Consider the following 57,671-nt stretch of genomic DNA (forward strand, 5'->3'; position numbering starts at 1 on the left):
GGCCGTCCGGTCGCGCGGGGTCCACCGGCCGGGCCGGCTCACCCCAGGTCCACCCAGAACCGGCGTCGCTGCCAGGGCTGGGCGGGCAGCGGGACGCGCCGCCCGGCCGCCCGCACCCGCGCCCAGTCGGGCGTGCGGCCCGCGGCGTAGACGGCGCCGAGCGCCGCCAGCAGGGTCTCCGCCTCCGGCTGCCGGCGCACCAGGGACGCGACCGTCCCGGCCGCCGCGCCCGCGGCCTGGATGGCGTCGCCCACCGCCGAGACCAGCAGCGGGTGCGGGCTGATCTCGACGAACAGCGCCGGCCCGCTGCCCGACAGCACGGACCGGACCGCGGCCGCGAACCGCACGGGGCGCCGCACGTTCTCCATCCAGTACCCGCCGTCCAGTTCCGGCCCGGCGACCGGGCGGTCCCAGACCGTGGAGTGCAGCGGGATCGCGGGCGCCTGCGCCCGCACCCCGGCGAGCGCCTCGCACAGCCCGTCGCGGATCGGCTCGACCTGCGGCCCGTGCGAGGCGTACCCGACCGCCACGCGGCGGCAGAACACGCCCCGCTCCCGCAGCGGCGCGACGATCCGCGCGATGGCCTCCGGGTCGCCCGACAGGACGGTGAAGCGGTCGCTGTTGAGCACCCCGGCGCACACGAGGTCCCCGTGCTCCCCGATCGCCTCCTCGGCCTCCTTCTCGCCGAGGCCCACCGCCCACATCGCGCCCGCCGCGCCGAGCTCCTGGAGCAGGACGCCGCGGCGGCACACGACCGCGGCCGCGTCCCGGACCGGCAGGGCGCCCGCGGCGGTGGCGGCGGCGATCTCGCCCATGCTGTGCCCGATGATGAGGTCCGGCTCGACGCCCCAGTCCAGCCAGACCGCGGCGAGCGCCACCTGGAACGCCCAGAGCGTCGGCTGGATCTCCGACACCGCCGTCAGCGGCTCGTCGCTCTCCAGCCGCCGGCGCGGCGACCAGCCCAGCTCCGCCTCCACGGCGGCGGCGCACTCCTCCAGCGCGGCGGCGAACACCGGGACCGACTCCAGCAGCCCCCGGCCCATGCCGACCCACTGGGCGCCCTGCCCCGGGAAGACGAACACCAGCCGCGGCGACCCGTCCAGGCCGGCGGTGATCGTGGTCCTGTCCATCGGCGTCACCCTTCTCGCGTCGCCCGTCTCGGACCCGTCCCCGGCCGGGGACGGGAAGGGCCGGGCCGCTCGCGCGGCCCGGCCCGGTGGTCACCGTGCCGTCACCGGCCGGTCTCGCCGGCCATCCAGCGGACGAGGCGCTCGCGGGCGACCTGGTCGGACTCCTGGGCGACCGCGCGCGGCGGCGCCTTGAACAGCCACGCCGACACCCACTCGTCGACGGCGGTGTCACCGCGGTCCATGGCCAGCCTGGCGATCCGGGCGGCGTCGATGACGACCCCCGCCGAGTTCGGCGAGTCCGGGACGGTGAGCTGGATCTCCATGTCGATCGGCGCGCCGCCGAAGCCGCGGCCCTCGCAGCGGATGAACGCCTTCTTGGTGTCGCCGAGGAACCTCACGTAGTCCGACGGCCCGATGTGGACGTCGTCCTCGCCGAGCTCGCCGTCGTAGGCGTCGGTGACCGCCGAGGTCTTGGACTCGCGCTTGGAGGCGAGGCGGTCGCGCTCCAGCATGTTGAAGAAGTCCATGTTGCCGCCGACGTTCAGCTGGTACGTCCGGTCCAGGGTGATGCCCCGGTCCGAGAACGCCCGCACCAGCACCCGGTGCAGGTAGGTGGCGCCGAGCTGCGACTTGATGTCGTCGCCGATGAGCGGCAGGCCCGCCTCGCGGAACCGGTCGCGCCAGTGGTCCCGGCGCGCGATGAACACCGGCACGTTGTTGACGAACCCGACGCCCGCCTCCAGCGCGACGCCGGCCCACCACTCGGTCGCCTCCTGCGAGCCGACGGGCAGGTAGTTGAGCAGGACGTCGACCCTGGCGGCGCGGACCTGCTCGACGATCGCGGCGCGGTCGCCGGCCGAGTCCTCGGCGACGGTGATCCGCTCCCGGTACTTGACGCCCGCGCCGTCCAGCGTCGGGGCGCGCAGCACGCGCACGTCCGCGCCGACCGGCAGCAGGTCGCCGCCGATGCCGACGGGCAGGTTCTGCCCCGCCGCGCGGGCGGTCCACAGGTCCTTGCCGACCTTCTCGACGTCGACGTCCCACGCGGCGACGGGTTCCAGGGCGCCGGCGCCGTACGGGCCGACCTCGGGGAACATCAGGCCGGCGGTGGCGCCGGGCGAGGAGCGGTAGTAGGCCGTGCCCTCCAGCAGGGCGCGGGCGCAGTTCCCGACACCGATGATGCCGACCCGAACGAGAGGAGTATCCATTTCAGCTTCCTATGATCGTTTCCAGGATGCGGCAGACCTGCTCTACCTCATCGTCGTTCCACGTCATCGGCGGCGCGGCCTCGGTGCCGAGGCACAGGGTGCCCGCCGCCGCGGCCTGCGCCACCGGGGGCCCCGCCCGCCCGGCCCCGCCGAAGGCGGGATGGCGGTTCAGGGGGACCAGGCCCCAGCGGTGCGTCGCGACCCCCGCCCGGGCGAGGGCCCGCTCCATCCGGGCCGCCTCCTCCGGGGCCCATCCGGGCGCCCCGAAGCGGATCTTGTGCCAGGCGGGCCGCGCCGTCTCCCCGGCCGACTGTCGCCACAGGCCGGCCCCGTCCATGGCCTCGTGCAGGCGGGCGGTGACGGCGCGGGCCCGCGCCGTCCACCGGTCCAGGCCGTCCAGCCGGTGCGCGACCATGGCCATGCTCAGCTCGGACGGGCGCCAGTTGTGCCCGCCGGCCCGGACCACGGCCGCGTTCGAGCGCGACTCCCCGGCCGGGACGCCGTAGTCGCGCAGCTCCCTGAGCCGCTCCGCGATCCCGGCGTCGCCGGTGGTGACGGCGCCGCCGTCCGGCGCGGCGATCAGCTTGGCCGAGGAGAACGACCAGGCGTGCGTCCCGGCCGCGCCGACGTGCCGGCCGTCCAGGACGCTCCCGATCGACTGGCACGCGTCGGTCAGCACGGCCCGCCCGTCCGCGCGGACGCGGTCCAGCCCGTGCGGGACCCCGTGCAGGTCGACCGCGATGACGATGTCGGCCTCGGGCAGGCGGCCGGTGACCGCGAGGGTTCCGGGATCGACGTCGGTGAACGCCATCTCCGCGCCGATGTGCGCGGCCCCGGTCGCGGTCCCGGCGAACGTCAGCGCCGGGAGCGCCACGCGGGTGCCGCGCACGCAGCCCATCGCGTGCAGCGCGGCGTGCAGCGCCGAGGTGCAGCTGTTGAACGCCACCGCGTGCGGGGCGCCGGTCAGCCGCTCCATGCGGCGCTCGACCTCGGCGGTCCACGGCCCGTCCGTCCAGATCCGGGAGCGCGCCACCTCGGCGAGGAGCTTCAGCTCCTCCTCGGCGGGTTCCGGAGGCCAGCGCCGTTGTCCGAGGTTCATCGGCCGGCGCCTCCGCCGGAGTGCGGGACGGTCACCGGGACGCCTCGGTCTCGGCGGCGGTCCTGATGAGGAAGTCCGCCAGCTTGTCGATCGTGGGGTGGTCCCAGGCCAGGGTGGGCTCCACGACGAGGCCCATCTGGTCCTCGATGTCGTCGCAGAGCGTCAGCGCGGCCATCGAGTCCAGTCCCTGCGCCTCGAAGGTGGCCTCGGTGTCGATCTCGGCCGCGTCCTTCTCCAGGTACTCGGCGATCCGCTGGATGAGCCACGTGCGCAGCTCGTCGGTGGACGTTGTCAGGGTCGAGCCCGTCATGGGGTCTCCTTGCCTCGCTTGCTCGTCTCGTCTGAGAGCCGATTAACGGCGATTGTCGCCACCATTCCCGGGGTGGCGTCACCCCTGACTTTCCGCGCTTGTGTACTGCCTGGACGGGCATACCTGGGAAACGAGATTTCGTCGATTCCCGCCCACGATGCGAGGAATCGAGTTTCCCCGCTCGAAGCGGTATGCCCGAATGGGCGGCCGGATTGTCCCGCGCCCCAATAATGTGTCGCGAATGGACTTTCAGGGAATTCGCGAGGACGACGCATGGGCCCTGGTCGGGGCGGCCGCGCGGGCGGCGCGGCGGGCCGGCCGGACGCTGCTGGACGGTCCGGGGACGATGGCTGCCGCCCGCGCCAAGGCGGGCACGCACGCGCACGACGTGGTCACCGAGGCGGACGCCGCGGCGGAGGCGCTGATCAGGGCGGAGCTGACCGGAGCCTGCCCCGGCTCGGTCGTCGTGGGGGAGGAGGGCGGTGCCGGCGAGGCCGGGGACGGCCCCGGAAGGGACGTGCGCTGGTACGTCGACCCGATCGACGGCACGCACAACTTCTCGCGGGGCCTGCCGCTGTTCTGCGTGTCCATCGGCGTCACCGTGAGGGGGGAGCCGGTCGGCGGGTGCGTCTACGAGCCCGCGCGGGACGAGACGTACACCGCCGCCGGGGGCCGGCTGCTGCGCGGCGGCCGTCCCGTCCCGCCGGCGCCGGCGCGGGCGGTGCCGATGGTGCTGACCGACCTGCCCCGGGCCGGGGCCGTCCCCGACCCGGGCGAGCTGGCCCTGTTCACCGAGCTGCTCGCCGCCGCCGACGTGCGCCGCATCGGCTCCGCGGCGCTCGCCCTCGCCTACGTCGCCACCGGCCGGGCGGACATGGCCGTCACGCCCGACGCGTACGCCTGGGACTGCGCGGCGGGCCGGGTGCTGGTCACCGCCTCCGGCGGCACGTTCGCCGCGGTGCCCGCCGAGCCGTCCGTCCGCCGCCCCGGCGCGTTCGCCGCGTGGCGGCCGGGCCTGGACGGACTCGGCGCCTCGGTGGTCGCCGCGCTGGAAGGGTTCCCGTTCCTCCAAGGGTGGCTGGAAGACGACAACTCCCTGGCCTGAACGTTCGGCGTCGCTTTTGATGGCTGAGGCCCCGCACGAACGGGCGCACGATCCGCCATGAGAAAAGAGCGTGGAGACATGACCGAGAACATCGCGACCGACTGCCTGAACGTCGTGATCTACGTGGACAACGTGGTGGTCGGGCGCGGCCTGGAGGCCGTGCTGGACCTGTTGCCGAGCGTCGGGACCGTCCGGCACTGCACGACCCGGCGTTCGGTGGAGGCCGCCGTCGCCGGGGGAGGCGTGGACGTGCTCGTGGTGACCCGCGCGGAGGGCGCGGCGGCGTCCGAGCTCACCGCCGCGCTGCCGCGGACGAAGGTGCTGATGCTGCTGGACGAGCTGGAGGCGTCCGGTTCGTCGTTCGGCGGCGCGTCCGCCGCCGACGGGTTCCTGATCCAGCAGGACCTGACCGCGCCCGACCTCGGCGAGGCGCTGTCCAGGATGATGCTCGGCGAGATGCCCATGCCGGCCCGGGTGGGCCGGGAGCTGCTGGCCCGCGCGGGCTCGCCGGTGCCGTCCGGGTCGGTGCGGCCCGCGGTGCTGACGCCGCGCGAGAACGAGACGCTCGCGCTGCTGGCCGAGGGGCTGAGCAACAAGCAGATCGCCCGCCGCCTCTCGATCTCCGACCACGGCGCCAAGCGGCTGGTCACCAGCGTCATGCTCAAGCTCGGCGCGCCGAACCGCACCGCCGCCGTGGTGATCGCCATCCGGCAGGGGATGATCTCCGCGGCGTAGCGGCGGGCCTGACCATCCGGACATGCACATCCATCCGGCTGGTCGCGCGTCCATCGGTGCCTTACGCGTCCCGCTCCCCCCGGCCGAGCATGGCGGAGCCGGGCCGGGAGACCGCCCGGCCCGATGGAGGAGAAGACGCGTGATCCGTATCGACCTGGGCTCGTCCGCCGCCGCCGCCGCCGGCGGGCTGAGCCTGCTGATCGTCCTCGGTGGGGCGCAGCCGGCCGGGACGCGGCCGGGCGGCCCCTTCGCGCCGGTGAGCGCCCCGGTGGGCGACGGTTCGGCGGCACCCCGCTTCGACGTCCGAACGCTCAGGCCGGGCACCGCGCCCGGCCTGCTGTTCACCACCCCCCAGCCCTCCGGCCCGCCCACGGACGGGAGCGGCGGGCAGGCCCCGGCGCAGAGCCCGGCGCAGGCGCAGGCCCTGGCGCAGGCGCAGGCCCACCCCCGGGCGCCCGCAGCCAAGGGGCCCCACGGCCCGGAGATCCTCGACGAGCACGGGCGGCCGGTGTGGTTCCACCCGGTGCCGGACGGGCAGTTCGCCACCGACCTGCGGGTGCAGCGCTACCGGGGCCGCGACGTGCTGACCTGGTGGCAGGGCACGGTGACCACCCGCGGGGGCGGGATCGGCACCGGCTACATCGCCGACGAGAACTACCGCGTCATCGCCACGGTGCGGGGCACGACGGCCCCGGCCGACCTGCACGAGTTCCGCATCACCTCGCGCGGCACCGCGCTGGTCACCGGCTACCGGACCGTGCCGGCGGACCTGTCGTCCCTCGGCGGGTCCAAGGACGGCAAGGTGGAGGACAGCGTCGTCGAGGAGATCGACATCGCCACCGGCCGGACGCTGCTGAGCTGGAGCGCCCTCGCGCACGTGTCCCCCGCCGACAGCGACGCCCCCGTCTTCATGTACGGCGAGCAGCCCTTCGACTACTTCCACGTCAACTCCGTGAGCGAGGACACCGACGGCGACCTGCTGATCTCGGGCCGGCACCTGTCGACGGTGTTCAAGGTGGACCGCCGCACCGGCCGGATCATCTGGCGGCTCGGCGGCCGCCGCACCAGCTTCCCGCTCGGGGCCGGCGTGCGGTTCAGCTGGCAGCACGACGCGACCCCGGCGGGCCGCGGCACCGTCAAGGTGTTCGACAACGGGGCCAACCAGCTCCTGGAGGGGTACGAGTCGCGGGTCGCCTGGATCCGCGTCGACCCGGCCCGCGGGACGACCCGGCTCGTCCGGCAGCTCACCCATCCCGCGCACGTCTCGTCGACGCACGAGGGCAGCGCGCAGGACCTCCCGAACGGCAACACCTCCGTGAGCTGGGGCGCGGCGGGACGCGTCTCGGAGTTCTCGCGCCGCGGGGCCCTGCTCTTCGACGCGACGCTGCCCCACGGCTGGACCTCCTACCGGCTCTACCGCCAGCAGTGGAAGGGCCGCCCCGCCGACCCGCCCACCGTGGGCATGCGGGACGGCTCCGTCCACGCGGTCTGGAACGGCGCGACCGGCGTCGCCCGCTGGCGGATTCTCGCCGGAGACGCGCGGGACGACCTGAGGCCCTACGCCCAGGCCGGATGGAACGGGCTCGACACCGCGGTCCGCCCGCCCTCGCGGGCGGGCACGGCGCCGCGCTACCTGAAGGCCGAGGCGCTCGACGCCTCGGGCCGGGTCCTCGGGGCCTCGGCCGTCACGGCGAACGCGGAGGCGTCATGATCAAGGTCGGCGTCTCGATCATGTACCACCCGCGCCGGGCCGACCGCATCCCGCCGCTGGTCCGGGCGTGCGCCCCGCTGGACGCCGTGCCGGTCCGCGACCCCGACCCCGGCGGCGCGCCGAGCCCGCTGCGCACCGCCAAGCGCGCCTGGGCGCAGATTCAGGACGGCGTCACGCACCACATGGTGCTTCAGGACGACATCGCCCTCGCCCCCGGGTTCGCCGAGCAGGTGAGCGAGGCGGTCGCCCGGCACCCGGAGGACGGCGTCTCCTTCTACTCCCACTGGAACAGCCCGCAGAACTCCTACCTGGTGCGGCGCGCGGCGGTCGCGGGCGCCTCCTACGCCCCGCTCTCCCTGACCGAGTGGACGCCGTGCCAGGGTTTCGTCCTGCCCGTGGACCGCGCCCGGGACCTGGCCGCCTACCTGGCGGAGATCCCCGACGACGTGCAGGACGACGACGAGATGGTCGTCATCTTCTGCCGCAAGCAGGGGATCCCCGTCGTCGCGACCGTGCCCCACCTGGTGGACCACGGCGTGGACGAGACGATCGTCGGTCACCAGGGCGAGCTGCGCGCGACCGTCTTCGCCCCCGGCGAGCGAACGCCCACCGCCCACTGGACGGGACGGACCGCCGCGGACCCGGGGCCGTACACGGTCGAGCTGCTGGAGTCGCGGTGCGGCATCCGCATGGTCGACCGCGACCCGGTCGAGCACAAGTTCGCCTGGCACTGGTACGACGCGTGCTCGCTGGTCGGCGTGGACCCCCGCGCGGTGCTGGACGCCGCCGCGCCGCACATCGGGGGGCTGCCCGACGCGCTCGTGCCGGCGGCAACCGAGGTGTGGGCCGCGGGACACCTCCTCGGCGCCGACGCCGCTGGCCACCCGCCGGTCCCGCCCGGCGGCGGGCCGTTCACCCGCCACGCCATCGGGTCGTGGGTCGACTCGGGCCTGGCCGGGCCGGACCGGGCGCTGCTCGGCCGCACCGGCCGGGACGTCCTCGTCGCCCTTGGGGTCGCCGCCGTGCGGCACGGCCTCGCACACCCGGGAGGCCGCGATGGCCGATGAGCTGAGGGAGCGGGCGGCCGCGATGGCCCGCCGCGAGGCCGCCGCCCAGCTGCGGCCCGCGCCGTTCGTCCCCACCGACGGGACGGGCACGCTCGTCGCGGTCCGGCTGGTGGCATGCCGGTCGTGCGGCGCCCGCCCGGGGGAGCGGCACTGGACGCCGCCGTTCGCGCCGGACGGGTCGGGGGCGACGCCACGCGGACCGCGGCTGGCGATGCTCGCCTGCGAGGCGGTGACCGCGCGTGCCGTCCTGCCCATCGTCCGGACGGCGGAGCGGTTCCCCGAGCTGCGCGAGGCGCGGTTCCAGACCCGCGCCGTCCTCTGGGACGCGCTCTCGCCCGCGACGCCCCCGGCGGAGGCATTGGCCGTGGTGGACGACTCGGAGCGGTGGATCGACGCCCCCGGCGAGCCCCCGGACGGGGACGCGGCGCGGACGCTGCCCGCCTCGACCCGTCCCCACCGGGGGCCGCGCGGCTGGCGCTGGCACCGGGCCGACCTGGTCCCGCACTTCCTCAGCCCGCACCGGAACCTGCCGACCCGGATCGGCGAGCACTACGCCGCCGAGCTCCGGGCGGCGCTCCGCACCGGACACGAAGGATCGTAGATGACCGAGATCACCGTTCACCGGGTCCCGTTCCGCGGCGCGCGCGGCGGGACGGGCCCGTTCACCTGGGGCCAGCTCGACATGTGGGCCGAGGCGCGGCTCAGCATGGCCGGCCTCCCCTCGTTCGCCAACGTGCTCGGCGGCGGCCCGCTGCCGCCCGGCCTCAAGACCGACCAGGTGCTGGAGGCGTTCGGCCGGCTGGTCGAGCGGCACGAGTCGCTGCGGACCCGCTTCCGGCCGGGGCCGGACGGCGCCGCCGAGCCGGAGCAGGAGGTGCTGCGCGCGGGCGTGCTGGAGGCGGAGGTCGCCGCCGTCGACCCGGAGCAGAACCTGTTCGCGATCGTCGGCGGCTGGTGGCCGCAGATGCAGGACACCCCCTACGACCTGGTGGACGGGCTGCCGCTGCGCGTCAGGATCGGCACGGTCGGCGACGAGCCGGTGATGGTGATGTTCGGGATGTCGCACATGGCCTCGGACTTCCTCGGCACGCGGGTCGTGTACGGGGAGCTCGTCGACCTGCTGGAGGGCCGCGAGCCCGAGGGCGGGGCGGCGCAGCCCCTCGACCTGGCGGAGGAGGAGCGGTCGGCGGCGGGGCGGCGCGTCCTGGAACGCGCGCTCGACCATTGGCGCACCGTCCTGGACGCCGCACCGCCCGCCATGTTCCCCGTCCCTTCCAGGACGGCGGAGGAGGCGCGCTACTGGCGCGGCGACCTCTGCTCGCAGACCGCCGCGCGGGCCCTGCGCCGGGCCGCGGACCGCTGCGGGGCCGGCACCTCGAACGTGCTGCTCGCCCTGACCGCGGCGCTCATCGGCAGGCACACCGGCCTGGACCGATGCGCGATGCGGATGCCGTCGGGCAACCGGGGCCGTCCCGAGCTGCGGCGCATGGTGACCACCCTCAGCCAGGAGACGCCGCTCGTCGTCGACCTGCGCGCGGGCACCCTCCATGAGGTCGTGGCGGCGGCCCGCACCGCCTCCCTGCACGCGCAGCGCAACGCCCGCTACGACCCCGCGCCGGTCGCCGCGATCAGGGACGCGTCGGCCACCGTCCTCGACGTGTGCTTCAACGACATGTGGACCCCCGTCCGCGCCGGGCGTCCGGCCGCGGATCCGGACACGCCGGCCGCCGAGTCCACCTTCGAGTGGAACGAGAAGGTCGACCGCGCGACCGTGGCGTTCTTCCTGGAGGCGTTCGAGGTGCTGGAGGACCCGGAGGCGATCCGCCTCAGCCTCTTCGCCGACACCGCGCGCGTCTCGCCCGCGCGGATCCGCTCCTTCCTGGACGCCATCGAGCGCCTGCTCGTCGTCTTCGCCGAGCGCGACCTCCGCCTCGACGAGATCGACCCGGTCTCCTGACCCGCCCGCCACCCCACCGAACGCACCGCACCAGGAAGGCCGTCCGCGATGCCGCCAGCCAGGATCACCCACGTCGCCTTCGCCGCGCCGCCCCAGCTCAAGATGGACGAGCTGGCCACGTTCCTGCGGGACGACGAGGGCGGCGGCGCGGTCGGCGACATCGTCCGCAACTCCGCCATCGAGACCAAGGGCATGGCGGTCAACCCGCTCGTCGAGGACCCGCGCGCCTGGAGCACCGCCCGCCGGATGCGGCGCGGCCTCACCGAGGCGCGCGCCCTCGGGCGGGAGGCGATCGGCCGCGCCCTGGAACGCGCCGGGCTGCGCCCGGACGAGGTGGGCCTGCTGATCACGACGACCACCACCGCGCACTCCGCCCCCGGCCTGGAGGCCCTGGTCCACGAGCTCGGCATGGGGCCGGACACCGAGTTCCTCTCGCTCGGCCCCATGGGCTGCTACGCGGCGGCCCCCACGCTGGCCGCCTGCCGGACCTGGGTCGAGGTGCACGGCAGGCCCGCGGTGGCGCTGTGCGTGGACCTGTTCTCCCCGCACCTCCAGCCGCCGCCCTACGACAAGGAGCAGGCGGTCGTGCTCACCCTGTTCGGCGACGGCGCCGCCGCCGTGGTGATGCGTCCCGGCCGGGACGGGATCGCGGGCCTGGACGTCCTCGACTCCGGGCTGGTGTCGGTGCCGCGGTACGCCGAGGACCTCCAGGTCCACGTCGGCGACTCCGGCATGGACATCCGGCTCGCCCCGACGATGCCGGACGTCACCGCCGCCGCAGTGGCCGCCCCCACCGACGCGCTCCTGGCCCGCAACGGCCTCACGCGCAGGGACGTCACCTGGTGGGCCGTGCACCCGGGCGGCCGGCGCATCATCGACCGCGTCTCCGAGGAGCTGGACCTCCCGGAGGAGTCGGTCGCGGAGTCGCGCGCGGTGATGCGCGAGTACGGCAACACCGCGGCGCCGGCCGTCCTGGCCGTCCTCGGGCGCCTCATGGACGCCCGGCCGCTCCGGCCCGGGGAGCACGGCGTCGTGATGGCGTTCGGCCCCGGCGCCACCGTCTGGAGCGTCCTGCTGCGCGGCGCCTGACCGTCCGCCCGGACGCGGCGGACCCGAGAACCAGACCAGTACAGCAACGACCACCGAAGGAGCCCCTCATGCTCGAAGTCATCGGCGCCGGGTTCGGCCGCACCGGCACCTTCTCCCTCAGGGCCGCGCTGGAGACGCTCGGCTTCGGCCCGTGCCACCACATGCTCGGGATGCTGGAGCGCCAGGAGGAGATCCCGCTGTGGCGGCGCGCCGCCCAGGGCGGCCCCACCGACTGGGACGAGGTCTACCGCGGGTACCGGTCCAGCGTCGACTGGCCGGGCACCCGGTTCTGGCGGGAGCTGACGGAGTTCTACCCGAAGGCGAAGGTCATCCTTACCGTCCGGGACTCCCAGCGCTGGTACGACAGTGCCGCGTCGACCATCCACCGCGCCGCCATGGACCCCGCGCCTCCCGCGACGCCCGTCCTCGCCCAGATGCGGGCGATGTCGAGGGAGGTCGTGTGGGACGGCCAGTTCGGTGGGCGGTTCACCGACCCCGACCACGCGCGGCGCGTCTTCGCCGAGCACAACGAGGCGGTGCGCCGCGAGGTGGACCCGGACCGGCTGCTGGTCTTCGAGGTCGCCCAGGGCTGGGAGCCGCTGTGCGACTTCCTCGGCGTCGCGGTGCCGGACGAGCCGTTCCCCCGCTCCAACGACCGGGACGGCTTCGAGTCGCTGCTGCGCGAGCACGCCGCCGGCGGCCCCGACGCCGTCCCGGCGTCCTGAGCGATGCCCGGAGCGCTTGGGGGAGAGGCCGGGTGGTTCCGCCGGTTCCACCCGGCGGACGAGGGGGCGCCGCGGCTGCTGTGCTTCCCCTACGCGGGCGCGTCCGCGAGCGCCTACCACGGCCTCTCCGAGACGCTCAGCCCGGCGGCCGACGTCACCGTCGTCCAGTACCCCGGACGGCAGGACCGCCGCCGGGAGCCGGTGGCGGTGGACCTCGCGGAGCTGGCCGGCCGGCTCGCGGCCGAGGTGGCCGGGCTGCCGCCGGCGGCGTTCTTCGGCCACAGCATGGGGGCGATCGTGGCCTTCGAGGTGGCGCGGCGGCTCGCCGCGCCGCCCCCGGTCCTGTTCGTGTCGGGGCGCCGCTCCCCGGCGCGCAGCCGCCAGGAGCGCACGCACCCCATGGGGGACCGCGAGCTGCTGGACGACATGGCCCGCCTCGGCGGGACGGACGCGCGGCTGCTGGACAGCCCCGCGTTCGTCCGGATGATCATGCCCGTGGTGCGCGGCGACTACCAGGCGATCGACACCTACCGCTACGAGCCCGGCCCGCCGCTCGCCTGCCCGATCGTGGTGCTGGCGGGCGACGCCGACCCGATGACCCCGGTCGAGGACGCGCTGGCCTGGCGGGAGCACGGCTCCGGCGGTGGCGCCGAGTTCGTCCTCCCCGGCGGGCACTTCTTCCTCGACGACCACCGGGAGCGGATCGCGGAGATCGTCCTCGACCGGCTGGCGGTGGACCGCACAGCGATCTAGCGGGCCTGTCTCGAAGTGGCCTTGGCCAGGCGCGCGAACGCGTGACCTGCCCGGTGCGGCGAAGCCGGAGGCGAGCTGTACCGGGCAGATCGCGAAGCAATGCCGTGTTCGCCGACGCCCGGTCACGTAGCGAGCCGCCAGGCGAGCGAAGTGGGCCGGGACTGGGCAACACAGCCGGTCGCTCTGTTCCGCGCGTCTTCCCGTCCCTCGTCCGCGCCGCCCCGGGCTGCCCGATGGGGCAGGACAAGAGGAGGAACCGTTGGAGGCTCCTCAACCGCCGCCGCCCCGTACAGCCTCGGTGTCTTGTGGACGCCATAGAGAACACCGCCGGATCCGTACCCCATGACGAGACGGACGCCCCGTTGTACCGCGACCCCCGGGCGCCGGTCGCGGCCCGCGTCGAGGACCTGCTCGCCCGCATGAGCCTGGACGACAAGATCGGCCAGATGACCCAGGCGGAGCGCCTGGAGGCCACCCCGGAGGACGTCACCGCCCACCGGCTCGGGTCGGTGCTGTCGGGCGGCGGGTCGGTGCCCTCGCCGAACGACCCCGTCACCTGGGCCGACATGTACGACGACTTCCAGCGCGCCGCCCTGGCCACCCCGCTCGGCATCCCGATCCTGTACGGCGTCGACGCGGTGCACGGGCACGGCAACGTGGTCGGCGCGACGCTCTTCCCGCACAACATCGGGCTCGGCGCGACCCGCGACCCCGCGCTGGTCCGCGACATCGGCGCCGTGGTGGCCGAGGAGGTGTCGGGCACCGGCATCACCTGGAACTTCGCGCCGTGCCTCGGGGTCGTCCGCAACCCGCGCTGGGGACGCACCTACGAGTCGTTCGGCGAGCTGCCCGAGCTGCCCACCGCCATGACGTCGTTCATCAGCGGGCTCCAGGGCCCGCGCGTCGGCCCCCGGCCCTCGGTCATGGCCACCGCGAAGCACTTCGTCGGGGACGGCGGCACCAAGGACGGCGACGACCAGGGCGACACGCGGCTCGCCGAGGAGGAGCTGCGGGCGCTGCACCTGCCGCCGTTCCTCGCCGCACTGGAGCGCGGCGTCGGGTCGGTCATGATCTCCCACAGCTCGTGGAACGGGCTGCGCCTGCACGGCCACCGGTACCTCGTCACCGAGGTGCTCAAGGAGGAGCTCGGCTTCTCCGGGATCGTCGTGTCCGACTGGAACGGCCTCGACATGATCTACGAGGCGGACGCGTTCGGCCCGGCCGAGGTCCGGGCGGCGGTCAACGCGGGCATCGACATGGTGATGGTCCCCGAGGAGTGGCGGCGGTTCATCGAGACGCTGCGCGCCGAGGTGCTGGCCGGACGGGTGCCGGCGGCGCGGATCGACGACGCCAACCGGCGCATCCTGACCAGGAAGTTCGAGCAGGGCCTGTTCGAGCACCCGCTGACCGACCGCGCCTACACCGGGCGGATCGGCGGCGCCGAGCACCGCGCCCTGGCCCGCCGGGCCGTGGCCGCCTCCCTGGTGGTCCTCAAGAACGAGGGGGGCCTGCTCCCGCTCGCCCCCGGCATCGACGAGATCTTCGTCGCCGGGCGCAGCGCCCACGACATCGGGATGCAGTGCGGCGGGTGGACCGTCAGCTGGCAGGGCGAGCCCGGGCCCGTCACCGTGGGGACCACGATCCTGGACGGCATCCGCGCCGCCGCGGGCCCCGGGACCACCGTCCGGTACCACCCGGACGGCCACGGGGCCGGCCCCTCCTGCAAGGTCGCCGTCGCGGTCGTGGGGGAGGAGCCGTACGCCGAGGACGAGGGCGACCGCCCGGCCGGGATGGGTCTGGACCCCGTGGACCTGGACACCATCGCGAGGCTGCGCGCCGCCGGGGTCCCCGTCGTGGTGCTGCTGGTGAGCGGGCGCCCCCTGGACATCGCGGCCGAGCTGCCCGGCTGGGACGCGCTGGTCGCCTGCTGGCTCCCCGGCACCGAGGGCCGGGGCGTCGCCGACGTGCTGTTCGGCGCCGCCGCCGCGACCGGGCGGCTGCCCGTCACCTGGATGCGCAGCGCCGACCAGCTGCCCATCACCCACGGCGACGGCCAGGACCCGCTCTTCCCCTACGGGTTCGGCCTGACCTACCCGGCCCGCCCGTGACCGCGCAGACGGCGCGGCCGCCGCAGGCGGTACGGGGCGCGCACCGGCGGCGGATCGCCCGCCTGGCGGTGCCCATGGCGGCCGCGCAGCTGCTCGCCATCATGGTGCCGATCGTGATCGTCGCCATCCTGGGCTGGATGGGCGACGAGGCCATCCGCGTCCGCTCGCTGTACTTCCCGCTGGCGTTCCTGTTCTTCGGGGTGCAGGTCGCGTTCGACGTCACCAACCAGACGATCACGGCGCTGCGGACGGGGCGCGGCGAGCGGGACGTGGGGGCGACGACGATGAGCGTGGCCCTGGTCTGGCTCGGCACGGGGCTCGCGCTCGGGATCGGGCTGAGCCTGGCGGCACCCGCCCTGGCGGACGTCCTCGGCGCGGACGCGCGGGGCGGGGACCTGTTCGTGCGGTTCCTGCGGTGGATGTCGCTCGCCAACCTGACGCTGGCGTGGCCGGTGCTGTGCGCGTCCGCGCTGCGCGGCGCGGGGCGCGCCGGGCCCGCGGCGCTGATCATGCTGGTGGGCAGTGCGGTGGAGGTCGCGGGGCTCGCGGTGCTGGGCTTCGGCTGCGGGCTGGACATCGCGGCGCTGCCGCTGGCGACGGCCCTCAACGGCCTCACCGCCGGGGCGTTCGGCATGGTGGTGCTCGCCCGGACGGGGCTGCTGAGGGAGTGGGGCTGGCGGCCGGAGGTCCTCGGGTACCTGCTGCGGACCGGCGTGCCGGTCAGCCTCACCAACATCGTGATGTTCGGCATGAACTTCGCGTTCGTGATGATGCTCAAGCCGTTCGGCCCGGACGTCATCGCCGGCTTCGCGACCGCGACGACGGTCCAGAACCTCGTCATCATGCCGGCCGTCGTGCTCGGCTCCGCGGCGGCCATCGTGATGAACCAGAGCCTGGGGGCGTCCGGCCGGGAGCAGGTCGCCGCCGTGCTCGGCGCCGCGCTGCGCATGACGCTGGCCGTGTACGCCGTGATCGTCCCCGTGCTGTGGCTGCTGCGCGGCGCCGTCGGCCACCTGACCGCCGAGAACGCGCGGATCGCGGGCGAGACCGCGCGCTACATCGCGATCGTGGGCCCGAGCTTCGTGGTCCTCGGGCTGGTGCTCACCGCGCTCATGGCGCTGGAGCAGACCGGCGGCGCCCGCCTGGCGCTCGCCGCGTCGGCGGTGTACGTCGCCGGGTCGGTCGGCATCGGCGCGCTGGCGGGCCGGGGCGCCGGCGGCCCGGTCCCGCTGTACGCGACGATCGCCGCCATGAACGCCGCCGGGGTGCTCGCGGTGCTCGCCGCGGTGGCGTTCACGCGCGCCCAGGACCGGCGCAGGCGGACGTCGCGCGAGGAGCCCGCCTGGGGCGCCGCGCCGCCGTCCCCCGTCCGCCCGGACTGACCGCCGGGCCGACCGTCCGCCCGGACGCGCCGCGCCGTCCCGTCCCCTCGAAGGTGCGCCCGATCGGCGCTGGGCGGGCCGCGCGGGCGTGCATAGCGTGAGCCGCGCCTGCCCGTCCGGGCGGCCCTGCCCGGACGCCGCCGCAGCGAGAGGACACCATGGGCGAGACCACTGAACCCGCGACCACGGCCATGCCGGACTACGCGGACATCCGGCGGATCAACGTGACGACCCTGCGCGACGGGGTGGCCCCTGGCCACCTGTTCATGTCACCGCAGTCCATCATGGAGCCCGGCGCCCCGCACGGCCTCCAGATCACCGACGACCGGGGGCGGGTGGTCTGGTACCTCCCGTTGCCGGAGGGGGAGTACGCCACCAACCTGCGCGTGCAGCGCTACCAGGGGCGGCCGGTGCTGACCTGGTGGCAGGGCGAGGCGACCAGCACCGGCGTCGGCATGGGCACCTGCTACGTCGCCGACACCTCCTACCGGGTGATCGCCTCGGTCCGGCTCGGCGGCGACCGCCCGGCCGACCTGCACGAGTTCCTGCTGACCGACCGCGGCACCGCGCTGGTCGTCGGCTACCAGAACAGGTCGTGGGACCTGACGCCGGTCGGCGGTTCCGCGGACGGCACGGCGATCGACAGCGTCGTCGAGGAGATCGACGTGGCGACCGGCGAGGTGCTGCTGCACTGGAGCGGCCTGGAGCACATCCCGCTCGGCGAGAGCGACCTGCCCGTGGCGCTGGCCGGGGACGGGCCCTGGGACCACCTGCACGTCAACGCCGTCGGCGTGGACGACGACGGCGACCTGGTGATCACCGCCCGCAGCTCCCAGGCGGTGTACAAGGTCGACCGGCGGACGGGCGAGGTGCGCTGGAAGCTCGGCAGCGGCGCCAGCACGTTCGCGCTCGGCGTGGGGGTGCGGTTCAACTGGCCGCACGACGCGCAGCCCGTCGGCGGGAACGTCCACCGCATCTTCGACAACGGGGCCAACATCGGCATGCTCGGGTACGAGTCGCGGGTGGTGTGGATCCGCGTCGACCCCGGGAACGGCGTCGCGACGCACGTCAGGCAGATCACCCACCCCGAGCACCTGTCGTGCCCGGTGGAGGGCGGCGCGTACGGGCTGCCGAACGGCAACACGCTGGTCGGCTGGGGAGCCGCGGGACGGATCTCGGAGTTCTCCCCGGAGGGCGAGCTGCTGTTCGACGCCGAGATGCCCGAGGGGCCCCTGTGGAGCACCTACCGGGTCTACCGGCACGAGTGGCACGGGCGGCCGGAGGCGCCGCCGCAGGCGCGCTTCGACGGCGGCCAGGTCCACGCGGTCTGGAACGGCGCCACCGGCGTCGCCCGCTGGCGGCTGGCGGCCGGCCCGTCCGAGGACGGCCTGCGCGAGGTCGACACCGTGGAATGGGACGGCTTCGACACCGCCGTCAAGCTGCCCGACGCGCACGGGGCCGCCTTCGTGAGGGTCGACGCGCTCGACGCGGACGGCCGCACGATCGGCTCCTCGCCCGTCACGCCGGTCGAGCGCTGACCGGCCGGCCCGGGGACCGGACATGAAGGTATGGGAAACCCAGGAGTTCCTCTTCGGCGACGGACCGGACGCCAGGGTCCTCGACTATCCGCACTACGGGCTGGAACTGGCTCTGGCGCGCCTCCGCCGGCGCAACCCGCCTGCCGCGCCGTGGTGGAGACGGTACGTCAGGACGTGGCAGACCTTCGAGCCGGGCCGGGCGCTCCCGGACGAAGGCGGTGCGAAGGAGAACGAGCCGCTCATCTACGGCCTCTCCCAGGTCTGGAACGAGGACGACGTCATCTACGCCACCGTCAGGAACCTCTTCCTTGAGGGGGCCGACGAGGTCTTCGTCCTGGACGACGCCTCCGACGACGACTCCGCGTCGGAGGCGGAGGCCGCGGGCGCGACCGTCCTGCGGGACGAGAGCGACGGGAAGTTCGACGAGCTCCGTCGCACCAGGCGGATGCTGGAGGTCGTCGACGAGCGGACCGGGGCCGCGGGACGGCCGGTGTGGTGGATCGTCGTGGACGCCGACGAGTTCCCGCGCGGCCCGGAGGGCGCCACGATCCGCGACCTCGTCCGGACGCTGCCGGCGTCGGTGGACACCGTCGGCAGCCGCGTCCTGGAGCACTACCCGGGCCGGGCGTCGGCGCCGAAGCCCCGCCACCATCCGCTGGACGAGCTGCCGAACGCCCGCCGGCACGACAACCCGTCATGCCCGGCGGGCCACTGGAAGCACCAGCTGCTCCGCGTCCGCGAGCCCGGCTCGCTCCGCTTCATGTTCGGCCGGCACACCATCGCGGCGCCGCCCGGCAGGAGGCCCGTCGTGGAGAGCGAGGCGTCCCTGCTGATGCACCACTTCCCGCTGCGGGGCCGGGAGTGGACGGAGGAGAAGTTCCGGCTGGCGGGGTCGGCGTCCGGCCGCTACGGCGCGAGCTCGGACTCGTTCGTCAAGCGGCGGCTGGAGAAGCGGCTGCGGATGCTCGGCCACGCGTACGCGGAGGAGTACCACCTGCTGCCCAACATGTTCCCGGGGGAGCCGCGGACGGGCACGTCGGTGCGGGACTGGCGGGAACTGGTCCCGCCGGCGGAACGCGCCTGCGCGCACGAGCCCGGCGCCCCCATGTGAGGGAGCCGCGAGCGGGCCCCTCATATGGGCCCGCGAGCGGGCCGGGCGGCTTCGCGGGCCGCCCGGCCCCGCCCGTCACCGGTGCTCGTCGAGGAAACCGACGATGTGCCCGAACACGTCCAGGGCGGCGCCGCGGCCGATGAACGGGTCCACGTGCCCGTAGCCGGGGATCTCGACGTAGCGCGCGTCGAGCCGCGGGTGCCGTGCCGCCAGGACGTCGTGGCACAGCTTGTTGGCGTCCAGCCAGAGCCCGTTCTCGCTTCCGGACATCAGCAGGACGGGGCAGTCGATGCGGTCCGCGCTGTCCAGGGCGTTCTCCGGCAGCGCGCTGTAGCGTCCGTCGGAGAGGTTCCACCGCACCACGGTGTGCGCCAGCTCGATGCGCCGCAGGTGCGGGATGACGCACATGGGCGCGCTGCCGAACAGGTCGGCCAGGCGCTCGTGGGTGCGCCGGTCCAGCTGGTCGTGGACGAACAGCGACGCGCCCACGCTCCAGGCGGAGTTGTGCAGCATCTGGCAGGTGGGGTCCGGGCAGTCCGCCCCGAGGGACGCCAGGGCGAACAGCGGGGTGTACTTCGACCGGAACCCGGCCTTGCGGAAGTCGACGGGGACGTGCCGGATGCGCCGCCGCAGCACCTCGAAACCGAAGTGCATGCGCAAGCGCGTCGAGGCGGCCAGCTTCGGTGTCAGGAACACGCCCTGCGCCACCACGCCGGCCAGTCCCGGAACGAGGCCCGCCGTCATGCTGAGCGACAGCGACAGCGCCCCCAGGCAGTGCGCCACGACGAACAGCCGCCGCCCGCCGATCCGCTCCCGGATCCGCGCCACCGCCTCGGGAATGTCGTAGAGCGCGACGTCGTCGAAGCTGTAGCCCGCGCCGTCGTCGTCGTTGTAGGGGAGCCGGCAGCTGCCGCGCCAGTCCAGCAGCCACGGCTCGTAGCCCGCGTCGAGCAGCACGTCCACCAGGTTGCGGGTCTCCGGCAGGACGAACATGTCGGAGGACGCGGTGAGGCCGTGCAGCAGCAGCACCGCGGGCCGGTCGCCGTTCGCGGCGTCGTCGCGGGTCACGCGGGCCAGTGCCAGCTCGGTCCCGTCGGACGCCCGGAACGGGACGTGCTCGATCGCCGCGGCGCCGGGCCGCGCGTAGAGCGCTCGTGCGGTCATCGGATCTCCCTCCTGCGGTCCTTCACGTCCCGGCGCAGGTCCAGCAGCTCCGCTCCGGCGCGCAGGCCCGGTTCGAGCAGGCCCCAGCCGACCTGGGCGAAGAACCAGCCGAGCCACATCAGCTTGGCGAGGCGCTGCTCCGGCGGCGGCAGCGCCGGATCGACCTCGATGCCGTCGATCTGTTCGCGGACGTAGCCGCCGGCCGGCACGACGACCTCGCCGGTCAGGCTCGACGGCTCGCCCTCGCGGCCGACCTCGACGGCCAGCGTGCGGGCCTGCCGCCAGAGGTCGCGGCGCGCGCGGGCGGTCTTGACGCCCTCCAGCCACCAGCCCCGCCCGTCGGCGTCGCGGAACGCGAGCCGGTACCGCAGCAGCGGATGGCGCAGTCCATGGCGCAGCGGGATCCCGTCCTCGGGGCGGACGACGATGTCGCCCGACTCCACCGTGAGCGGTTCCGGGTGCAGCCGCGCGCACGTCATCTCGCCGCGCACGTCGACGCGCCGCTCCCTGACGAGCTGGTGCATCCCGGCGATCGACAGCGTCAGCGACAGCGAGCAGACCGTGTCGGTGACCCGGCCCGCGGGGCCCAGCGTCCCTTCGAGGGTCTCGTGGAACGACAGGTACGGCGGGTCGTCGCGGCCGGGGAGCCGCGCCAGGCCGGCCTCCGCGAGCCGCTCGTAGGTCCTCAGCTGCGCCCGCGCGCCGTAGCGGACCGGTTCGGGCAGGCCGTGCCGCGCGACGAAGGCCTCGGTGCGCTCGCCGGTCGCCGCCGGGCCGAGCAGGGTCGCCTCGACCAGCTTGACGGCCGTCGCGTTGCGCAGGACCCGCGCCAGGAACTCCAGCTCGGGAACCGGGCCGGCCTCCATGGCGGCCAGGAAGGCGGCGCGCCACTCCTCCCAGCCGAGCACCGGGACGTGCATCCCGCCGAGCCGCATGTCGTGCAGGACGTCCGGCAGCGTGTTGGGCCGCCCGGTGAGGTTGTAGGTCGTCCCCCAGCCGTCCGGCTCGTACACGACGGCGGCGGCGACGCGGCTGACCCAGTCCACCGGGGCGGCGTTGACGGCCCGGAAGGCGGGCACCTTCCGGAATCTGGAGAACGCCGACAGCAGGCCGCTGCCGATGTCGGTCGGGTTGTGCGCGCCGGTGAGGGTGTGCCCGCCGATGGCGCCCGGACGCATGAGCGTCACGGTCAGGCCGTGCTCGCGGGCCCGCCGCAGCGCCACCTCCGACGCCCATTTCGACCGGTCGTAGCCGGTGGCGAGGCGGTCGACGCGCGCGAGCGGGTCGTCCTCGCCCATGGAGGCGATGCCGGCCTCGTTGAACACCGCGACCGAGGAGATGTGGTGCAGCGGCTTGGACGGCCCGGTCGCCGCGAGCTCGGCCAGCGTCAGCGGGCCGAGCACGTTGGCGCGGCGCAGCGAGGGGTAGCCGCGCAGGAAGTCGACGGCCGCCGCGACGCTGACGATCGAGTCCACCTCCCGCGCCAGCTCCTCCCACCGGTCGCCGTCGAGCCCGAGCCGCGGCTCGGCGATGTCGCCCGGCAGCACCGTCACCCGCCGCCGGACCTCCGCGGACCACGGCAGCCGGAAGCCGGCGAGGGCCTCGCCGAGGCGCCGCTCGCCCGCCCGCGCGTCGGCGGCCCGCACCAGGCAGACGACGTGCGCGTCGCCCCGGCGCAGCAGGTCGAGCAGCAGGTGCCCCCCGAGGAAGCCGGTCGCGCCGGTGAGCAGGATCCGGCGGGGCGGGGCCTTGGCGGCCGGGCCGGTCCAGGGCAGGCGGTCCGCGCGGGCCAGGTCGGCCGCCACCAGGTCGAGGCCCTCGTCTCCGCTCTCGTCCTCGTCCGCGGCGGCGTCGGCGGGCTCCCGGTGGGGCGCGCCCGTCGCGGACGCGAGGCCCAGCCGCGCGAGGCGGCGGGGCCGGGCGTCGGCGAAGACGTCGTCCAGGCTGAGCCGCAGGCCGAGGTCGCGGTTGAGCGCCGCCGCGAACCCGGCGGCGTCGACCGACGTCGCGCCCGCGTCGAAGAAGTCCACGTCGACGCCGATCCGCCTGCCGCCGAGGAAGGGCGCCGTCCGGGCCGCGATCGCCGCGGCCAGCCCTTCGAGGTCCCATCCCGCGCCGCCCTCGGCCGGAGCGCCGTCCGCTCCGCCCGGCGGCGGTTCCCCGCCGGGCCCGGCGCCGCCGCCGGTCCCGAACCGGGCCAGCAGGTCCGCCACCTCGGTCCGCCCCGGGCCGCTGCGCTCCAGCAGTTCGCCCTCGTGCCGGCGGTCGGGGACCGGGGCGAGCCCGGTCCCGTCCGCGTCCGCTCCGTTCACCGTCTGCATCTCCTTCCACGATTCACTCACCGTCGGCCTCCGGGCCGTCTTCCGCCGTGCCGGACCAGGAGCGGAACGCCCGCAGGCGCCGCGGCTCGACCAGCACGTCCAGCCGCCGGCCGTCGTCCTCCACCCCCGCGAGGGCGGCGACCAGGCGCCGCGCCGGGGCGTTGCGGGGCGTGTGCTCGGCGACCAGCCGCACCGCCGCGCATCCGAGGGCGTCGGCGCGGTCGGCGAGCCACCCCAGCAGCCGCTCCTCCACCCCGCGGCCGAGCACGCGGCAGCTCAGCATCCAGGCCGCGACCTCCAGCGCGCCGCCGTCCGGGCGGACCACCAGGACGCCGATCTGGCCGTAGTCGCCGAACCGGTCGCGCGCCGAGACCGTCCACACCTCGCCGTCCCGCCGCGCCCGGTCGAGCGCCGCCGGGTCCAGGACGGCGGGGCGCAGGTTGAACTGGTGCGTCCGGCGGCTCAGCTGGACGGACCGCTCCGTCGCCGCCTCCGACAGCGGCTCGACGTCGACCTCCAGTTCGAGCCGGTCGAGGAACTCGGCGAAGCTCGTCCCGGCGCGCGCCGCCTCGCGGTCGCGCTCCTGCCGGTAGTAGCCGGCCCGGGCGGCGTCCTCGCGGGTGGCCGCCCACGGGGTGGCCGGCCAGAGGCGCCGCACGAACGCCGCCAGCTCGCGGGCGGGCGGGCACGTCACCGACAGGACCTCCGGGAGGTCGGAGCGCACCGCGGCGATCTCGGCCGGGTTGTCGTCCAGGAACAGCACCGCGTCCGTCCCGAGGCCCAGCTCGTCCGCCGCCGCCCTGATCCGCTTGGCCTTCGGCCCCCAGCCCGCGGCGATCACGCTGAAGTGCCCGGGCCGCAGGACTCCGTCGGGCCGCTCCAGCACCGCGCGCACCGTGGCCTCGTCGTTGTTGGAGACGAGGACCAGCAGGACACCCGCGGCGCGCCAGGCGAGCAGCCGCCGGGCCAGCACCGCGCGCGGCCCGGCCAGGTCGACCGCGTCCGGGCCGGCCTCGCCCGCGACGCCGCCCCACAGGGTCTCGTCCCCGTCCACGGCGATCACCTTGGGCGCCGGGCGGCGGACCGCCCGGACCGTCCCGGCGGCGGTGAGCGCCACGGCCGCCTGGAACTCGGCGGTGAAGGGCAGGTGGGCGAGGGCCTCGGTGCCCTCGTCGAAGGGCTCGGCGACGGGGTGGTCCCGCGTCCAGTCGTCCGGCCGCACGACCGCGATGCCCGGCCGGCCCTCCAGCCGCGACATCAGCTCCTCCTCCCACTCCCGGAGCCGGGGGTCGCCGGTGCGGGAGGGCAGGACGCCGAGGATCACCGGCCGCCGGGTCCGGTCGTGCAGGGCGCCGAGGGCCGCCGGGTACTCCTCGGCCAGCCGCGCCAGCAGCTCGTCGCTCACGGGACCGGATCGGGCCAGGTCGCTTCCGCGCAGCAGCACGATCCCGGCCGTGGTGGACGCCTGGGCGAACGCGCCGTCCGGGGCCAGGACGCTCGCCAGGGGCTGCTGGTCCGGCGCCGCGACGACGTCCGGCGCGTCACCGCCGGTCTCGGCGAGGGCGGCGCCGAGGAGGGCGGGCAGGTGGCCGAGGGCGAACGTGGCCGCCACCGCCACCGAGGCTGCGGAGCCCGCGGCCGGCGGGGCGGGCGCTCCCGTCGCGGGCTCCGCCGCGCCCCCGTCCGCGATCCGCGCGAGGAGGTCGAGGTAGCCGCGGCCGAGGCGGGCGGCGGCCGCCTCGTCGAGGATGTCGAGGTTGTGGTCGAGCCGCAGGTGCCCGAGGCCGGGCCCCATGCTGACCATCAGGTCGAGGTCGAGGTAGCCGGTCCCGGCCGGCACGATCTCCGGCCCGCCCGCCGCCGGCCCCCGCGCCCGGATGTGGTTGAAGTACACCTCGACGAGCGGCGCGTCCGCCCGGTGCAGGCCGGCGCCGGCGAGGGCGGCCATCGCGCCGGAGAACGAGGCCCCCTTCTCCAGCACCCGCTTGAGACGGGCGTCGGTCCTGGCCACGACGTCGGCGATGGCCTCGCCCCCGTTGACCTCGGCCGCGAGCGGCACCGGGACCCCGAAGTAGCCGAGCGCGCCGGACGCTTCGGCGTGCATCCGGGAGTCCACAGGGACCGCCAGCGCGAACCGGCTCCGGTCCCGCAGCCGCGCGAGGAACACCTGGAGCGTCCCGAGGCAGAGGGCGGCCGGGGTCACGGCCAGCTCCCTCGCCTGCTCCGCCACCCGGTCGAGGAGGCCGCCGGGGATGTCCAGGGCCAGGGTGCCCGCGCGGAACGTCCGCTTCGCCGGGCGGCTCTCCACCAGGTCCAGTCTGCGGCAGCCGGTGAACTCCTCCCGCCACCGCGCCGCCGCCTCCTCGCCCTCCTCCTGCGGTGCCGCGGCCGAGCGGGCCTCGATGAGCAGATCGATGTCGTCCCGCGGGGGCGCGGCCGGGGGAGCGCCGGACAGCGCCGCCCCGATCTCCGCGACGGCGAGGATCAGCGACTGCACGTCGCTCACGGCGTGGTGAGCGCCGAAGACCAGGACCTGGTCCCCGGACGCGGACTCCACCATCTCGAAGCGCCACAGCGGCGCCGTCGCGAGGTCGAACGGCGGCTCCATCAGCCGCTGGAGCGCCGCCTCGGCGTCCACGTCCTCGGTCGTCGACCAGCGCAGCAGCTCCCCGGTGGGCCGCCGGTGGACCGCGAACCGCGTGCCGTGCTCGGGGTCCCGCACGATGGCCGTGCGCAGGGCGGAGTGCCGGCCCGCGAGCCCGCTGAGGGCCTCCGCCAGCGCCTCCCTTGTGACGGGCGACCCCAGCCGGACGGCCATGCCGATGTGGTGGGCCACGCTCGGCGTGCCCTGCTGCTCCGTCCGCAGCAGGCGCGTCACGTCCGCCGGGACCGGCCGGAACACGACCTCCGCCCCGGCATCCGCCCGCTCCACGGACGGTCCGGTCGGCGGTGTCCCGCCTGCGGTGACCGGCGCTTGGAGGAGTTCGGCGGCGAGGCTCCGCACGTCCATGGCCGCCAGCGCCGACAGCGACGTGCCGACGCCGAGCGTGCGCGTGATGGCGTCGTGCAGCACCACGAGCGAGTGCGAGTCGAAGCCGAGCTCCTGCATCGACCTGCCCATGGGCACCTCGGCGGCGGCGTCGCCGGTGACCTCGGCCACCGCGCCCCGCAGGAACTCCTCGACCAGGCGGGTGCGCTCGTCGTCCGTCGCCGCGGCGCGGATCAGGGCCGCGACCCCCTCGGCGGCCGGGCCGGCGGTGGGACGCCCGGCCAGTTCGGACAGGATCGGATGCGCCGCGGCGAGCCCGGAGGGACGCTCCAGCGCCGCCCGGTCGAGCGCGATCGGCGCGAGGCGGCGCCGGGACGAGCCGAGCAGGCGCTCGAACAGCTCCCCGCCCTCGGCCGGGGAGAGGCTCGCCATGCCGGACCCCGCGAGCGCGGGGAGCCGGTCGGCGTCCGCGGCCATGCCGACCTGCGACCAGGCGCCCCAGTCCAGGCTCAGCGCCGGTCGCCCGGTCGCCGCGAGGGCGTGGGCCCACGCGTCCAGGAAGGCGTTCGCGGCGGCGTAGGAACCCTGCCCCGCCGGTCCGAGCAGGCCCGCGGCCGAGGAGAACAGGATCAGGAAGTCGGTGTCCGGCACCAGTTCGGTGAGCAGCGCGGCGCCCAGCACCTTGGGCGCCAGCACCAGTGCGATCCGCTCCGGTGTCAGCGTCCGCAGGGTCGCGTCGTCCAGGACGCCGGCGGCGTGCACGATCCCCGCGACCGGGGGCGCCTCGCGGCTCAGGGCGCCGAGCGCCGCCTCCAGGGCGGCGCGGTCCGCGACGTCGGCGCGGACGGTGTGGACGTCCGCGCCCCGCGCCGCGAGCCCGGCGATCCACTCGGCCGCCCCCGCGTCCGGCCCGCCGCGGCCGAGGACGGCCACGTGCCGCGCGCCCAGCGCGACGAGCCGCTCGGCGGCGACCCGGCCGAGGCCGCCGAGGCCGCCGGTGACCAGGTACGTCCGGTCCGGGCGCAGGGGCACGACGCCGCCGTCGGGACGGGTGCGCGACAGCCGCGGCACCAGCCGCTCCGAGTCGCGCAGCGCGACCCAGGGCTCCTCGTCGGCGTGCCGGAGCTGGGTCCAGAGCGCGTCCGTCCCGCCCTCGGCGGGCATGTCGACGAGCGTGGTGCGCAGCTCCGGATACTCGCGGGCGGCCGTTCCGCCGAAGCCCCACCCGAGCGCCTGCTGCGGATCGGTCACCCGCGCTCCCGCTCCCGCCGCCTGGCTTCCCCGGGTGACGAGGAACAGGCGCGGAGCGGGGTCGAAGGAGCGGTCCGCCAGCGCCCTGACCAGGTGCAGCGTCGTCGTGCAGCACAGCAGGGCCGCCTCCGCCAGCGACTCGGCCGAGGTGATCGCCGGCGCGTCCAGGCCGAACAGCTGGACGACCCGTTCGGGCGGTCCGTCGCCGAACGCCTCGCCGAGCAGCCGCGCGAAGTGCGCCGGGTCCCGGGGATCGACGGTGTAGCCGCCGGAGCCGTCGGGGCCGAACGCGGCGCCGCGCCGGACGAGCACGTGCGGCACCGGCCCGAGCCGCCGGGCGAGGTCGGCTCCGACTCCGGAGCCGTCGGACAGGATCAGCCACGGGCCCCGTCCGGGTTCACGCGCGGCGGGCGGCCGGGGCCGCCATTCGACCTCGAACAGCGACCGGTCCGCCGGGGACGGCGCGGCCAGCTCGAAGCCCCGGACGTCCAGCACGAGCCGTTCGTCCTCGTCCAGGAGCCGCAGGTCCAGTACCGCCGCCTCCGAGGTCAGCGACCGGATCCGGCAGGCCGCCCAGACCGGCCGCGACCGCACGCCGGTGAAGCGGACCCGGCCTGCCCCCGCGGGCACGAACATCCCGCCGGCCGGGACATCGCCCGGCAGCGCGCCGGTGCGCAGCGCCGAATCCAGCACGGCGGGGTGGAGCAGGTAGGGCGATCCGGGCGTTTCCGCCAGGTGCCCCAGCGCTTCGCCCTGTCCCCTCCACGCCGCCTTCAGGGCCCGGAACGCGTCGTCGTAGTCGATCCCCGCGGCCGACATCGCGGCGTAGAGGTCCGGGAGCCCCACCTCCTCGCCGCACCGCCGCCGCAGCTCGGCGAGGGACTCCGTCTCCTCGGGCTCTTGCGCGTCGGCGGGCTCGAACCGTCCCACGACGTGGTCGGTCCACGCGGCCTGCGGGTCGCCGCAGGACCGGGAGGCGATGGTGAAGGCCCGCCGCCCGTCGGCGTCGGCGGGCTGGACGACCAGCTGGAGGCGGACGGCCTCGTCCTCGCGCAGCCGCAGCGGACGCTCGAACCGCACACCGGCGAGCTGGACGGCGTCCTGGAGCGCGGTGGACGCCTCCAGCGCCATCTCCAGGAACGCCGAGGCGGGCAGCCAGACCGTCCCGCCGACGCGGTGGCCGGCGAGATACCCGAACCGGTCGTCGCGCAGGTCGACGTCGGCCTGGGCGATGAGGCGGCCGGGGACCTCGCTGTCCTCGACGTGCCGGTGCAGGAGCGGCATGCCGCTCCGCTCGGCCGCGGGGGCGGCCTTGGCGGACGTCCAGTAGCGTCCGCGCTCGAAGGCGTAGGTGGGCAGGTCCACGTGGCGTCCCGCCGGGGCCGCCTTCGACCAGTCGGGGGCGTACCCGTCGGCGACCAGCAGCGCGAGGTTGCGCAGGACCCCGTCGTGCTCGCCGCCGTCGCGGTTCAGCGAGCCCGCGACCGCGACCTCGACGCCCTCCTCGGCGGCCACGGCCTTGATCGACGACAGCAGGGCGGGACGCGCGCCCACCTCCACGAAGTAGCGGAAGCCGTCCGCCAGCATGCGGCGCACGGTCGCGGCGAAGCGGACGGGTTCGCGCAGGTTGCGGGCCCAGTAGCCGGCGTCGAGGGCGTCCCCGGGCACCGGCTCGCCGAGCACCGTCGAGTAGAGCGGCGTCGGGCAGGGCGCGCCGCAGACGTCGCCGAGCCGTTCCCGCAGCTCGGCGCCGACCGGGTCCATGTGGAAGCTGTGCGTGGCGAACCCCACCGGCACGTCCTGGACGGGGACCTGGTCCTGCTGCAACTGCGCCCGCAGCGCGATCAGCGCGTTCAGGTCGCCCGAGACGGTGGTGGCCCGGCCGCTGTTGACCGCCGCCACGTCGAGGCGCGACCCGTACTCGGCGAGCATCTCCCGCACGCTCTCCTCGGGCAGCCCCACGGCGAGTGACCCGCCGAGGCCCGCGGCCGGACGCACGGCGAGGCCCCGGCGGGTCACGACGGCGGCGGCCTCGTCCAGCGTGAGGGCGCCCGCGGCGTGCGCGGCGGTGATCTCCCCGAGGGAGTGCCCGACGACCGCGCCGGCCTCCACGCCGAGCGACCGCCACATCCGCGTCAGCGCGCAGCCGAACGCGAACAGGACCGGCTGCGTGACGTCGGGCCGTTCGAGGTCGGGGGCCCCGTCCCCGCCCCGCATGGCCGCGAGCACCGACCAGCCCACCTGGCGGCGGATCGCCTCGTCGCACTCGGCGAGCGCGTCGGCGAACGCCTCGGAGCGGGCCGCCAGCTCCGCGCCCATGCCGGTCCACCGCGCGCTGTGGCCGGGGAAGACGAACGCGAGCCCGCCCGTGACCGGCTCGCGGGACGGCGACACCACCAGGCCCGGGGCGGACCGCCCCGCCGCGGCGGCGTTCAGGCCGGACACGAGCGTCTCGCGGTCCGCGGCCAGCACGACGGCGCGGCGGTCGAAGTGGGTCCGCCGGTTGGCGAGGGTGTGCGCGACGTCCGGCAGCGGCTCGTCGCGGCCGCCGTCCTCCAGGTGCGCCGCCAGCCTGCCCGTCTGGCGGCGCAGCGCGGACCCGCCGCGCGCGGAGACCACGAACAGGCCGGGTTCCCGCGTCCGGGGCGCCGCGGCCCGCGGGCGCGGCTCCTCCGGCGCCTCCTCCACGATGACGTGCACGTTCGTGCCGCTGATCCCGTAGGAGTTCACCCCGGCCCGGCGGGGACGCTCCCCGCGCGGCCAGGCCACCGGCTCCCCGACGAGCCGCAGGCCGCTGCTCTCCCAGTCGACCCGGCGGGTGGGCCGCTCGGCGTGCAGGGTGCGCGGCAGCGTCTCGTGCCTCAGCGCCAGCACGACCTTCATCAGCCCGGCCAGGCCGCTGGCGGCCTGCGTGTGCCCGATGTTCGACTTGATCGAGCCGATCCGCAGCGGCCGGTCCGGCGGCCGGGTGTCCCGGAACACCCGCGCCAGCGCCCTGGCCTCGATCGGGTCGCCCAGCGTGGTCCCGGTGCCGTGCGCCTCGACGTAGTCGATGTCCGCCGGGGCCAGGCCGGACAGCTCCAGCGCCCGCCGCGTCACCCGCTCCTGCGCGGGCCCGCTCGGCACCGTCAGCGCCGTGCTGCGGCCGTCCTGTCCCACGGCGCTGCCGCGCAGCACCGCCAGCACCTCGTCGCCGTCGCGCCGGGCGTCGGCGAGCCGCTTCAGCACGACCATCGCGACGCCGTCGGAGAACGCCGTGCCGTCGGCGTCGCCGGAGAACGACCGGCACCGGCCCGTCGGCGACAGGGCCCGCATCCGGCTGAACTCGACGAACGTGTACGGGGTCGTCATCAGCGTGGCCCCGCCGGCGAGGGCCTGGTCGCACTCGCCCGCGCGCAGCGCGGACGCGGCCAGGTGCACCGCCAGCAGCGACGACGAGCAGGCGGTGTCGACGGTCATCGCCGGGCCGACCAGCCCGAGCGTGAAGGCGAGCCGCCCCGAGGCCACGCTCAGCGCCGAACCGGTGCCGACGTAGCCGTTGAACTGGTCCAGGCTCAGCCCGGAGAGGTAGTCGCTGCCGAGCATGCCGAGGTAGACGCCGGTCGGGCTCCCGGCGAGCCGGGCCGGAACGGTCCCGGCCCGCTCCAGCGCCTCCCAGGCCGTCTCCAGCAGCAGCCGCTGCTGGGGGTCCATCGCCGCGGCCTCCCGGGTGGTGATGCCGAAGAAGCGCGGGTCGAACGCGTCGATGTCGTGCACGAAGCCGCCGTGGCGGGAGTAGGTCCGGCCCGCGGCGTCGGGGTCGGGGTCGTAGAGCGCCCCGGCGTCCAGGCGGTCCGCCGGGAACTCCTCGATCGCGTCCTCGCCGCCGGACAGCAGCCGCCACAGCCCGTCCGGATCGTCCGCGCCGCCCGGAAGGCGGCACGCCATCGACACCACCGCCACCGGCTCGCCGGCCGGCGGCCCGGTGGGGGAGTCGGCCCGCGCGTCCCGCCGCTCGAAGCCGGCGAGCGCCCGGGTGAACCTGTGCGCTGGTGCGTCCATCGCTTGTCCTCTCGGTCTGCGCGGGGCGGTGGGGGGATGCGGAGTCAGGCGCCGACCGGCGTCACGGGGGAGGCGCCCATGGACTGGCCGCCGGCGTCGAGCGCCTCGACCCGCACGAACCGGTGGCCCCCGTCCGGCAGCGGCGCGGACGTGTCGAGCCCGTCCCAGTCCACGGTTCCGACGGCTTCGAGAGCGCCCTCGTCACGGCCCGCGTACAGCCGCCAGCGCGCGACGCCGGTGGCTCCGTTCCACACGGCGTGGACGCGTCCGTCCTCGACCCTGACCTGCGGCGGCGTCTCCGGCATGCCGTCCCACGGGTACCGGTAGACCCGGTAGGTGGTCCAGCCGTTGCCCGTGGGGGAGTGCGCGTCGAACAGCAGATCGCCCGCGGGCGAGAACTCGGAGATCCGCGCGGCCCGCCCCCACCCGACGAGGGTGTTGCCGTTGGGCAGGTCCTGGGCGTTGCCCTCGGCGATGGCGGACAGGTGCTCGGGATGGGTGACCTGCCGGACGAACGTCGCCATGCCCGTGGCCGTGTCGGCGCGGACCCACACCACCCGCGACTCGTACCCCGCGAGCAGCTCGTTCGTCGCGTTGTCGAAGAACCGGTAGACGCCGTCCCCGCAGGGCTGCCCGTCGTGCTGCCAGTGGCACCGCGCCCCCACGCCCAGGACGAACGAGCTGTGCGCGCTGCCGAGCTTCCAGACGATCTCGCCCGTCCGCCGGTCCACCTTGTAGAGGGCCGACGACATCCGCGCGGTGATCAGCAGGTCCCCGTCGTCGTCGACGGCGACCGAGTTGACGTGCAGATGGTCGTAGGGGTCGGCGAGCGCCGCCGGCAGGTCGCTCTCGGCGAGCGGGACGTGCTCCAGCCCGCTCCAGTGCAGCAGCACCTCGCCCGTCTCCACGTCCACTTCCTCGACCACGCTGTCCAGCGCGACGCCGTCCGCGGGCCCGCCGATGGGGCTGAGGTCGCAGGGCTTGGGCTGGTAGCTGACCAGCAGCGCGGTGCCGCGCTCGGTCAGCAGGAACTCGTGCAGGTCGAAGGGCTGGTCGCCACCGGCCCTCACGGTCGCGACGGTGCGGTACCGGCGGTCGAGGACGTACCCGGTCCCGTCGCCCACACCCGTCTCGGTCGCCGCGCCCTGCCACCAGGTGAGCACCGGCTCACCCCGGTACCGCTGCACCCGGACGTTCGTCGCGTACTCGCCCTCGGGAACGGGATGGAACCACAGCGTGCGCCCCCGGTCGTCCGCGATCTGCGGGCCGTGGCACTTCTTCGGCTCCAGAAGGGACTGCGGCGACATGAACAGGTACCCCGGCGCGAGCCCGTCCAGCGCCCGAGTCACCCGAATCCGCGGGATCTGCGAGTAGTCCGGCAGAGCTCCGGACACGGCTGAAATCACTGCTTCCGTCATGGAATCCACCTGCAAGAACACTTAGGAATGGGTAGAAGTACGGACCGGACCCCACCGCTCCACCAGATCGGCGGTCAGCGCGACGGCGTCCTCCTCGCGCAAGGCGTCGCCCAGCGCCCGAGCGCGATCGCGGTACGCGGGGTCGAGCACCCGGCCGAGAGCGCGGTGAAGCCGGTCTGGCGTGAGCCTGCGGAACGGCAGCGTGACCCCGGCGCCGAGCCGCTCGACGCGCCACCCCCAGAACGGCTGGTCGGCGTAGACGCTGGCGACCACCGCCGGAAGGCCCGCCCGCAGCGCCGACGCGGTCGTCCCCGCGCCCCCGTGGTGAACCGCGGCACGGCACCGCGGCAGCACCCGGTCATGGTCGAAGTCCGACCGCGCGACGTACAGATGCTCCGGCAGGTCGCCGGCGAACCGCCCGAGCTCGCTCCACCCGACCCCGACGAGCCCGCGAACCCCCAGCCGCGCCGTCACCTCCGCCAGACCGCGCAGCGTCTCCTCAGGCGAGAGGACCGGGATGCTGCCGAACCCGAAATACACCGGCGGCGTCCCCGCATCGAGCCACGCGTCCAGCCCGGCGTCCACGACCCCCTCACCGAGACGCTCACGGAGCGCCGGCCCCAGCACCGGCCAGCCCACCAACTCATGCCGGGAAGGCAGATCGGACGGGACCGGCACCACATGCCGGCTGTACAGATGCAGCGCGGGCCAGTCCTCCTGACGCGGCAGGCGCCGCACCCGCGGAACCCCCATCGCGTCGCACAACTCGTCCAGATTCGCCTTGTTCTGGCGCCAGTACAGCTGATTCAGCACCCGCGAACTCGCCCGATTCGCCCACGGCACACCGAAGTCCCGCACCCGCGGCATGATGCTGCTCGTGAAGTCCCCGGTGGGCTGAATCGGGAAGGAATACAGGATCCGGCTGGGAATCCCGAGCGCCTCCTCCAGATAGAACCCGCGCAGCCCCATCGTCAACGTGGTCAGAATGAGGTCGGCGCCCTCCGCCGCGGCCCGGCAGGCCTCAGTGATCTCGCCGTTCACCCTGCGCTCGTCCGCCGCGATCCGCCGGATCGCCGTCATCGCCCGCCCCCGAGCCAGCATCGCGCGGCCCTCCTCCGAACTGAGGAACCGGCCGATGTCCGTACCCGTCGAAAAAGCCTCCAGCCCCGCCCTGCGCACCCACGGCGCCAGATCGGAGTTGACGGCCACCACCACCTCGTGCCCGCGCCGCACCAGCTCATCGCCAATGGCGATCATCGGCTGCACATCACCACGAGTACCGGCCGAAAGAAAAGCGATCCGCACCGCTCTCACCTGCGCTCTCTAGGGGGAACCCCACGAACGCTACGGACCCCCGCCACCCCGCACGATCGGCGTTAGACCGCACAACAGCCCTCCCCACCCCGCCGGACAGTATTTATTGCAGTGTCTTTGTTTTCGGGCCCTGGGGGCCCGAAAAAAAAGACACTGCGGGCGATCGCTGCATCGCTCCGTCTCGCCTTGCGGCTCGCTGCGCGATCAGTTTCTTGCTTCGCTCGAAACTGCCTTCGGACGCGATCGCAACCCTTCAGGTTGCTGCGTGGTTGCGGCGTCGGCTGAGGTTGTCGCAGTAGTGGCTGCCGGTCAGTGAGCAGCTGATCAGGTTCTCGCTGCCGCCTCGAAATTCCTCAGAGCGCACTTCATTCCAGGCTTCGCGGAGGCGCGACGGCCGATGGCGACAACCCCCTCGGCCTGCCCACCGATCAAGTGCTACGCGCCATTCGCTACTCGCCACTGCGATGACCTAGGCCCCCACCAGAGGCACGCAACAACCTCAGCCCGCACCGCAACCACGCGACAACCTCAACGGTTGCGATCGCGTCCAAAGGCAGGGTCAAGCGAAGCGAGAACCTGATCGCGCAGCGAGCCGCTAGGTGTACTTGGCCATGATCTTGGTGACACCTGACCGGTAGGTCTTTGATCAGCAAGAGGACCTCCTGGCGTAGTGGAGTTTCACCGACTTCACCGTCACCAGGAGGTCCTTGTGGGTCACGCTAATGCCCGGCTGACGCTTCATGGCAGATGTCTACTGGTTCGCCGTGTCGTGTTCGACCGGCGTGCGGTCGCGCACGTCGCCGCCGAGCTCGGGGTGTCGCGGCAATGCGCGCACCGGTGGGTCCGACGGTTCCGTGACCAAGGCTGGGCCGGGCTGGCCGAGCGGCGCAGCGGGCCGCGCGCGTGCCCGTCCCGGACCCCGGTCAAGACCGAGGAGCGGGTGCTGGCCGCCCGAGATGAGTTGCGTGCCGGGCCCGACCACATCGCGGCGGCCACCGGAGTGCCGGCCCGCACCGTCACCCGGATCCTGCGCCGTCACGGTGTGCCGGTGCTGGCGGCCTGCGACCCGCTGACCGGCACCCGGATCCGCGCGTCCCGCGCGAGCGAGCGCCGCTACGAGCACGACGCACCGGGCGAGATGATCCACCTGGACGTCAAGAAACTCGGCCGCATCCCCGACGGCGGCGGCTGGCGGGCACACGGCCGCGGCCAAGCCGTCCGCGTCCGCGGCATCGGCTACGACTTCGTCCACACCGCCATCGACGACCACACCCGCCTGGCCTACGCCGAAGTCCTGCCCGACGAGAAAGGCACCACCACCGCCGCCTTCCTCACCCGAGCCGCAGCGTTCTTCGCCGGCCACGGCATCACCCGGATCCACCGGGTGCTCACCGACAACGCCAAGAACTACCGCGTCTCGGCCGCCTTCCAGCAGGCCTGCGCCCAACTGGGCGCCCGCCAAAAGTTCACCCGACCCCGCCATCCCTGGACCAACGGCAAAGCCGAACGCCTCAACCGCACCCTGGCCACCGAATGGGCCTACCGGCGCCCCTACACCAGCAACGACCAACGCACCCAAGCCCTCAAGCCCTGGCTGGAGCACTACAACACCACACGCCCCCACTCGGCCCTGGGCGGCAAGCCACCCATCACCCGACTGTCACCAAGATCATGACCGAGTACAGCTAGGCGAGTCGAAGCGATGCCAGCGATCGCCGCAGTGCCCGACGATGGAGGGCCCTCCGGGCCCGAAGGAGGAGGTCACTGCCATGAACACAGCAGGGCCGCCAGGCCCGAAGGAGGGGTGCACTGTAATAGACACCGGACGACCTCAGCCGGCTCAATAACCACGCGACAACCTCAATGGTTGCGATCGCGTCCGAAGGCAGGTTCGAGCTTGCGAGAACCTGATCGCGCAGCGAGCCGCAAGGCGAGCCGGAGCGATGCCAGCGATCGCCCGCCTTTATCGACGATGGAGGGCCGCCAAGGCCCGAAGGAGGAGAAAAAGGCTATAGATACAACCCAGTGCCGTGTTCTGGGCGTTCGCTGGCTATGGCGTGGAGGTCGCGTTCGCGCATGACCAGGTAGTTTTCGCCCTGGATTTCGACTTCGTACTGGTCGCCGGGGTGGTACAGGACGCGGTCGCCGGGCTTGACGATGCGGACGTGGTGGCCGACCCCGCAGACTTCTCCCCAGGCCAGCCGGTTCTGCTGTTCGACGGTGGCGGGGATGACGATGCCGCCGGTGCTGCGGCGCTCACCGCTGTCCTTCTCGGTCTTGATCATGACGCGGTCGTGCAGCATCTGGACTTCGAACTTCGGCTCGGACACGCGGGCGAGTTTATCCGCCCGCGCGGGTAGGAACGTTCCTCGCGGTCGGGGTCAGGGGAGGGAGGCGAGTCTTGCGTAGACGCCGGGGTAGCCGGGTTTGCCGCAGCCGTAGCCCCAGGAGACCAGGGCGGCGACGCGGCCGTTGGCGATGAGGGGGCCGCCGCTGTCGAACTGGCAGGAGTCGGCCTTGGGGGATCCGGCGCAGAGCATGTCGGCCGGGTCGTAGGAGTCGCCGTAGGCGCGCCGGCATGCGGCGTCGCCGGGTAGGGGCGCGGTGGCGGCCCGGAGGCGGGTGTTGAACAGGTCGTTCTCGGAGGTGAAGCCCCATCCGGCGATCTGGGCCGTGCGGGCGGTGCCGGGGGTGCCGAGGGGCGCGGGCGGGCGGTTCACGCGGCGCGTGAGGGTCAGGACGGCGAGGTCGTGGTGGCTGACGGTCTCGCCCTTGAAGGAGGTCTCGCGGTACTTCGGGTGCATGCGTACGGACTTGACGGTGACCGTCTCGCCGGCCCGGTCGGTGAGGTCGTCCCGGCCGAAGGTGACCGTCAGGACGCCGGGCACGGAGCGGAACATCGACACGCAGTGGCCGGCGGTGATGAGCTGATCCGGCCGTGTCAGGACGCCGCCGCAGAACTGTCCGGCCGGGCGGACGAAGAAGATCGGTGAGCCTACGGCGGCCAGCCACGGGTACCGGGCGGCGGACGCGGGGGCGCCGCCCATGATGGCGTGGGCGGGGGCGGGGGCGGCGAGCGGCGCGAGTCCCAGGGAGGCTCCGAGGAGCGCGAGGCCGAGGGACCGGCGGGACGGCAGGGCCATGGCCGCACTGTAAGCGATCAAGGCGTGGCGCGCACCCGTTTCCCGGCGGCGGCCTCGGGGGACCGCGCGGCCGGGTCCTCGTAGCGGGGGAACAGCGCCAGCGCGGCCAGCGCGAGCGCGAAGCCGCCCGCCCGGAGCGCGAACGGCCCGGTGTCGCGCGGCCACTGCTCGCCGAACAGGACGGTGCTGCTGAGGACCAGGTACGTCCGGCCGATGACGGTGAGCACGACCGCGACGATCGCGATCCGGCAGCGTTGCAGCGCGACCTGGAGCTGTCCGAGGGCGATCGCGGCGAGGCCGATCGTCAGGTACGGGTAGGGGGACTCCAGGACGGCCCGCACGCTGCCGGTGTCCTCGTAGAGGAGCGAGATGCCGCGGATGCCGGCCTCGGCCAGCCCGGCGCAGGCCCCGGCGCCGATGCCGTAGGCGACCCCGGCGAGCCTGCGGGCGTGCCGCCCGCCGGCGCGGCGGTCGCCGACCAGCCACACCAGGGCGGCGACGATCACGGCGGGGGCGCAGACGGCGAGCATGGTCCAGGGCCGGGCGAGCGTCCCGGTGAGGGTGGCGTCGGCGCGCGGCTCGCCCTCGGTCGTGGCCGACAGCCCGATCAGCCCGGTGGCGAGGACGAACAGCGCGACGCTCGCCCATTCGCGCAGGCTCAGCCGCTCGCCGAGGAACCCGACCGCGAAGGCGACGAGGAGCACCAGGCCGAGGGCGAAGACGGGCTGGGCGACGGCGAGCGGCACCGCGGAGAAGGCGACGACCTCGTAGCCGAGGCCGAGGAACAGCAGCAGGCCGCCGCCCAGCCAGACGGGGTCGGTCAGCATGAGCCGGGCGACGCGGAACGGGCGGCTGCCTCGCAGCGGCTCCATCCGGCGCGCGGAGACGCGGAAGACGAGGAAGGCGATGTAGTAGACGGTAGTGGCGAGCAGGGCGAGGGCGGCGTAGCCCAGGTCGTGACCCATCGGGAAAGACCCTTCGGCGGACGGGGGCGGGAAGAGTCGTCCGGCGCGCCTCGAAGCGACTCGCCCTGTCACCTTGCCCTCTCGCACCGCCCGTGACAAGGCCGTGACCCCCGACTACATGATCAATCGTAGTGACGGCCGGTGGTGGACGACAGGCGGGCGACGAGGCCGCGCGGCAGGAGCCGGGTGACCCCGACGACGGCCTTGTACTGCGCCCCCGGGACGCTGACCTGCACGCCGCGGCGCAGGTCGCGCAGGGCGGCGGCGACGACGTCGTCCTTGTCCAGCCACATGAAGTTCGGGACGTCCGACATGTCCATCTGGGCGCGGTCGTGGAACTCGGTGTGCACGAACCCGGGGCAGAGCGCCATCACCCGGACGCGGCCCCGCGACCGCTTCCGGATGTCGGAGGCGACGCCCTGGCTGAAGTTCACGACCCACGCCTTGGACGCCCCGTAGGTGCCGCGCGTCGCGAACGCCGCGACCGACGAGACGTTGACGACGCCGCCCCGGCCGCGCGCCAGCATCCCGGGGAGGGCGGCGTGCGTGAGCCGCAGGACGGCCTCGCAGTGCACGCGCAGCATGGTCAGCTCGTCCGAGACCGGGACCTCCAGGAACACGCCCCTGTTGCCGAACCCGGCGTTGTTGACCAGCAGGTCGACGTCCTTGCGGACGCGCTCCTCCGCGGCGGCCAGGCCCTCCTCGGCGGACAGGTCGGCGGGCAGCGTCTCGGCGCGCACGCCGTAGTCGGCGCGCAGTTCCTCGGCGGTCCGTTCCAGGCGCTCGGCGTCGCGGGCCAGCAGGACCAGGTCGAACCCGTCGGAGGCGAGGCGGCGGGCGAAGGCGGCACCGATGCCCGCGGTCGCGCCGGTGATGAAGGCGGTCGGCATGGCACCGAGCCTAGGCCGCGTTCGCTACCGGGCGGTCGCGCGCCGCGCGCGGAAGTGCCGCGGGTCGGGGCGGCGGGTCGCGCGGCGGTAGGCGAAGGTGTAGCCGGGCCAGTTGTTGACGACCTTCCCGCCCGCCGTCATGTACCAGCTCTGGCAGCCCGCCTCCCAGACGGTGGAGCGCATCCGCTCCCGCATCTCCCGGGTGAACGCGTCCTGCACGTCCGGCCGCACGTCGATCCAGTCGAGGCCCGCGCCGCGCAGCGCCTCCACGCATCCGAGGACGTACCGGAACTGCGACTCCAGCATGTAGATGATCGAGTTGTGCCCGAGGTTGGTGTAGGGCCCGTACAGCAGGAACAGGTTGGGGAAGCCGCTGACGGTGATGCCGAGGTGCGCCTGCGCGCCGTCCCGCCACGCCTCGTTCAGCTCCCGCCCGCCCCGTCCGACGATCTTCATGGGGGACAGGAACTCGGTGGAGCGGAACCCGGTCGCGTAGACGATGACGTCGGCCTCGTGCTCGCCGCCCGCCGTCCGGACGCCCGCCGGGGTGACGCGCTCGATCGGGTCGGTGACGAGGTGGACGTTCGGCCTGTTCAGCGCCGGATAGTAGTCGCCGGACAGCAGGATCCGCTTGCATCCCATCCGGTACCCGGGGACGAGTTCGGCGCGCAGCGCCGGGTCGGGGACCTGCTCGGCGAGGTGCCGGCGGAAGCCGCGCTCCATGACCCCCATCAGCCGCGGGTACTTGATGAAGCCGAGCGCGCGGGCCTCGAACGAGGCGTAGATCCGGGCGCGGCTCAGCGACTGGAGCCAGGGGACGGCCCGCAGCGCGGTCCGCTCCCAGTCCCGGTACGGCCGGTCCGGCTTGTCGATCACGTAGGGCGCGGACCGCTGGAACAGCGTCAGCTCCGCCGCCTCCCGGGCGATCTCCGGGACGATCTGGATCGCGCTCGCGCCGGTCCCGATCACCGCGACCCGCCTGCCGCGCAGGTCGGCGCCGTGGTCCCAGCGGGAGGAGTGGAAGGCCGGCCCCGCGAACGACTCGCGCCCCACGATCGAGGGGAGTTCGGGCCGGTTGAGCTGCCCGCACGCCGAGACGAGCACCCGGGCCGCGAGGTCCCCGGTCGTGGTGGAGATCCGCCAGAGCGCCGCGTCCTCGTCGAACCGCGCCTCGGTCACCTCGGCGCCGAACCGGATCAGGTCCAGGACGCCGTGCTCGCGGGCGCAGTGCCGCAGGTACTCCAGGATCTCCGCCTGCGGCGGGAAGCGGCGCGACCAGTCGGTCTTGCGCTCGAACGAGAACGAGTACAGGTGGGAGGGGACGTCGCAGGCCGCGCCGGGGTAGGTGTTGTCGCGCCAGGTCCCGCCGAGGTCGCCCGCCCTCTCCAGGATCACCACGTCGCGGACGCCGGCCCGCCGCAGCCGGATCGCCATCCCGATGCCGCCGAACCCGCTCCCGATGATCACCACGCTGTGCGTCATGGCCGTCCCGAACCTCGTTCTGTGTCGGTACCTCCCGAGCGTAGGTGACCATGAAGTCACTGAGAAGGTGTCGTCGCGGCGCGTTTTGTCGGTCGGTTCTGCCAGCATCCCGGCATGTCCGACGACGATTCCGGTACGGTCCAGGCGCTGCTGGCGCGTGTCTGCGAGTCCGGCGAGCAGGGCCACCGGCTCGCCCTGCTCCTCGAAGAGGCCCTGCCCGCCGCCGAGCGCCTCGACGCCGGTGCCCTGCGCGAGCTCGCGCCGCTGCTGAAGCGCCTCGAAGGCCGCTTCGCGCGGGCCGACGTCGCGATCGGGTACCGGGAGCGGATCGACCGCCGTCTGCGGGCTCTGCTGGCGAGCGTGGACGTGGCGTACCTGCCCGAGGGGATGCTCCCCGTTCACGACACGTGGGCGGCGCCGCTCCGGAAGCGCGTGCGGGAGGCGCCGTCGGCCGAGCTGACCCGGTTCGTCCGGCACCTGGTGAGCCTGTCCGCGCCGCGCCCCACGAGCAAGTGGCATCGGACGTGCGTCGCGCTCGCCGACGAGGCGGCCGCGCGCGGGGACGTCGCCGAATGCCTCCGCGTGCTCGCCGAGGACGAGCCGCACTGCCCCCGCGAGGACGGCCCGCACGACGAGTCCTGCGGCTACCACCACCTGGTCCACCCGCACCACGGTGACGTCGCGCGCGGAGTCCTCTGGGCGGCGGCCCTCTGTGGCGGCCCCGAGGTCGTGCCCCGCCTCCGCGCGGTCGCCCTGCGGACGGGCACGTCCGGCCGCGACCTCTACGAGGGCCCCAAGCTCGCGGGCGCGGCGATCAACGCGCTGGGCGCGATCGACGATCCGGGCGCGCTGGAGGCGCTCTGGCGGCTCCGCGCGCCGGTCAGGAACCGCGCGCTGCGCAAGCAGCTCGACACGGCGCTCGAGGCGGCGGCCGGGCGGCAGGGCATCACGCGGGCCCAGCTCGTCGAGCGCACCGTCCCCGCCCACGGCCTCGGCCCGGACGGCTCGGTGGAGCAGGCCGCCGGCGAGCACACGGTGCGCGTCGCGGTCGAGGACGCGGCGACCGTCCGGATCACCTTCACCGGCGCGGACGGCCGCGCCTCACGGACGGCTCCGGCGGCGGTCAAGGACGGCTTCCCCGACGAGCTGAGGCGGATGAAGGCGCTCGCCAAGGAGGTGCGGGCGACGCTGTCGAGCGAGCGGGCGCGCGTCGAGGGCCTCATGTCGCAGGACCGCGTCTGGCCCTACGCCGAATGGTGCGAGCACTACCGCGACCACCCGGTCACGGGTGCGATCGTCCGCGGGCTCATCTGGGAGTTCCAGGGGGAGGACGGCCTCTGGCGCGCGTCCCTGGGCGCCCCCGCCGGCGAGGCCGCGCACGTCAGGCTCTGGCATCCCATCCGGGCGGCCCTGGACGACGTGCGGGCCTGGCGGGAGCGCGTCGTCGACGAGCAGGTCCGGCAGCCGTTCAAGCAGGCGTTCCGCGAGATCTACCTCCTCACCCCCGCGGAGGAGCGCACCGCGACCTATTCCAACCGGTACGCGGCGCACATCGTCCACTACCGGCGGCTGTACGCGCTGTTCAAGGAGCGGGGCTGGCAGGCGAACTTCCTCGGCCGCCACGACGGCGGCTACAACGGCGAGGCGCGCGGCGAGTTCGGCGGGGGCGAGTGGCGGGCGTGCTTCTACCACGAGCCGGTCGACGACGAGGACGGCTGGACGTTCGAGCACGCCGCGACCGACCAGGTCCGCTTCGAGCGCGGGCACGGCCGGCGCTGGCGGGAGGCGCCGCTCGCCGACGTCCCGCCGCTGGTGTTCAGCGAGGCGATGCGGGACGTGGACCTGTTCGTCGGCGTCACCTCCATCGCCGCCGACCCCGACTGGGCCGACCGGGGCGAGGACCGCCGCACCGCCTACTGGCGCGAGGCGGGCTTCGGCGCGCTGACCGCGAGCGCCGAGGTCCGCCGCGCGGCGCTGGAGCGCATCCTGCCGCGAACGAGGATCGCCGGCCGCTGCGCCCTCGACGGCCGCCACCTGGTCGTGCGCGGCGAGTTGCGCACCTACAGGATCCATCTCGGGTCGGCCAACGTCGTGATGGAACCGGACGGCGCCTACCTGTGCGTCGTCCAGGGCCGCCGGGCCCCCGGCACGCTGTACCTGCCGTTCGAGGACGAGCGGCTCTCGCTCATCCTCAGCAAGGCGTTCCTGCTCGCCGCCGACCACAAGATCGCGGACGCCTCGATCCGGCGCCAGATCGAGCGTTGATCACCTGAAACGTCCCGGAACCGGCGCCTCCCTCTGGAAAGATCAATTCATGACCGACGACCCCCGGCCGCCGGCCGCACTCGACCTTCTGGACCGCCCGCCCGGCCCCGCCGAACCCGCCGAGCCCCCTGAGCCCGGCGTGCCCGCGCACGGGCTCGGCCGCGACGGCTCGCTCGCCCGCGACATCGGCGGCTACCAGGCGGTCCTCGCCATCGCCGACCCGATGACCGTCCGGCTCACCTTCATCGGCGCGGAGGGCCGCCCGCTGCCGACCGTCCCGGGCGCGCTCCGCGCGTCGTTCGCCGCGCAGGTCAAGGAGACGAAGGCGCTGGCGAGGCAGGTCCGCGCGACGCTGGCCGCCGAGCGGGCGCGGGTCGAGGCGCTGATGGCGGCCGAGCGGACCTGGCCCTACGGGCAGTGGTGCCGGCACTACCGCGACCATCCGGTCACCGGGCGGGTCGCGCACGGCCTGATCTGGGAGTTCGAGGAGCCGGACGGGCACTGGCATGCCGCCACGCCCGGTGAGGACGTGCTGGTCACCGTGGACGGCCGCGCCCTGCCCGTGCCGCCGCGCGGCGCGCGGGTGCGGCTGTGGCACCCGGCGCGGGCGTTCCCGGGCGCCGTCCGGGCCTGGCGGGACTTCGTGGCCGGCAACCGGATGACGCAGTCGTTCCGGCAGGCGTTCCGCGAGACCTACCGGCCGGGCCAGTCCGGCGCCGATCTGCGCGGCGGCCGCTTCGACGGGGAGTCCCGGCGCGTCCTCGGCGAGGGCGCCTGGCGGGTCGGATGCCCCGGGGGCCGGGCACGGGTGACCTTCGAGCGGCGGGCCGCGGGCCGCTGGCGGGAGGAGCCGCACCGGGCCGTGCCACCGACGGTGTTCAGCGAGGGCATGCGGGAGGCCGACCTGTTCCTGCGCCTCGCGCCGGCGGCGGAGGACGACCCGTTCGGCGCGCCGTCGGCGACCGCGGAGATCCGCGGGGACGTGCTGCGCCGGATCCTGCCCGGCACGAGGATCGCCGGCCGCTGCTCGGTCGACGGGCGGTTCCTCGTCGTCCGCGGCGGGCTGCGCACCTACCGCGTCCACCTCGGCTCCGGCGGCGTGCTGATGGAGCCGGGCGACCGCCGGCTGGGGGTCGAGCCGCCCCGGCGGACGGGCCAGAAGGGCCTGTTCCTGCCGTTCGAGGACGAGGGGCTGGCGCGCGTCCTCGGCACGGCGTTCCTGCTGGCCGCCGACCACCGGATCACCGACGAGGCCGTCCTGCGGCAGATCAAGAGGGGCGCCTGATGGAGCTGACCGCGCGGTTGCTGCAGGCCATGACCGACCCGACGGCGCAGGACGAGGAGTTCCGCACCTGGTATCCCGACCTGTCGGCGCTGTCCGAGCAGGACCTCGGCACCCTCGTGCCCGCCGCCTACGCGGTCGGCCGGGAGGCGCCGTTCGTGTCGATGTCCGTCCGGCTCAGGATCGAGGACGAGGCCAAGCAGCGGCAGCCGCGCTACACGCCGGAGGCGTGCGAGCGGATGTTCCAGTCGCTCGTCGACGGGCTGGCCCAGCGCAAGTGGGCGGACCTCGTCCTCGGTACGGGCACGCTGGTCCGCTGCACGGGGCCCTGGCCCGACCTCTCTCGCCCGGCCCGGACGCTGGCCGAGTTCTTCCTCGTCCACGACCGCCTCGACCAGCCCTTCGCGCTGCTCGCGATCGCCGGGCTCGCGGGCGACGACATCCTGCGCGCGGTCGACCGCCGCCTGCGCCAGAAGTGGAAGGGACCGATCGTGCACGACGAGCTGGACACCGTCGTGCGCCTCGCTCCGGTGGAGCGGGTGCTGCTCGCCCAGGTGGCCGACAGCCGCTCGTTCAACTCCCCGCCCGTCCCGTCCGAGGTGTGGGAGCGCATCGCGGCCGTCCCCGCGTGCGCCGAGTTCGCCCGCCGGGCCCTTGAGGCCGCGGCCGAACGCGCCCGCGCCGTCCAGGAGGGGGAGGTCCCGTTCCGCGCGGACAGCGCGTTCACCGGCGACGAGGTCGCCGCCGTGGGGCTCGCTGCGCGCATCGCGCTGCTGCGCGACGAGCCGTGGCTGCCCGCCCTGTTCGACCGGCTCCTGCCCGGCATCTCGGTGGCCCCGACGCAGGCGAAGACGCTGCCGTCCCAGGCGCTGCTGTACGAGCTCGTCCGGGCCGCGCAGGAGTTCCCGACGCCCGAGCTGGTCACCGCGATCCGGACCGTCCGCGGGAACGTCCGGCACGCCGGGGTGCCCAAGCAGCTCGACAAGATGCTCAAGAAGGTCGAGGCGGCCCTCGCCGAGCGGACCGAGGTCGCGCTGCGCCTCCCCGATCTCGGCTTCGGGCCCGGCGGCGTCCTGCGCCGGGAACTCGGCGGCTACACGGCCCTTGTCACGATCACCACGGGCAGGGCCGAGCTGACCTTCGAGAAGGACGGCACGGCGCTGAAGGGCGTCCCCGTGCCCGTCCGCCGCGACCACAAGGACGACGTCAAGGAGCTCCGCGACCTCGTCAAACGCGTCAACGCCCAGCTCGTCACGCTCGCGCGGGCGCTGGAGGGCGGCTTCACCGCCGACGCCGTCCACCCGTTCGGCCGGTGGCGGGACACGCTGCTGCGCCATCCGATCGCCGGGCCGTCGGTCGGCGCGCTCCTCTGGCAGATCGAGGCCGCCCCCGGCGACTGGCGCACCGTCCTGCCCGAGGCGGGCGAACTGCCGGACGCCGCCGACGACGCGCCCGTCCGGCTGTGGCACCCCATCAGGTCGCGGCCGGACGAGGTGCGCGCCTGGCGCGACCTGCTCGTCGACCGGCGGATCCGGCAGCCGTTCAAGCAGGCGTTCCGCGAGATCTACCTCCTCACCCCCGCGGAAGCGGACACTGTCACGTACTCCAACCGGTTCGCCGCGCACCTCGTCCACTACCGGCGGATGTTCGCCCTGTTCCGGGCCCGCGGCTGGACGAGCGCCCTGCTCGGCCCCTGGGACGGCGGAGGTTCCGACGAGGCGGCCCGGACGCTCGCGGCGGGGGAGTGGCGGGTCAGGTTCTCCCACGTCCTGGCCGACTGGCAGGGCGAGCACGAGATCGCCGGCACGAACCGGGTGGTGTTCGACCGCCGCGGCGACGGCGGCGGCTGGCGGGAGGCGGCCCTCGCCGACGTCCCGCCGCTGGTGTTCAGCGAGGCGATGCGGGACGTGGACCTGTTCGTCGGCGTCTCCTCCATCGCCGCCGACCCCATGTGGGAGGACGGCGAGGCGCACGAGTACTGGGTCCGCGCGTGGTACGCCGACCTCGGCGAGTCGGCCCGGTCCCGCCGGGACGCGCTGGAACGCGTCCTGCCGCGCACCAGGATCGCTGACCGCTGCACGATCGACGGCCGCCACCTGGTGGTGCGGGGCGAGCTGCGCACCTACCGGATCCACCTCGGCTCGGCCAACATCGTGATGGAACCGGACGACGCGTTCCTCTGCATCGTCCCGGAGCGCCGCGCCGCCGGGGCCAAGGTCTTCCTGCCGTTCGAGGACGAGCGGCTCTCCCTCATCCTCAGCAAGGCGTTCCTGCTCGCCGCCGACGCCGCGATCGACGACGAGTCCATCCTGACGCAGATCAAGCGAGGTGCCTGATGCCCGCCGTGAACTTCCGCGACGAGACTGCCGCCGGCGCGCCCGTCGCCGGCTTCCAGGTGGCGGGGCTGCCCGACCGGATGACCGTCCGGGAGCTGATCAGGCTCCGGGTCCGCGAGGAGGTCGCCCGGCACAACGCCCGCCCGTCCGACCGGTTCCACGGCCTGGTCCGCCCGGACGACGCCGAGGCGGAGCTGAACGGCTACCGGCTCCGCGAGCCCCGCCGCCTGGACTGGGAACGGCAGGCCGACATCGCCGAGCGCGCCTTCCTCGGCAACGGGTTCTTCGTGCTCGCCGCCGACCGCCAGGTCGAGGACCTCGACGAGGAGATCGACCTCACCGGCGACCCCGACCTGGTCTTCGTCAAGCTCGTCCCGCTCGTCGGCGGCTGAGGGCCGGGCCGCCCGGGGGACTCAGCCGACCAGGCCGAACTCGTGGGCGCGCAGGCCCGCCTGGAAGCGGGAGTCGGCGTCCAGCAGGGCCAGGATCTCCGCGACGCGGCGCCGGTAGGTGCGCAGCGACATGCCGAGCCGCCGCGCGGCCGCCTCGTCCTTCAGCCCGCCGCCGAGCAGCCGCAGGATGCGCAGGCTCTCCTCGCTCAGCGCGGGCGGCCGGCCGCGCCGGTGGTCGGCCAGCTCGGCCGCCGTCTCCCACGTCGCCTGGAACAGCGAGACCACGCCCTTCACGACGCCCGGCGACCGGACGACGGTGTACTCGCGGACGCCGCCCTCCACCGGGCCCGCGAGGATGGCGACCTTCCGGTCCACGATGATCGTCTCGTGCGGCAGCGGCGCCGGGCAGATCCGCACCCGCGCGCCCGCGGCGGCGATCGCGAGGAGCCGCCGCTCGGACTCCTCGTCGGCGAGGGCCGCCGGGTTGTACAGCTTGCGGACGGCCGGGACGGGCCGGATCCGGCGCCGCTCGGCGACGATCCGCTCCCGGAGCCCGGGCATCGCCCACGTGTTCTGGTCCGTCGCGGCGCACGCGAACTCCTCGCACGCGAAGAACAGCCGTCCGGCGCGCTCGACCAGCTCCTCCTCGCCGCGCAGCACGACGTTGCGGTCCAGATCGACGCTCACGGGGCCCAGTCTGCCACGCGGCCCGCCGAGCGCCGCCGTGGCAGCAAGCTGCCAGCGGTTCGCCGCGGCCTGGCGGGCACAGCACAGTGGACCGCATGACACGACACTTCGATCTCGGCGGCGACCTGCGCATCTCCCGGATGGGCTTCGGCGCGATGCGGCTGCCCGCGAGCACCCGCGGCGGGCCCGCGAACGACCGGGACACCGGAATCAAGATCCTCCAGCGCGCCGTCGAACTGGGCGTGGACCACATCGACACGGCCGCGTTCTACTACTACCAGGGCGGCCCCGCGGCCAACGAGATGATCCGCGCCGCGCTCGCCCCCTACCCGCCCGGCCTGGTCGTCGCCACGAAGGTGGGCCCCTACCGGGGACCGGGCGACCCCTTCCCGTCCGGGCAGGTCCCGGCGTCGGAGCTGCGCGCCGAGGTGGAGCGCAACCTCACCGAGCTCGGGCTCGACCGGCTCGACTTGGTCTACCTGCGTCCCGGCGGTCTGGAGGCCCCGTCGGACGAGCCGGTCGGGGAGCGGTTCGCCGTCCTGGCCGGGCTTCGCGAGGAGGGCCTCATCAGGCACCTCGGGCTCAGCCACGTGAGCCTCGCCCAGCTGGAGGAGGCGCGTGGGATCGCGCCGGTCGCGGCCGTACAGAACCGCTTCGACGTGACGCGGCCGCAGGACGCCGAACTCCTCGCCGCGTGTGAGCGCGACCACATCGCCTACGCCCCCTACTTCCCGCTCGGCGGGTTCGGCATCCCCGACGACGCGCGCGTCAACGCGATCGCCGCCCGCCACGGCGCCACCGTCCCGCAGGTGCTCCTGGCCGGGCTGCTGGCGCTCTCGCCGGTCATGCTCGCGATCCCCGGCACGGGCTCCCCGGCCCACCTGGAGGAGAACCTCGCCGCCGCGGATCTGGCGCTCGCCCCGGAGGATCTCGCCGCACTGAAGCGGTGAGGACCGCGCGCGCGGTCGCCGGAGCCTCTACCCTGAACAGGTTTGCGATCAGGGGGAGAGGATGTCGACGACGCGGCTGCTGGTGCTCGGCGGGGTGCGCAGGTTCGGGCGGGCGCACGGCTACGAGGTCCGCCGCGAGCTGCTGTCCTGGGGCTCGGACGAGTGGGCCCACGTCAACCCGGGCTCGATCTACCACGCGCTCAGGCAGCTGGCCAAGGAGGGCCTGCTGCACGCCCACGAGGTGGAGGAGAGCGAGGCCGGTCCGCCGCACACCGACTACGAGATCACCGACGCCGGCCGGGCGGAGTTCCACCGGCTGCTGCGCTCCGCCCTCTCCGCGGTGGACGTCCGGCACCCGGAGATGCTGACGGCGGGCCTGGGGTTCCTCACCGAGCTGCCGCGCGCCGAGGCGCTCGCCCTGCTGCGCGAGCGCCTCGACGGCCTGGCCGCCTGGCGCGCCTCCGTGGCCCCGCCCCTGGACGAGCTGGACCCCGCCGACCACCTCCGCGAGCTGCTCGGCTGGTGGGTCCACTCCGCCGACTCCGCCCGGACCTGGACGCTCGGCGTGATCGAGCGCCTGGAGGCGGGCGCCTACGTCATGGCCGACGAGCGCGGACCGGGCGGCCCCTAGCCGGTCAGGTGTCGACGAACGTCCTCGGGACGATCACCCGCAGGGCGTTGCCGCGCAGCTTGATCGACACCGGGGTGCGGCCGCGGACCTCGCCGTCCACGTCCACCTGCATCGGCGGGTCGGTCTCGATCTCCACGCTGGTCGTGGTGAGGAAGGCGTCGTCCTCCAGCGACCGCCACGGGCCGGTGAGGACGTGCCGGGCCGTGGCCGACGCCAGCCGCAGCCGCCGCTCGTCGCCGAGCCGGTACACCGCCAGCAGCCGGTCGTCCGGGCTGGCGTCGCGGGCGATGCGCTGCCCGCTGTGGTGCGCGCCGTTGGCGACGTTCAGCTGGTGCGTCGCGACCTCGTGCGTCTCGCCGTCGATCGTGATGCGGGCGGTGAACGCCTCGTGGCGGGGCAGCAGGCCCGCCGCCGTCAGCGCGTAGGCGGGGCGCCCGATGAACCGCTTGAGCGTGTGCGGGACGTGCTCGGCCACCTGGACCGACAGGCCGAGGCTGACCATGTTGGCGAAGATGTGCTCGCGGTCGGCGCCCGGCCCCTCGCCCTGCGGGTCGCCCGTCGACTCGAACCAGCCGACGTCGACGTCGGCGACCTTCCCGCCGTCCGGCCGGCCGACGGCGAGGGTCGCGACCGCGCCCGGCAGGTCCAGCGGCAGCTCCAGGCTGCGGGCGAAGTTGTTGGTGGTGCCGAGCGGCAGCACCCCGAGCGCGATGTCGCGGTGCGCCAGGTGCCCGACCGCCTCGGCGACCGTGCCGTCCCCGCCGCCGACGACGACGAGGTCGGGCTCCAGGGCGAGGACGTCGGCGAACAGCTCCCGCAGCCGGGCGGGGTCGGTCACCGGGAAGACGTGCGGGAACTCCAGCCCCGCCTCCCGCAGCAGGCGGCGGGCCGTGCCGTAGAGCCGCCGCCCCCGCCGGGAGCGGGAGTTGATCACCAGCACCGCGCGCCCGCCGTCCGCGATCGCCGACTCCAGCTCCGCCTTGCTCCGCATCTGGACGCTCCGCATCTCTTCCGGTCGCCCCCTTCGTCCGCACCACCCGGAAAGGTACGTGGACCGGAACTCCCGGCCCGACATTTTATAAACCGATTACACAGCGTTGAAACATTCCCGTCAGAGGGAACCTTTACCAGCAGGCACCTCTGGACGACGGGGGCGGATCATGCGGTTGCGCGGCTTGGCGGGGGCGGGACTCATCGTTGCGGTCGCCGGGCTGACCGCGTCCATCGCGGCGGGCGGCACGGCCCCGCCCGGAGCCCCCGCCGACGACGGCGCGACCGTGGTCGGCGAGCGCCGCCCGCGCCGCCGCGTCCTCGACCTGGCCGTGCGTTCCCCCGTCCTGGAGGGCGTCGCGCACGCCCGCCTGCTGCTGCCCCCCGGCTGGTCGCGGGACGCCTCCCGCACCTGGCCGGTGCTCTGGCTCCTGCACGGGGCCTCCGCGGGCCGGGACGGCCACACCGCGTGGAGCGAGCACAGCGACATCGAGGAGCTGACCGAGGACGCCGATGTGATCGTCGTCATGCCGGACGGCGGGCCGTGCGGCAGCTACACCGACTGGTGGAACCGCGGTGGCGGCGGCGCGCCGAAGTGGGAGACCTTCCACCTCGCCGAACTCCGGCAGATCCTGGAACGCGGATACCGCGCGGGCCCGGACCGCGCCGTCGCCGGCAACGCGATGGGCGGGCTCGGCGCGCTGGCCTACGCGGCCAGGCACCGGGGCCTGTTCCGGGCGGCGGCGTCGTTCAGCGGGCCGGTGCACACGCTGCACCGCGACCCGTCCGGGCTCGACGTCGCCGACCTCGTCGAGCTGAGCGTCGCGATCGGCGCGCCGTCGCTCGACTGGACGGACGTGTGGGGCGACCCTGACGAGCAGCGCGTCGTGTGGCGCCAGCACAACCCCTACGACCTCGCGGGCCGGCTCGCGGGGGTCCGCGTGCACGTCAGCGCCGGGGACGGCGCCCCCGGCCCCTTCGACCACCCCGCCAGGGGCGTGCTGGACGCCGCCCCCTGCGACGTGCTGGAGGCCCTCGCCCACACCGTCTCCCGGGAGTTCGCGGGCAAGCTGAAGAAGCTCGGCGTCCCCGTCACCACGCACTTCTACCGGGGCACCCACACCTGGCCCTACTGGCGCCGGGAGTTGCGGGCCGCGCTGCCCGCCCTGCTCGCGGAGATCACCTGAGCGGAGGCTAGTGTCGGGGCGTGGCCGAACCTCGTTCTGATTCAGACGTCCCCGCGTTCTGGCGGTCGCTGGGGCTGCCCGGCATCATCGACGTCCACGTCCACTTCATGCCGCAGCGGCTGATGAGCGCGGTGTGGGGCTACTTCGACGAGGCCGGTCCGCTGATCGGCACCGAGTGGCCCATCCGCTACCGGGACTCCGAGCAGGAGCGGCTGGACTTCCTGCACGGGCTCGGCGTCCGCGCGTTCACCTCGCTCGCCTACCCGCACCGCCCCGGCATGGCCGAGTCGCTGAACGAGTGGGCCGCCCGGTTCGCCGCCCGCGTCCCCGAGTGCCTCCAGTCCGCCACGTTCTACCCCGAGCCCGGCGTCGAGGAGTACGTGCGCCGCGCGCTGGACGCGGGCGCCCGCGTCTTCAAGGTCCACCTCCAGGTCGGCGGCTTCGACCCGCGCCTCAAGGAGCTGGACGCGGTGTGGGGGATGCTCGCCGACGCCGGCGTGCCCGCCCTCGTCCACGCCGGCTCCGGGCCGGTCGCCAACGGCTTCACCGGGCCCGGCCCGTTCGGCGAGGTCCTCGCCCGCCACCCGGGCCTCACCGCGATCGTCGCCCACCTCGGCGCGCCGGAGTTCGAGGGCTTCTTCGCCCTCGCCGACGCCCACGAGCGCGTCCACCTCGACACGACGATGATCTTCACTCGCTTCGCCGCCCTGGCGCCCTTCCCGGACGCGCTGCTGCCCCGGCTGCGCGACCTCGGCCTGGAGGGCCGCGTCCTTCTCGGCACCGACTTCCCGAACATCCCCTACGCGTACGCGCACCAGCTGGAGTCGCTGGCCGCGCTCGACCTCGGCGACGACTGGCTGCGCACCGTCTGCTGGCACGGCCCCGCCGACCTCTTCGGCCTCTCGTAGGCGCCGGACCGAGGCCGTTGCGGCATCCCGAGTATCTCGGACGATCCCCGTGTGGTCGGAGTCAATGCTTCGACTTCTTATTAGGGATAAAACGAGATGGAGTGGATGAATATGGCAGCCGATACGCCTCCGCAGCCCGAGGATGACAAGACCTACCCGCAGGTCATCTTCAGCGGGCCCAAGGAGGACCTCGACAAGCTGGTCAAGGAGACGGCGGAGAATCTTGGCGTCGACCCGAAGGCGGGCAAGATCAAGAGCTGACGAACCGACCTTGTTGTTGCCTGACCGTTGATTGTTAACCGCTGGCCCCGCACAGAGTGCGGGGCCAGCCTTTTTTCACCAGTTTTCACACGGGGTGCCAGGTCAGCGCGGGACGGCGCGCTCCGTCCTTGACAGGCCGGGTCCCTCCGCCGACTGTGGGAGCGCTCCCACTCACTCGACCGAGGACCCCGCATGAGAACGACCCTGACCGCGAGACTCCGGCGGACCCGCCTCGTCCCGATCATCATGGCCGTGCTGCTGGCGCTGGCGTTCGTCCAGGCCGCGCCGCGCCCGGCCCGCGCGGCCGGCGCCGGCTACTGGCACACCAGCGGCCGGCAGCTGCTCGACGCCGCCGGGCAGCCGGTGCGGATGACGGGCATCAACTGGTTCGGCGCCGAGACGTCCAACTACGCCCCGCACGGCCTCTGGTCGCGCGGCTACAAGGACATGCTCGACCAGATCAAGAGCCTGCGGTACAACACGCTGCGGCTGCCCTACAGCAGCCAGCTGTTCGACTCCGGCAGCGCACCGAACAGCATTGACTACTCCAAGAACCCCGACCTGCAGGGGCTGAACGGGCTGCAGATCCTGGACAAGATCATCGCCTATGCGGGGCGGATCGGGCTCAAGGTCGTCCTCGACCGGCACCGCCCGGACTCCGGCGGCCAGTCGGCGCTCTGGTACACCGCCGCCTACCCCGAGTCGCGCTGGATCTCCGACTGGACGATGCTCGCGCGGCACTACGCGGGCGACCCCACGGTGATCGGCGCCGACCTGCACAACGAGCCGCACTCCCCGGCCTGCTGGGGCTGCGGCGACCAGAGCAGGGACTGGCGGCTGGCCGCCGAACGGGCCGGCAACGCGATCCTCGCGGCCGAACCGAACTGGCTGATCATCGTCGAGGGCGTCAACGACCACGGCGGCGACAACTACTGGTGGGGCGGCAACCTCCAGGGCGCCGCGCAGTACCCGGTGCGGCTGAACGTCGCGAACCGGCTCGTGTACTCCGCCCACGACTACGCCACGTCGGTGTACCCGCAGCCGTGGTTCGACGACCCGTCCTTCCCCTCCAACCTGGCCGGGATCTGGGACAAGAACTGGGGCCATCTCTACAAGAACAACGTCGCGCCGGTCCTGCTCGGCGAGTTCGGGACGACGCTGAGCGACCCGCGCGACCAGACCTGGCTGCGCACCCTCATGGCCTACCTCGGCAAGGGCACCGGCGGGATCTCCTTCACCTTCTGGTCGTGGAACCCCAACTCGGGCGACACCGGCGGCATCCTCAACGACGACTGGACGACCGTGAACACGGCGAAGCAGTCCTACCTCGACCCCTACCTGCTCGGCGCCGGCGATCCGGGCGGCGACCCCGGCGATCCGGGCACGCCGGGGACGTCCTGCAAGGTCGCCTACACGGTGCAGAACAGCTGGTCGGGCGGCTTCACCGCCCAGGTCACCATCACCAACAGCGGGTCCTCGGCGCTGAACGGCTGGACGCTGGAGTTCGCTTTCCCCGGCGACCAGAAGATCGGCCAGGGGTGGAGCGCTGCCTGGTCGCAGAGCGGCGCGGCCGTCACCGCCAAGAACCTCGACTGGAACGCCTCGATCGCGCCCGGGGCCTCGCTCTCGATCGGGTTCCAGGCGACCGGCTCGGCGAGCGGCGCGCCCGCCGCGTTCGAGGTCGACGACAAGGCATGCGAGGTGTGACATGACCCGGAAGGCCTGGCTCGCCGTCGTCGCGGCCGCCGCGCTCCTGCCGTGGGCCGCGCCCCCGGCGCGGGCCGCGGACGGCCCCGCGCTCACCGTCGACCCGTCCGCGTCCCGGCACGCGATCAGCCCCTACGTCTACGGGATGAACTTCGCCGCCGAAGACCTCGCCAAGGAGCTGCGCCTCCCCGTCCGGCGATGGGGCGGCAACGCCACGAGCCGCTACAACTACCTCTACGACGAGACCAACCGGGGCTCGGACTGGTACTTCGAGAACGTCCCCGGCCCGGCACCGGACCCCGCCAAGCTCCCCGACGGGTCCGAGACCGACCAGTTCACCGACCAGGACCGCCGGACCGGCACCGGCACCCTCCTCACCGTCCCGCTGATCGGCTGGACGCCCAAGGGCCGCGACTACACCTGCGGGTTCGGCATCGCCAAGTACGGGCCGCAGCAGGGCGCCGACACCCAGTGGCGGCCCGACTGCGGAAACGGTGTGAAGCCGGACGGGACGAACGTGACCGGCAACGACCCGGCCGACACCAGCGTCCCGGCCGGCGCCCAGTACGTCACCGACTGGCTGTCCCATCTGACGGGCAAGTACGGCCGGGCCGACGCCGGCGGCGTGCGCTTCTACAACCTCGACAACGAGCCCGACCTCTGGCACGCCACGCACCGCGACGTCCACCCGGACGGCGCCGGCTACGACGAGATGCGCCGCCAGACGTACGCGATCGCCTCGGCCGTGAAGGCCGCCGACCCCAGCGCCAGGACGCTCGGCCCCGTCGGCTGGGGCTTCCAGTCGCTGACGATGTCGGGCCTCGACAAGCAGACCTGCGACCGTGAGGGCGGGGACTGCTGGTCGAACCCGCCTGACCGGGCGGCCCACGGCGGCGTCCCGTTCGCGGACTGGTACCTGCGGCAGATGAAGGCGTACGAACAGGAGCACGGGACCCGCATCCTCGACTACTTCGACGAGCACATCTACCCGCAGCAGGCCGGGGTGTCCTCCGGCGACCCCGGCGACGCGGCGACCCAGGAGCTGCGGCTGCGCTCCACCCGGCAGCTGTGGGACCCCGCCTACACCGACGAGAGCTGGATCGGGCAGCCGATCAACTACATCCCGCGGATGCGCGAACTCGTGAACCAGAACTATCCGGGCACCAAGCTGGCGATCACCGAGTACAACTGGGGCGCGCTCGGGCACCTGAACGGGGCGCTGGCCCAGGCGGACGTCCTCGGGATCTTCGGGCGGGAGGGCCTCGACCTGGCCACGCTGTGGGCGCCGCCGGGCACGTCGGACCCGGGCGCCTACGCCTTCCGCATGTACCGGAACTACGACGGCGCGGGCGCCTCGTTCGGCGAGACGTCCGTCCGCGCGTCGAGCGCGGACCAGGGCAGGCTCGCGGTGTACGCGGCGGAGCGCTCGTCCGACAAGGCGCTCACCCTGATGATCGTGAACAAGTCGCTCACCGACGACCTCACCAGCACGGTCTCGATCGCCGGACGGTCCGGCCCGGCGACCGGGCGCGTCTACCGGTACGGCGGCGCCGACACGTCCGCGATCGTCCGCGCCCCGGACGCGGCGGTCGGCGCGGACGGGTTCACCTCGACGTTCCCCGCGTCCTCGATCACCCTGGTCGAGATCCCGGCGGACGGCGGCCCGGCCGCCGCGGCCTGCGAGGCCGGCTACTCGGTGCAGAGGCAGTGGGGGACCGGCTTCACCGCGCAGGTCACCGTCGCCAACACCGGGACCTCGCCCATCGAGGGCTGGACGCTGGGGTTCGGCTTCGCCGCGGGCCAGCGCGTCACCCAGGGCTGGAACGCCGCCTGGTCGCAGAGCGGCCCGGACGTGACCGCCCGCAACCTCGACTGGAACCGCACCATCCGGCCGGGAGGCTCGGTGACGATCGGCTTCAACGGATCGAGCGGCGGGACGAACCCGCCGCCGGCGGCCTTCAAGGTCAACGGCGCCGCCTGCACCACCCGCTGATCACGGGGCGGCGCGGCCGCGCGGCCCTAGTGGTCGCACGGCGCGCCGCCCGCGTGCTCGTGGTCCTCGACGGCCTCCGCCACGTGGCGGGGGCCGTGCGCGTCGTCGCAGTGGACGTGGCCGCCGCCGGAGGGCTCGGCCACGTGGTCGACCTCCAGCGTCGTGTGCGTGATCGCGTAGGTGTCGCGCAGCAGCTCCTGCAGGTCGCGGCGGACGGCGTGGCAGTCGCCCTGGGAGTCGACGAGCACGTGCGCCGACAGCGCCGGATAGCCCGAGCTGACCTCCCACACGTGCAGGTCGTGGACCTCCTCCACGCAGGGGCGCCCGGCGAGCCGCGCGCCGAGCTCGGACGGGTCGATCCCGGCGGGCGCGGCCTCCATGAGCACCCGGCCCGCGTCCCGCAGCAGCCGGTACCCGGCCTTGAGCATCAGCGCGGCGACCACCAGCGAGGCGATCGCGTCCGCGCGGGCGAAGCCCGTCGTCCACACCACCAGGCCCGCGACCGCGGTGGCGACGAACGCGAACAGGTCGTTCAGGATGTGCTGGAACGCTCCCTCGACGTTCAGGCTGCGCCGGTCCGCCCGGCTGATCAGCATCGTCGCCGCGATGTTGACGGCGATGCCCGCGAGCGCCGTCCAGAAGACGAACTGGCCCTCCACCGCGGGCGGCTCGACCAGCCGCCGGACGCCCTCGTACACGAAATAGACGGTGAGCAGGATCAGCGTCAGCCCGTTCAGCTGCGCGGACAGGATCTCGGCGCGGCGCAGGCCGAAGGTGTACCCGCCCTTCGGCGGGCGGGCGGCGATGCGCATCGCGACCAGCGCCAGCGCGATCGCGAACGCGTCGGTCATCATGTGCGCGGCGTCGGTGATCAGCGCCAGCGATCCGGCGAGCAGGCCGACGACCACCTCGCCCGACATGTAGGCGATGATCAGCGCGAGCGCGCCGGTCAGCAGCCGCCGGTCGGCGCCCGCGGAGACGGCGTGCCCGTGCCCGTGGCCGTGCCCCCGCTTCCCGGGCGCGTCCTCGCGGTCCCCGATCATGTGCCTTCCTCCCCGTGGCCGACGTGGGTGAGGGCGAGGTCGAGCAGCAGCCGGACGTGCGAGTCGTCCAGCCGGTAGTAGGCCATCCGGCCGGCGCGGCGCACGCGCACGACGCGGTTGGCGCGCAGCAGGCGCAGCGCGTGCGAGACCGCCGACTCCGAGTGCCCGCAGGACGCGGCGATGTCGCACACGCACATCTCTCCCCCTTCGAGCAGCGCGGTGATCACCCGCAGCCGGCCGGGGTCGGACAGCAGCCCGAACACCTGCGCCAGCTCGGTGATCGTCTCCCCGTCCGGCAGGGACGCCGAGACGGCGGCCACCTTCGCGGCGTCGACCACGCGGACCGCGCAGGCGTCCGGGGCGATGACATCTGAAGCACTGCTCATATGAACAAAGATAGCGCACGCGGTCAGGAGACCCCGGACGCGGGCTCCTTCGACGGCGGCAGGGAGACCGGCCCGTGCCCGCCGTCACCCGGCGTCTGCTTCCCACCGGCGTCCGTACCCGGGTCCTGCGTGGTCACGCCCGGAGACGGGGACGAGAGCGCGGGACCCGGCGTCTGCGGTCCGGGCGTCTCGGTGTCCGGTGTCTGACCGCCGGGCGTCTCCGGGCCGGGCGTCTCCGCACCGGGCGTCTCCGGTCCGGGCGACTCGGTGCCGGGCGTCTCCAGACCGGAGCCGGACGGCGCGGGCGAGTCGCTCGCCACGACCTCCGTCTCCGTCGGCGGCAGCGCGGTCGGCGGCCCGTCCGCCGCCCCCTCGGTGGCGCGGGGCCGCTCGAACCCCATCGTGGCCTCCGGGTTGACGAGGACGAAAGTGACGATCGTCCCCTTCTGGGAATCCCGCGGCCGGATTCGGGTGACATTCCCCTTCTCGAATCCCGGCCAGGACCGGCCGCCGTACGACGCGTTCCGGGTGGAGATCTTTTTATCGGGCGGAGTGAGGGGATTGCCGCAATTGCACTTCACCGTGGGCACACCGTAACCATTGACCAGAACGCCCATTCCCGCCTGCAGGACGGCGGGGTCGCTCGT

44 protein-coding genes (1 of these 44 cut by a window edge) are annotated in these 57,671 nt (G+C 74.3%); 25 read left to right on the forward strand and 19 right to left on the reverse strand.

The genetic code is table 11. The features are described from left to right. Nucleotides 1-38: 38 nt before the first annotated feature. The 4 genes from BJY14_RS35495 to BJY14_RS35510 form a co-directional block, all read right to left on the reverse strand. A complete protein-coding gene (locus tag BJY14_RS35495; protein ID WP_179847594.1) occupies nt 39-1,130 on the reverse strand; it encodes an acyltransferase domain-containing protein in 1,092 nt (363 codons plus the stop codon). Nucleotides 1,131-1,231: 101 nt separating this feature from the next. Continuing rightward, the gene (locus tag BJY14_RS35500) at nt 1,232-2,338 is read right to left on the reverse strand and encodes an inositol-3-phosphate synthase (protein ID WP_179847595.1); all 1,107 of its coding nucleotides are present in this window, start codon (nt 2,336-2,338) and stop codon (nt 1,232-1,234) included. 1 nt (nt 2,339) lies between these two features. After that, entirely contained in the window at nt 2,340-3,437 is a 1,098-nt protein-coding gene (locus BJY14_RS35505; RefSeq protein ID WP_179847596.1) for a DegT/DnrJ/EryC1/StrS family aminotransferase, read from the reverse strand. A gap of 31 nt (nt 3,438-3,468) precedes the next feature. Next, on the reverse strand, nt 3,469-3,747 hold the full coding sequence (locus BJY14_RS35510) for an acyl carrier protein (protein ID WP_179847597.1): 279 nt from the start codon (nt 3,745-3,747) through the stop codon (nt 3,469-3,471). 241 nt (nt 3,748-3,988) lie between these two features. On the opposite strand from BJY14_RS35510, the gene BJY14_RS35515 reads away from it, so the two are divergent. From BJY14_RS35515 to BJY14_RS35575, 13 genes are all read left to right on the forward strand, one after another. Next, nucleotides 3,989-4,852: an inositol monophosphatase family protein gene (locus BJY14_RS35515; protein WP_179847598.1), complete on the forward strand. Its 864-nt coding sequence runs from the start codon at nt 3,989-3,991 to the stop codon at nt 4,850-4,852. A 78-nt stretch (nt 4,853-4,930) separates the two neighbouring features. Next, complete coding sequence (locus tag BJY14_RS35520; protein ID WP_179847599.1) at nt 4,931-5,587, forward strand: response regulator transcription factor; 657 nt, start codon at nt 4,931-4,933, stop codon at nt 5,585-5,587. Nucleotides 5,588-5,726: 139 nt separating this feature from the next. Further along, the gene (locus BJY14_RS35525) at nt 5,727-7,298 is read left to right on the forward strand and encodes an arylsulfotransferase family protein (RefSeq protein WP_179847600.1); all 1,572 of its coding nucleotides are present in this window, start codon (nt 5,727-5,729) and stop codon (nt 7,296-7,298) included. After that, nucleotides 7,295-8,365, forward strand: coding sequence for a hypothetical protein (locus tag BJY14_RS35530; RefSeq protein ID WP_179847601.1), 1,071 nt, complete (start codon nt 7,295-7,297; stop codon nt 8,363-8,365). The genes BJY14_RS35525 and BJY14_RS35530 overlap by 4 nt, the downstream gene beginning before the upstream one ends. Beyond that, nucleotides 8,355-8,966, forward strand: coding sequence for a hypothetical protein (locus BJY14_RS35535; protein WP_179847602.1), 612 nt, complete (start codon nt 8,355-8,357; stop codon nt 8,964-8,966). Before BJY14_RS35530 ends, BJY14_RS35535 begins: the two co-directional genes overlap by 11 nt. Further along, nucleotides 8,967-10,322, forward strand: a complete 1,356-nt coding sequence (locus tag BJY14_RS35540; RefSeq protein ID WP_179847603.1) for a condensation domain-containing protein — start codon at nt 8,967-8,969, stop codon at nt 10,320-10,322. 48 nt (nt 10,323-10,370) lie between these two features. Further along, on the forward strand, nt 10,371-11,411 hold the full coding sequence (locus tag BJY14_RS35545; RefSeq protein ID WP_179847604.1) for a type III polyketide synthase: 1,041 nt from the start codon (nt 10,371-10,373) through the stop codon (nt 11,409-11,411). Between the two features lie 68 nt (nt 11,412-11,479). Continuing rightward, nucleotides 11,480-12,136 (forward strand): sulfotransferase family protein, encoded by a 657-nt coding sequence (locus tag BJY14_RS35550; RefSeq protein ID WP_179847605.1) that lies wholly within the window; start codon nt 11,480-11,482, stop codon nt 12,134-12,136. A gap of 3 nt (nt 12,137-12,139) precedes the next feature. After that, nucleotides 12,140-12,889 (forward strand): thioesterase II family protein, encoded by a 750-nt coding sequence (locus tag BJY14_RS35555; RefSeq protein WP_179847606.1) that lies wholly within the window; start codon nt 12,140-12,142, stop codon nt 12,887-12,889. A gap of 305 nt (nt 12,890-13,194) precedes the next feature. Then, nucleotides 13,195-14,997: a glycoside hydrolase family 3 protein gene (locus BJY14_RS35560; RefSeq protein WP_312879563.1), complete on the forward strand. Its 1,803-nt coding sequence runs from the start codon at nt 13,195-13,197 to the stop codon at nt 14,995-14,997. Next, nucleotides 14,994-16,379 (forward strand): MATE family efflux transporter, encoded by a 1,386-nt coding sequence (locus BJY14_RS35565; protein WP_179847608.1) that lies wholly within the window; start codon nt 14,994-14,996, stop codon nt 16,377-16,379. The genes BJY14_RS35560 and BJY14_RS35565 overlap by 4 nt, the downstream gene beginning before the upstream one ends. A gap of 158 nt (nt 16,380-16,537) precedes the next feature. Beyond that, complete coding sequence (locus BJY14_RS35570; protein WP_179847609.1) at nt 16,538-17,917, forward strand: arylsulfotransferase family protein; 1,380 nt, start codon at nt 16,538-16,540, stop codon at nt 17,915-17,917. A gap of 22 nt (nt 17,918-17,939) precedes the next feature. Beyond that, nucleotides 17,940-19,028, forward strand: a complete 1,089-nt coding sequence (locus tag BJY14_RS35575) for a glycosyltransferase family 2 protein (protein ID WP_179847610.1) — start codon at nt 17,940-17,942, stop codon at nt 19,026-19,028. Between the two features lie 75 nt (nt 19,029-19,103). On the opposite strand, the gene BJY14_RS35580 is transcribed toward BJY14_RS35575, so the two are convergent. Genes BJY14_RS35580 through BJY14_RS47485 form a run of 5 tightly spaced genes read right to left on the reverse strand, consistent with a single transcriptional unit; the run spans nt 19,104 to nt 33,517 of the window. Further along, nucleotides 19,104-20,192, reverse strand: coding sequence for an alpha/beta hydrolase (locus tag BJY14_RS35580; RefSeq protein WP_179847611.1), 1,089 nt, complete (start codon nt 20,190-20,192; stop codon nt 19,104-19,106). After that, complete coding sequence (locus BJY14_RS35585) at nt 20,189-22,534, reverse strand: thioester reductase domain-containing protein (RefSeq protein ID WP_312879564.1); 2,346 nt, start codon at nt 22,532-22,534, stop codon at nt 20,189-20,191. Before BJY14_RS35585 ends, BJY14_RS35580 begins: the two co-directional genes overlap by 4 nt. Next, nucleotides 22,527-30,794 carry a type I polyketide synthase gene (locus BJY14_RS35590; protein WP_179847612.1) on the reverse strand — a complete coding sequence of 2,756 codons (8,268 nt, stop codon included), beginning with the start codon at nt 30,792-30,794 and terminating at the stop codon, nt 22,527-22,529. Before BJY14_RS35590 ends, BJY14_RS35585 begins: the two co-directional genes overlap by 8 nt. 44 nt (nt 30,795-30,838) lie before the next feature. Beyond that, nucleotides 30,839-32,212, reverse strand: a complete 1,374-nt coding sequence (locus tag BJY14_RS35595; RefSeq protein ID WP_218905735.1) for an arylsulfotransferase family protein — start codon at nt 32,210-32,212, stop codon at nt 30,839-30,841. Between the two features lie 21 nt (nt 32,213-32,233). Beyond that, complete coding sequence (locus BJY14_RS47485; RefSeq protein ID WP_179847614.1) at nt 32,234-33,517, reverse strand: glycosyltransferase; 1,284 nt, start codon at nt 33,515-33,517, stop codon at nt 32,234-32,236. A gap of 718 nt (nt 33,518-34,235) precedes the next feature. Here BJY14_RS47485 and BJY14_RS35605 point away from each other — a divergent pair. Then, nucleotides 34,236-35,201: an IS481 family transposase gene (locus BJY14_RS35605; RefSeq protein WP_179843367.1), complete on the forward strand. Its 966-nt coding sequence runs from the start codon at nt 34,236-34,238 to the stop codon at nt 35,199-35,201. A 334-nt stretch (nt 35,202-35,535) separates the two neighbouring features. Here BJY14_RS35605 and BJY14_RS35610 read toward each other — a convergent pair whose 3' ends face one another. From BJY14_RS35610 to BJY14_RS35630, 5 genes are all read right to left on the reverse strand, one after another. Next, a complete protein-coding gene (locus BJY14_RS35610) occupies nt 35,536-35,856 on the reverse strand; it encodes a GroES family chaperonin (protein ID WP_179847615.1) in 321 nt (106 codons plus the stop codon). 51 nt (nt 35,857-35,907) lie between these two features. Next, entirely contained in the window at nt 35,908-36,669 is a 762-nt protein-coding gene (locus BJY14_RS35615) for a serine protease (RefSeq protein ID WP_179847616.1), read from the reverse strand. A gap of 17 nt (nt 36,670-36,686) precedes the next feature. Next, nucleotides 36,687-37,634, reverse strand: coding sequence for a DMT family transporter (locus tag BJY14_RS35620; RefSeq protein ID WP_179847617.1), 948 nt, complete (start codon nt 37,632-37,634; stop codon nt 36,687-36,689). Nucleotides 37,635-37,756: 122 nt separating this feature from the next. Further along, nucleotides 37,757-38,524: an SDR family NAD(P)-dependent oxidoreductase gene (locus BJY14_RS35625; protein ID WP_179847618.1), complete on the reverse strand. Its 768-nt coding sequence runs from the start codon at nt 38,522-38,524 to the stop codon at nt 37,757-37,759. A gap of 24 nt (nt 38,525-38,548) precedes the next feature. Continuing rightward, entirely contained in the window at nt 38,549-40,006 is a 1,458-nt protein-coding gene (locus BJY14_RS35630) for a flavin-containing monooxygenase (RefSeq protein ID WP_179847619.1), read from the reverse strand. A 114-nt stretch (nt 40,007-40,120) separates the two neighbouring features. Between BJY14_RS35630 and BJY14_RS35635 the strand changes: the two genes are divergently transcribed. From BJY14_RS35635 to BJY14_RS35650, 4 genes are read left to right on the forward strand one after another with little or no spacing between them, the layout of a single operon-like run. Beyond that, a complete protein-coding gene (locus tag BJY14_RS35635; RefSeq protein ID WP_179847620.1) occupies nt 40,121-42,271 on the forward strand; it encodes a DUF4132 domain-containing protein in 2,151 nt (716 codons plus the stop codon). Between the two features lie 49 nt (nt 42,272-42,320). Beyond that, nucleotides 42,321-43,556: a DUF4132 domain-containing protein gene (locus BJY14_RS35640; protein WP_179847621.1), complete on the forward strand. Its 1,236-nt coding sequence runs from the start codon at nt 42,321-42,323 to the stop codon at nt 43,554-43,556. Then, entirely contained in the window at nt 43,556-45,889 is a 2,334-nt protein-coding gene (locus tag BJY14_RS35645) for a DUF4132 domain-containing protein (protein WP_179847622.1), read from the forward strand. Before BJY14_RS35640 ends, BJY14_RS35645 begins: the two co-directional genes overlap by 1 nt. After that, nucleotides 45,889-46,281 (forward strand): hypothetical protein, encoded by a 393-nt coding sequence (locus BJY14_RS35650; protein WP_179847623.1) that lies wholly within the window; start codon nt 45,889-45,891, stop codon nt 46,279-46,281. Before BJY14_RS35645 ends, BJY14_RS35650 begins: the two co-directional genes overlap by 1 nt. 21 nt (nt 46,282-46,302) lie before the next feature. Here BJY14_RS35650 and BJY14_RS35655 read toward each other — a convergent pair whose 3' ends face one another. Beyond that, nucleotides 46,303-46,968, reverse strand: coding sequence for a helix-turn-helix domain-containing protein (locus BJY14_RS35655; protein WP_179847624.1), 666 nt, complete (start codon nt 46,966-46,968; stop codon nt 46,303-46,305). Between the two features lie 95 nt (nt 46,969-47,063). Here BJY14_RS35655 and BJY14_RS35660 point away from each other — a divergent pair, with 95 nt between their 5' ends. Both BJY14_RS35660 and BJY14_RS35665 read left to right on the forward strand, forming a co-directional pair. Then, a complete protein-coding gene (locus BJY14_RS35660; RefSeq protein ID WP_179847625.1) occupies nt 47,064-47,918 on the forward strand; it encodes an aldo/keto reductase in 855 nt (284 codons plus the stop codon). Nucleotides 47,919-47,979: 61 nt separating this feature from the next. Then, complete coding sequence (locus BJY14_RS35665; protein ID WP_179847626.1) at nt 47,980-48,549, forward strand: PadR family transcriptional regulator; 570 nt, start codon at nt 47,980-47,982, stop codon at nt 48,547-48,549. A 4-nt stretch (nt 48,550-48,553) separates the two neighbouring features. On the opposite strand, the gene BJY14_RS35670 is transcribed toward BJY14_RS35665, so the two are convergent. Continuing rightward, complete coding sequence (locus tag BJY14_RS35670; protein ID WP_179847627.1) at nt 48,554-49,540, reverse strand: diacylglycerol/lipid kinase family protein; 987 nt, start codon at nt 49,538-49,540, stop codon at nt 48,554-48,556. 169 nt (nt 49,541-49,709) lie between these two features. Between BJY14_RS35670 and BJY14_RS35675 the strand changes: the two genes are divergently transcribed. The 5 genes from BJY14_RS35675 (at nt 49,710) to BJY14_RS35695 (ending at nt 55,595) form a co-directional block, all read left to right on the forward strand. Further along, a complete protein-coding gene (locus BJY14_RS35675) occupies nt 49,710-50,726 on the forward strand; it encodes an alpha/beta hydrolase (protein WP_179847628.1) in 1,017 nt (338 codons plus the stop codon). A 20-nt stretch (nt 50,727-50,746) separates the two neighbouring features. Beyond that, the gene (locus BJY14_RS35680) at nt 50,747-51,634 is read left to right on the forward strand and encodes an amidohydrolase family protein (RefSeq protein WP_179847629.1); all 888 of its coding nucleotides are present in this window, start codon (nt 50,747-50,749) and stop codon (nt 51,632-51,634) included. Nucleotides 51,635-51,745: 111 nt separating this feature from the next. Then, nucleotides 51,746-51,895 (forward strand): hypothetical protein, encoded by a 150-nt coding sequence (locus tag BJY14_RS35685; protein WP_179847630.1) that lies wholly within the window; start codon nt 51,746-51,748, stop codon nt 51,893-51,895. Nucleotides 51,896-52,087: 192 nt separating this feature from the next. Beyond that, the gene (locus BJY14_RS35690) at nt 52,088-53,602 is read left to right on the forward strand and encodes a cellulase family glycosylhydrolase (protein WP_179847631.1); all 1,515 of its coding nucleotides are present in this window, start codon (nt 52,088-52,090) and stop codon (nt 53,600-53,602) included. 1 nt (nt 53,603) lies between these two features. Further along, nucleotides 53,604-55,595 (forward strand): glycoside hydrolase family 44 protein, encoded by a 1,992-nt coding sequence (locus tag BJY14_RS35695; RefSeq protein WP_179847632.1) that lies wholly within the window; start codon nt 53,604-53,606, stop codon nt 55,593-55,595. 26 nt (nt 55,596-55,621) lie between these two features. On the opposite strand, the gene BJY14_RS35700 is transcribed toward BJY14_RS35695, so the two are convergent. The 3 genes in view from BJY14_RS35700 to BJY14_RS35710 are tightly spaced (at most 23 nt apart) and all read right to left on the reverse strand, a layout consistent with a single transcriptional unit that may run on beyond the window. Beyond that, entirely contained in the window at nt 55,622-56,638 is a 1,017-nt protein-coding gene (locus tag BJY14_RS35700) for a cation diffusion facilitator family transporter (RefSeq protein ID WP_179847633.1), read from the reverse strand. Further along, a complete protein-coding gene (locus BJY14_RS35705) occupies nt 56,635-57,024 on the reverse strand; it encodes an ArsR/SmtB family transcription factor (protein ID WP_179847634.1) in 390 nt (129 codons plus the stop codon). Before BJY14_RS35705 ends, BJY14_RS35700 begins: the two co-directional genes overlap by 4 nt. Nucleotides 57,025-57,047: 23 nt before the next feature. Then, nucleotides 57,048-57,671, reverse strand: partial view of a FecR/PupR family sigma factor regulator gene (locus BJY14_RS35710; protein ID WP_179847635.1) — the 3' portion only. The gene runs 450 nt beyond the window's last position; the window shows 624 of its 1,074 coding nt (coding positions 451-1,074); its start codon lies beyond the right edge, outside the window — the gene reads right to left on this strand; it ends in the stop codon at nt 57,048-57,050.

Source organism: Actinomadura luteofluorescens (assembly GCF_013409365.1).
In the GTDB taxonomy this organism is placed as follows: Bacteria; Actinomycetota; Actinomycetes; order Streptosporangiales; family Streptosporangiaceae; genus Spirillospora; species Spirillospora luteofluorescens.

Coding starts and splice junctions, on each gene's coding strand:
- BJY14_RS35630 (WP_179847619.1), bottom strand. CDS start 40,006: ATGACGCACAGCGTGGTGATCATCGGGAGCGGGTTCGGCGGCATCGGG.
- BJY14_RS35695 (WP_179847632.1), top strand. CDS start 53,604: ATGACCCGGAAGGCCTGGCTCGCCGTCGTCGCGGCCGCCGCGCTCCTG.
- BJY14_RS35550 (WP_179847605.1), top strand. CDS start 11,480: ATGCTCGAAGTCATCGGCGCCGGGTTCGGCCGCACCGGCACCTTCTCC.
- BJY14_RS35500 (WP_179847595.1), bottom strand. CDS start 2,338: ATGGATACTCCTCTCGTTCGGGTCGGCATCATCGGTGTCGGGAACTGC.
- BJY14_RS35570 (WP_179847609.1), top strand. CDS start 16,538: ATGGGCGAGACCACTGAACCCGCGACCACGGCCATGCCGGACTACGCG.
- BJY14_RS35650 (WP_179847623.1), top strand. CDS start 45,889: ATGCCCGCCGTGAACTTCCGCGACGAGACTGCCGCCGGCGCGCCCGTC.
- BJY14_RS35635 (WP_179847620.1), top strand. CDS start 40,121: ATGTCCGACGACGATTCCGGTACGGTCCAGGCGCTGCTGGCGCGTGTC.
- BJY14_RS35700 (WP_179847633.1), bottom strand. CDS start 56,638: ATGATCGGGGACCGCGAGGACGCGCCCGGGAAGCGGGGGCACGGCCAC.
- BJY14_RS35705 (WP_179847634.1), bottom strand. CDS start 57,024: ATGAGCAGTGCTTCAGATGTCATCGCCCCGGACGCCTGCGCGGTCCGC.
- BJY14_RS35515 (WP_179847598.1), top strand. CDS start 3,989: ATGGACTTTCAGGGAATTCGCGAGGACGACGCATGGGCCCTGGTCGGG.
- BJY14_RS35555 (WP_179847606.1), top strand. CDS start 12,140: ATGCCCGGAGCGCTTGGGGGAGAGGCCGGGTGGTTCCGCCGGTTCCAC.
- BJY14_RS35535 (WP_179847602.1), top strand. CDS start 8,355: ATGGCCGATGAGCTGAGGGAGCGGGCGGCCGCGATGGCCCGCCGCGAG.
- BJY14_RS35660 (WP_179847625.1), top strand. CDS start 47,064: ATGACACGACACTTCGATCTCGGCGGCGACCTGCGCATCTCCCGGATG.
- BJY14_RS35540 (WP_179847603.1), top strand. CDS start 8,967: ATGACCGAGATCACCGTTCACCGGGTCCCGTTCCGCGGCGCGCGCGGC.
- BJY14_RS35675 (WP_179847628.1), top strand. CDS start 49,710: ATGCGGTTGCGCGGCTTGGCGGGGGCGGGACTCATCGTTGCGGTCGCC.
- BJY14_RS35510 (WP_179847597.1), bottom strand. CDS start 3,747: ATGACGGGCTCGACCCTGACAACGTCCACCGACGAGCTGCGCACGTGG.
- BJY14_RS35595 (WP_218905735.1), bottom strand. CDS start 32,212: ATGACGGAAGCAGTGATTTCAGCCGTGTCCGGAGCTCTGCCGGACTAC.
- BJY14_RS35690 (WP_179847631.1), top strand. CDS start 52,088: ATGAGAACGACCCTGACCGCGAGACTCCGGCGGACCCGCCTCGTCCCG.
- BJY14_RS35625 (WP_179847618.1), bottom strand. CDS start 38,524: ATGCCGACCGCCTTCATCACCGGCGCGACCGCGGGCATCGGTGCCGCC.
- BJY14_RS35520 (WP_179847599.1), top strand. CDS start 4,931: ATGACCGAGAACATCGCGACCGACTGCCTGAACGTCGTGATCTACGTG.
- BJY14_RS35580 (WP_179847611.1), bottom strand. CDS start 20,192: ATGACCGCACGAGCGCTCTACGCGCGGCCCGGCGCCGCGGCGATCGAG.
- BJY14_RS35575 (WP_179847610.1), top strand. CDS start 17,940: ATGAAGGTATGGGAAACCCAGGAGTTCCTCTTCGGCGACGGACCGGAC.
- BJY14_RS35505 (WP_179847596.1), bottom strand. CDS start 3,437: ATGAACCTCGGACAACGGCGCTGGCCTCCGGAACCCGCCGAGGAGGAG.
- BJY14_RS35670 (WP_179847627.1), bottom strand. CDS start 49,540: ATGCGGAGCAAGGCGGAGCTGGAGTCGGCGATCGCGGACGGCGGGCGC.
- BJY14_RS35530 (WP_179847601.1), top strand. CDS start 7,295: ATGATCAAGGTCGGCGTCTCGATCATGTACCACCCGCGCCGGGCCGAC.
- BJY14_RS35640 (WP_179847621.1), top strand. CDS start 42,321: ATGACCGACGACCCCCGGCCGCCGGCCGCACTCGACCTTCTGGACCGC.
- BJY14_RS35645 (WP_179847622.1), top strand. CDS start 43,556: ATGGAGCTGACCGCGCGGTTGCTGCAGGCCATGACCGACCCGACGGCG.
- BJY14_RS35615 (WP_179847616.1), bottom strand. CDS start 36,669: ATGGCCCTGCCGTCCCGCCGGTCCCTCGGCCTCGCGCTCCTCGGAGCC.
- BJY14_RS35495 (WP_179847594.1), bottom strand. CDS start 1,130: ATGGACAGGACCACGATCACCGCCGGCCTGGACGGGTCGCCGCGGCTG.
- BJY14_RS35620 (WP_179847617.1), bottom strand. CDS start 37,634: ATGGGTCACGACCTGGGCTACGCCGCCCTCGCCCTGCTCGCCACTACC.
- BJY14_RS35685 (WP_179847630.1), top strand. CDS start 51,746: ATGGCAGCCGATACGCCTCCGCAGCCCGAGGATGACAAGACCTACCCG.
- BJY14_RS35590 (WP_179847612.1), bottom strand. CDS start 30,794: ATGGACGCACCAGCGCACAGGTTCACCCGGGCGCTCGCCGGCTTCGAG.
- BJY14_RS35545 (WP_179847604.1), top strand. CDS start 10,371: ATGCCGCCAGCCAGGATCACCCACGTCGCCTTCGCCGCGCCGCCCCAG.
- BJY14_RS35665 (WP_179847626.1), top strand. CDS start 47,980: ATGTCGACGACGCGGCTGCTGGTGCTCGGCGGGGTGCGCAGGTTCGGG.